This window comes from Nocardia higoensis (assembly GCF_015477835.1).
Lineage (GTDB): Bacteria > Actinomycetota > Actinomycetes > Mycobacteriales > Mycobacteriaceae > Nocardia > Nocardia higoensis_A.
Map to the genome: position 1 here is coordinate 403,701 of NZ_JADLQN010000001.1, position 55,110 is coordinate 458,810.

At 69.1% G+C, this 55,110-nt stretch carries 59 protein-coding genes and 1 pseudogene (2 of these 60 running past the window's edge); 22 read left to right on the plus strand and 38 right to left on the minus strand.

The features are described from left to right. Positions 1-538 carry the 5' end (the start) of a serine/threonine-protein kinase gene (locus IU449_RS28790; protein ID WP_228803631.1) on the minus strand. 1,475 nt of this gene lie to the left of the window's left edge, so 538 of the gene's 2,013 nt are visible here — the first part of the coding sequence; the start codon lies at positions 536-538; its stop codon lies off the left edge, out of view. A 117-nt stretch (positions 539-655) separates the two neighbouring features. On the opposite strand from IU449_RS28790, the pseudogene IU449_RS01740 reads away from it, so the two are divergent. Then, positions 656-982: pseudogene (locus IU449_RS01740) on the plus strand (gluconokinase); the annotation flags it as partial. Between the two features lie 117 nt (positions 983-1,099). Here IU449_RS01740 and IU449_RS01745 read toward each other — a convergent pair. The 4 genes from IU449_RS01745 to IU449_RS01760 form a co-directional block, all read right to left on the minus strand. After that, a complete protein-coding gene (locus tag IU449_RS01745) occupies positions 1,100-1,894 on the minus strand; it encodes a M50 family metallopeptidase (RefSeq protein ID WP_324188041.1) in 795 nt (264 codons plus the stop codon). 167 nt (positions 1,895-2,061) lie between these two features. Next, positions 2,062-2,820, minus strand: coding sequence for a siderophore-interacting protein (locus IU449_RS01750; protein ID WP_195000212.1), 759 nt, complete (start codon positions 2,818-2,820; stop codon positions 2,062-2,064). An 84-nt stretch (positions 2,821-2,904) separates the two neighbouring features. Next, positions 2,905-3,981, minus strand: a complete 1,077-nt coding sequence (locus IU449_RS01755; protein WP_195000213.1) for an LLM class flavin-dependent oxidoreductase — start codon at positions 3,979-3,981, stop codon at positions 2,905-2,907. Between the two features lie 135 nt (positions 3,982-4,116). Then, the gene (locus IU449_RS01760) at positions 4,117-5,463 is read right to left on the minus strand and encodes an MFS transporter (RefSeq protein ID WP_228804022.1); all 1,347 of its coding nucleotides are present in this window, start codon (positions 5,461-5,463) and stop codon (positions 4,117-4,119) included. 226 nt (positions 5,464-5,689) lie between these two features. Between IU449_RS01760 and IU449_RS01765 the strand changes: the two genes are divergently transcribed. The 4 genes from IU449_RS01765 to IU449_RS01780 all read left to right on the plus strand — a co-directional run bounded on the left by IU449_RS01765 (position 5,690) and on the right by IU449_RS01780 (position 9,107). After that, on the plus strand, positions 5,690-6,013 hold the full coding sequence (locus IU449_RS01765; protein WP_195000215.1) for a hypothetical protein: 324 nt from the start codon (positions 5,690-5,692) through the stop codon (positions 6,011-6,013). Beyond that, positions 6,010-7,365, plus strand: a complete 1,356-nt coding sequence (locus IU449_RS01770) for a hypothetical protein (RefSeq protein ID WP_195000216.1) — start codon at positions 6,010-6,012, stop codon at positions 7,363-7,365. The genes IU449_RS01765 and IU449_RS01770 overlap by 4 nt, the downstream gene beginning before the upstream one ends. Beyond that, the gene (locus IU449_RS01775; RefSeq protein ID WP_195000217.1) at positions 7,352-8,689 is read left to right on the plus strand and encodes a hypothetical protein; all 1,338 of its coding nucleotides are present in this window, start codon (positions 7,352-7,354) and stop codon (positions 8,687-8,689) included. Before IU449_RS01770 ends, IU449_RS01775 begins: the two co-directional genes overlap by 14 nt. A 139-nt stretch (positions 8,690-8,828) precedes the next feature. Next, the gene (locus IU449_RS01780) at positions 8,829-9,107 is read left to right on the plus strand and encodes a GlsB/YeaQ/YmgE family stress response membrane protein (RefSeq protein WP_195000218.1); all 279 of its coding nucleotides are present in this window, start codon (positions 8,829-8,831) and stop codon (positions 9,105-9,107) included. A 107-nt stretch (positions 9,108-9,214) separates the two neighbouring features. Here the strand turns inward: IU449_RS01780 and IU449_RS01785 are convergent, their stop codons facing one another. Beyond that, positions 9,215-9,823 (minus strand): TetR/AcrR family transcriptional regulator, encoded by a 609-nt coding sequence (locus IU449_RS01785; RefSeq protein ID WP_195000219.1) that lies wholly within the window; start codon positions 9,821-9,823, stop codon positions 9,215-9,217. 151 nt (positions 9,824-9,974) lie between these two features. Between IU449_RS01785 and IU449_RS01790 the strand changes: the two genes are divergently transcribed. From IU449_RS01790 to fadD1, 3 genes are all read left to right on the plus strand, one after another. Continuing rightward, complete coding sequence (locus IU449_RS01790; protein WP_195000220.1) at positions 9,975-10,970, plus strand: NAD-dependent epimerase/dehydratase family protein; 996 nt, start codon at positions 9,975-9,977, stop codon at positions 10,968-10,970. Between the two features lie 128 nt (positions 10,971-11,098). Further along, entirely contained in the window at positions 11,099-11,443 is a 345-nt protein-coding gene (locus tag IU449_RS01795) for a histone-like nucleoid-structuring protein Lsr2 (protein WP_195000221.1), read from the plus strand. A 122-nt stretch (positions 11,444-11,565) separates the two neighbouring features. After that, entirely contained in the window at positions 11,566-13,173 is a 1,608-nt protein-coding gene (gene fadD1, locus IU449_RS01800) for a fatty-acid--CoA ligase FadD1 (RefSeq protein ID WP_195000222.1), read from the plus strand. Here fadD1 and IU449_RS01805 read toward each other — a convergent pair. The 4 genes from IU449_RS01805 to IU449_RS01820 all read right to left on the minus strand — a co-directional run bounded on the left by IU449_RS01805 (position 13,125) and on the right by IU449_RS01820 (position 16,421). Beyond that, entirely contained in the window at positions 13,125-13,439 is a 315-nt protein-coding gene (locus tag IU449_RS01805) for an SDR family oxidoreductase (protein ID WP_324188042.1), read from the minus strand. The genes fadD1 and IU449_RS01805 overlap by 49 nt on opposite strands. 26 nt (positions 13,440-13,465) lie before the next feature. Further along, positions 13,466-14,425 (minus strand): alpha/beta hydrolase, encoded by a 960-nt coding sequence (locus tag IU449_RS01810; protein ID WP_195000223.1) that lies wholly within the window; start codon positions 14,423-14,425, stop codon positions 13,466-13,468. After that, positions 14,422-15,792, minus strand: a complete 1,371-nt coding sequence (locus IU449_RS01815) for a flavin-containing monooxygenase (protein WP_195000224.1) — start codon at positions 15,790-15,792, stop codon at positions 14,422-14,424. Before IU449_RS01815 ends, IU449_RS01810 begins: the two co-directional genes overlap by 4 nt. 98 nt (positions 15,793-15,890) lie before the next feature. After that, positions 15,891-16,421 carry an SRPBCC family protein gene (locus tag IU449_RS01820; protein ID WP_324188043.1) on the minus strand — a complete coding sequence of 177 codons (531 nt, stop codon included), beginning with the start codon at positions 16,419-16,421 and terminating at the stop codon, positions 15,891-15,893. 146 nt (positions 16,422-16,567) lie between these two features. Here IU449_RS01820 and IU449_RS01825 point away from each other — a divergent pair, with 146 nt between their 5' ends. After that, positions 16,568-16,726, plus strand: a complete 159-nt coding sequence (locus tag IU449_RS01825) for a hypothetical protein (protein ID WP_195000225.1) — start codon at positions 16,568-16,570, stop codon at positions 16,724-16,726. A 102-nt stretch (positions 16,727-16,828) separates the two neighbouring features. Here IU449_RS01825 and IU449_RS01830 read toward each other — a convergent pair whose 3' ends face one another. The 3 genes from IU449_RS01830 to IU449_RS28795 form a co-directional block, all read right to left on the minus strand. Further along, positions 16,829-17,590 (minus strand): 3-hydroxyacyl-CoA dehydrogenase, encoded by a 762-nt coding sequence (locus IU449_RS01830; protein WP_195000226.1) that lies wholly within the window; start codon positions 17,588-17,590, stop codon positions 16,829-16,831. A gap of 161 nt (positions 17,591-17,751) precedes the next feature. Continuing rightward, entirely contained in the window at positions 17,752-19,383 is a 1,632-nt protein-coding gene (locus tag IU449_RS01835) for a serine/threonine-protein kinase (protein WP_195000227.1), read from the minus strand. A 34-nt stretch (positions 19,384-19,417) separates the two neighbouring features. After that, on the minus strand, positions 19,418-21,286 hold the full coding sequence (locus tag IU449_RS28795; protein WP_324188044.1) for a serine/threonine protein kinase: 1,869 nt from the start codon (positions 21,284-21,286) through the stop codon (positions 19,418-19,420). Positions 21,287-21,452: 166 nt separating this feature from the next. Between IU449_RS28795 and IU449_RS01845 the strand changes: the two genes are divergently transcribed. Continuing rightward, positions 21,453-21,794: a hypothetical protein gene (locus tag IU449_RS01845; protein ID WP_195000228.1), complete on the plus strand. Its 342-nt coding sequence runs from the start codon at positions 21,453-21,455 to the stop codon at positions 21,792-21,794. Between the two features lie 6 nt (positions 21,795-21,800). Here IU449_RS01845 and IU449_RS01850 read toward each other — a convergent pair whose 3' ends face one another. Together IU449_RS01850 and IU449_RS01855 are read right to left on the minus strand one after the other, a co-directional pair. Continuing rightward, a complete protein-coding gene (locus IU449_RS01850; RefSeq protein ID WP_195000229.1) occupies positions 21,801-22,529 on the minus strand; it encodes a TetR/AcrR family transcriptional regulator in 729 nt (242 codons plus the stop codon). A gap of 6 nt (positions 22,530-22,535) precedes the next feature. After that, positions 22,536-23,771, minus strand: a complete 1,236-nt coding sequence (locus tag IU449_RS01855) for a cytochrome P450 (RefSeq protein WP_324188045.1) — start codon at positions 23,769-23,771, stop codon at positions 22,536-22,538. A 193-nt stretch (positions 23,772-23,964) separates the two neighbouring features. Between IU449_RS01855 and IU449_RS01860 the strand changes: the two genes are divergently transcribed. Genes IU449_RS01860 through IU449_RS01870 form a run of 3 tightly spaced genes read left to right on the plus strand, consistent with a single transcriptional unit; the run spans position 23,965 to position 26,530 of the window. Then, a complete protein-coding gene (locus IU449_RS01860) occupies positions 23,965-24,909 on the plus strand; it encodes a metal ABC transporter substrate-binding protein (protein ID WP_195000230.1) in 945 nt (314 codons plus the stop codon). Next, on the plus strand, positions 24,906-25,649 hold the full coding sequence (locus IU449_RS01865; RefSeq protein WP_195000231.1) for a metal ABC transporter ATP-binding protein: 744 nt from the start codon (positions 24,906-24,908) through the stop codon (positions 25,647-25,649). Before IU449_RS01860 ends, IU449_RS01865 begins: the two co-directional genes overlap by 4 nt. After that, complete coding sequence (locus IU449_RS01870) at positions 25,646-26,530, plus strand: metal ABC transporter permease (protein ID WP_195000232.1); 885 nt, start codon at positions 25,646-25,648, stop codon at positions 26,528-26,530. The genes IU449_RS01865 and IU449_RS01870 overlap by 4 nt, the downstream gene beginning before the upstream one ends. A gap of 268 nt (positions 26,531-26,798) precedes the next feature. On the opposite strand, the gene IU449_RS01875 is transcribed toward IU449_RS01870, so the two are convergent. From IU449_RS01875 to IU449_RS01885, 3 genes are all read right to left on the minus strand, one after another. Further along, complete coding sequence (locus IU449_RS01875) at positions 26,799-27,539, minus strand: LGFP repeat-containing protein (protein WP_195000233.1); 741 nt, start codon at positions 27,537-27,539, stop codon at positions 26,799-26,801. A gap of 149 nt (positions 27,540-27,688) precedes the next feature. Beyond that, on the minus strand, positions 27,689-28,069 hold the full coding sequence (locus IU449_RS01880; protein WP_195000234.1) for a hypothetical protein: 381 nt from the start codon (positions 28,067-28,069) through the stop codon (positions 27,689-27,691). Between the two features lie 61 nt (positions 28,070-28,130). After that, positions 28,131-28,277 carry a hypothetical protein gene (locus tag IU449_RS01885; protein ID WP_195000235.1) on the minus strand — a complete coding sequence of 49 codons (147 nt, stop codon included), beginning with the start codon at positions 28,275-28,277 and terminating at the stop codon, positions 28,131-28,133. Positions 28,278-28,549: 272 nt separating this feature from the next. Here IU449_RS01885 and IU449_RS01890 point away from each other — a divergent pair, with 272 nt between their 5' ends. After that, the gene (locus IU449_RS01890) at positions 28,550-29,179 is read left to right on the plus strand and encodes a metallophosphoesterase (RefSeq protein WP_195000236.1); all 630 of its coding nucleotides are present in this window, start codon (positions 28,550-28,552) and stop codon (positions 29,177-29,179) included. Between the two features lie 46 nt (positions 29,180-29,225). On the opposite strand, the gene IU449_RS01895 is transcribed toward IU449_RS01890, so the two are convergent. The 6 genes from IU449_RS01895 to IU449_RS01920 form a co-directional block, all read right to left on the minus strand. Then, complete coding sequence (locus tag IU449_RS01895; RefSeq protein WP_195000237.1) at positions 29,226-29,981, minus strand: ESX secretion-associated protein EspG; 756 nt, start codon at positions 29,979-29,981, stop codon at positions 29,226-29,228. After that, the gene (locus tag IU449_RS01900; RefSeq protein ID WP_195000238.1) at positions 29,978-31,333 is read right to left on the minus strand and encodes a PPE domain-containing protein; all 1,356 of its coding nucleotides are present in this window, start codon (positions 31,331-31,333) and stop codon (positions 29,978-29,980) included. Before IU449_RS01900 ends, IU449_RS01895 begins: the two co-directional genes overlap by 4 nt. A gap of 16 nt (positions 31,334-31,349) precedes the next feature. Next, positions 31,350-31,742 carry a hypothetical protein gene (locus IU449_RS01905; protein WP_195000239.1) on the minus strand — a complete coding sequence of 131 codons (393 nt, stop codon included), beginning with the start codon at positions 31,740-31,742 and terminating at the stop codon, positions 31,350-31,352. Between the two features lie 27 nt (positions 31,743-31,769). Next, positions 31,770-32,312 carry a DUF3558 domain-containing protein gene (locus IU449_RS01910; RefSeq protein ID WP_228803633.1) on the minus strand — a complete coding sequence of 181 codons (543 nt, stop codon included), beginning with the start codon at positions 32,310-32,312 and terminating at the stop codon, positions 31,770-31,772. 614 nt (positions 32,313-32,926) lie between these two features. After that, a complete protein-coding gene (locus tag IU449_RS01915) occupies positions 32,927-33,319 on the minus strand; it encodes a hypothetical protein (RefSeq protein ID WP_195000241.1) in 393 nt (130 codons plus the stop codon). 26 nt (positions 33,320-33,345) lie between these two features. Continuing rightward, positions 33,346-33,888 carry a DUF3558 domain-containing protein gene (locus IU449_RS01920; protein ID WP_228803635.1) on the minus strand — a complete coding sequence of 181 codons (543 nt, stop codon included), beginning with the start codon at positions 33,886-33,888 and terminating at the stop codon, positions 33,346-33,348. Positions 33,889-34,240: 352 nt separating this feature from the next. Between IU449_RS01920 and IU449_RS01925 the strand changes: the two genes are divergently transcribed. Beyond that, positions 34,241-34,690, plus strand: coding sequence for a hypothetical protein (locus IU449_RS01925; RefSeq protein WP_195000243.1), 450 nt, complete (start codon positions 34,241-34,243; stop codon positions 34,688-34,690). Positions 34,691-34,752: 62 nt separating this feature from the next. Here the strand turns inward: IU449_RS01925 and IU449_RS01930 are convergent, their stop codons facing one another. The 4 genes from IU449_RS01930 to IU449_RS01945 all read right to left on the minus strand — a co-directional run bounded on the left by IU449_RS01930 (position 34,753) and on the right by IU449_RS01945 (position 38,892). Continuing rightward, entirely contained in the window at positions 34,753-35,676 is a 924-nt protein-coding gene (locus IU449_RS01930) for an SMP-30/gluconolactonase/LRE family protein (RefSeq protein WP_195000244.1), read from the minus strand. Positions 35,677-35,821: 145 nt separating this feature from the next. Next, on the minus strand, positions 35,822-36,412 hold the full coding sequence (locus tag IU449_RS01935; protein WP_195000245.1) for a hypothetical protein: 591 nt from the start codon (positions 36,410-36,412) through the stop codon (positions 35,822-35,824). 105 nt (positions 36,413-36,517) lie between these two features. Continuing rightward, entirely contained in the window at positions 36,518-36,997 is a 480-nt protein-coding gene (locus IU449_RS01940; RefSeq protein WP_195000246.1) for a GNAT family N-acetyltransferase, read from the minus strand. 98 nt (positions 36,998-37,095) lie between these two features. Then, on the minus strand, positions 37,096-38,892 hold the full coding sequence (locus tag IU449_RS01945) for an acyl-CoA dehydrogenase (RefSeq protein WP_195000247.1): 1,797 nt from the start codon (positions 38,890-38,892) through the stop codon (positions 37,096-37,098). A gap of 426 nt (positions 38,893-39,318) precedes the next feature. On the opposite strand from IU449_RS01945, the gene IU449_RS01950 reads away from it, so the two are divergent. Next, complete coding sequence (locus tag IU449_RS01950; protein WP_195000248.1) at positions 39,319-40,572, plus strand: TerD family protein; 1,254 nt, start codon at positions 39,319-39,321, stop codon at positions 40,570-40,572. Positions 40,573-40,643: 71 nt separating this feature from the next. On the opposite strand, the gene IU449_RS01955 is transcribed toward IU449_RS01950, so the two are convergent. Continuing rightward, entirely contained in the window at positions 40,644-41,096 is a 453-nt protein-coding gene (locus tag IU449_RS01955; protein ID WP_195000249.1) for a winged helix-turn-helix transcriptional regulator, read from the minus strand. A gap of 115 nt (positions 41,097-41,211) precedes the next feature. Here IU449_RS01955 and IU449_RS01960 point away from each other — a divergent pair, with 115 nt between their 5' ends. Further along, positions 41,212-42,135 carry an NADP-dependent oxidoreductase gene (locus tag IU449_RS01960; protein WP_195000250.1) on the plus strand — a complete coding sequence of 308 codons (924 nt, stop codon included), beginning with the start codon at positions 41,212-41,214 and terminating at the stop codon, positions 42,133-42,135. Between the two features lie 166 nt (positions 42,136-42,301). On the opposite strand, the gene cysC is transcribed toward IU449_RS01960, so the two are convergent. From cysC to IU449_RS01975, 3 genes are read right to left on the minus strand one after another with little or no spacing between them, the layout of a single operon-like run. Continuing rightward, positions 42,302-44,140 carry an adenylyl-sulfate kinase gene (cysC, locus tag IU449_RS01965; protein WP_195000251.1) on the minus strand — a complete coding sequence of 613 codons (1,839 nt, stop codon included), beginning with the start codon at positions 44,138-44,140 and terminating at the stop codon, positions 42,302-42,304. Further along, positions 44,140-45,072, minus strand: coding sequence for a sulfate adenylyltransferase subunit CysD (gene cysD, locus IU449_RS01970; protein WP_195000252.1), 933 nt, complete (start codon positions 45,070-45,072; stop codon positions 44,140-44,142). Before cysD ends, cysC begins: the two co-directional genes overlap by 1 nt. 25 nt (positions 45,073-45,097) lie before the next feature. Beyond that, positions 45,098-45,991: a helix-turn-helix domain-containing protein gene (locus IU449_RS01975; protein WP_195000253.1), complete on the minus strand. Its 894-nt coding sequence runs from the start codon at positions 45,989-45,991 to the stop codon at positions 45,098-45,100. A 134-nt stretch (positions 45,992-46,125) separates the two neighbouring features. Here IU449_RS01975 and IU449_RS01980 point away from each other — a divergent pair, with 134 nt between their 5' ends. The 3 genes from IU449_RS01980 to IU449_RS01990 are packed head-to-tail and all read left to right on the plus strand — an operon-like array spanning position 46,126 to position 49,246. Then, the gene (locus IU449_RS01980; RefSeq protein WP_195002245.1) at positions 46,126-47,289 is read left to right on the plus strand and encodes a hypothetical protein; all 1,164 of its coding nucleotides are present in this window, start codon (positions 46,126-46,128) and stop codon (positions 47,287-47,289) included. After that, positions 47,289-48,065, plus strand: a complete 777-nt coding sequence (locus IU449_RS01985) for an SDR family oxidoreductase (RefSeq protein ID WP_195000254.1) — start codon at positions 47,289-47,291, stop codon at positions 48,063-48,065. The genes IU449_RS01980 and IU449_RS01985 overlap by 1 nt, the downstream gene beginning before the upstream one ends. A 17-nt stretch (positions 48,066-48,082) precedes the next feature. Then, positions 48,083-49,246, plus strand: coding sequence for a sulfotransferase family protein (locus IU449_RS01990; protein WP_195000255.1), 1,164 nt, complete (start codon positions 48,083-48,085; stop codon positions 49,244-49,246). 67 nt (positions 49,247-49,313) lie between these two features. Here the strand turns inward: IU449_RS01990 and IU449_RS01995 are convergent, their stop codons facing one another. Then, positions 49,314-49,976, minus strand: a complete 663-nt coding sequence (locus IU449_RS01995) for a PaaI family thioesterase (RefSeq protein WP_195000256.1) — start codon at positions 49,974-49,976, stop codon at positions 49,314-49,316. Between the two features lie 123 nt (positions 49,977-50,099). On the opposite strand from IU449_RS01995, the gene IU449_RS02000 reads away from it, so the two are divergent. After that, positions 50,100-50,537 carry a hypothetical protein gene (locus IU449_RS02000; protein ID WP_195000257.1) on the plus strand — a complete coding sequence of 146 codons (438 nt, stop codon included), beginning with the start codon at positions 50,100-50,102 and terminating at the stop codon, positions 50,535-50,537. Between the two features lie 26 nt (positions 50,538-50,563). On the opposite strand, the gene IU449_RS02005 is transcribed toward IU449_RS02000, so the two are convergent. From IU449_RS02005 to IU449_RS02015, 3 genes are all read right to left on the minus strand, one after another. After that, positions 50,564-51,397: a class II glutamine amidotransferase gene (locus IU449_RS02005; RefSeq protein WP_228803637.1), complete on the minus strand. Its 834-nt coding sequence runs from the start codon at positions 51,395-51,397 to the stop codon at positions 50,564-50,566. A gap of 100 nt (positions 51,398-51,497) precedes the next feature. Continuing rightward, positions 51,498-52,592: a YncE family protein gene (locus IU449_RS02010; protein ID WP_195000258.1), complete on the minus strand. Its 1,095-nt coding sequence runs from the start codon at positions 52,590-52,592 to the stop codon at positions 51,498-51,500. A gap of 183 nt (positions 52,593-52,775) precedes the next feature. Continuing rightward, positions 52,776-53,258, minus strand: a complete 483-nt coding sequence (locus IU449_RS02015; RefSeq protein ID WP_195000259.1) for a nuclear transport factor 2 family protein — start codon at positions 53,256-53,258, stop codon at positions 52,776-52,778. Positions 53,259-53,377: 119 nt separating this feature from the next. Here IU449_RS02015 and IU449_RS02020 point away from each other — a divergent pair, with 119 nt between their 5' ends. Then, positions 53,378-54,214: an IclR family transcriptional regulator gene (locus tag IU449_RS02020; RefSeq protein WP_195000260.1), complete on the plus strand. Its 837-nt coding sequence runs from the start codon at positions 53,378-53,380 to the stop codon at positions 54,212-54,214. A 10-nt stretch (positions 54,215-54,224) separates the two neighbouring features. Here IU449_RS02020 and IU449_RS02025 read toward each other — a convergent pair whose 3' ends face one another. Continuing rightward, positions 54,225-54,890 (minus strand): heme oxygenase (biliverdin-producing), encoded by a 666-nt coding sequence (locus IU449_RS02025; protein WP_195000261.1) that lies wholly within the window; start codon positions 54,888-54,890, stop codon positions 54,225-54,227. A gap of 116 nt (positions 54,891-55,006) precedes the next feature. After that, positions 55,007-55,110, minus strand: partial view of a GlsB/YeaQ/YmgE family stress response membrane protein gene (locus tag IU449_RS02030; RefSeq protein ID WP_195000262.1) — the 3' end only. 166 nt of this gene lie beyond the right edge of the window; 104 of the gene's 270 nt are visible here — the last part of the coding sequence; the start codon falls outside the window, past its right edge; the stop codon is at positions 55,007-55,009.

The following is a 55,110-nucleotide window of genomic DNA, read 5'->3' on the forward strand; positions in this document are numbered from 1 at the left end:
ACATGAAAGCCGGTGAGCCGATGACCTTTCCGGTCGTGGTGAGCGCGGTGTCCTCCACCGCGCGGGCGATGCCGAAGTCGATCACCTTCGGTCCGTCGACGGCCAGCAGCACGTTCGACGGTTTCAGATCCCGGTGCACCACCCCGGCTCCGTGCACCGCGACGAGCGCTTCGGCCAGCCCGCGGGCGAGCACGACGAGACTGCGCTCGCCGAACGGACCGAATCGCTCGACGGCGTCGGAGAGCGCGATCCCGGCGACGTATCCGGTGGCCAGCCACGGCGGATCGGCGTGCACGTCGGCGTCGAGCACCGGTGCGGTGCAGGAGCTGCCGACCCGGCGCGCGGCGGCGACTTCCCGCTGGAAGCGTGTACGGAATTCCGGGTCGCTGATCAGATCGGGCCGGATCACCTTGACCGCGACGGTGCGGCCACCGGCATTGCGACCCAGGTACACCCGCCCCATGCCGCCGACACCCAGCACGCCGAGAAGCCGGTAGTCGCCGATCCGGCGGGGGTCGTCATGGCCGAGCGGTTGCATCGCGAGCGAGGGTCCCTTCGAATAGAGCTGCCGAAAGGCTACCGATTCACACGCCGCCGCCGCGACACGCATCATGGGGGCATGGTCGGCAACGCGGTTCCGCCACGGGTGGTGGTGATGGGAGTGTCCGGGTCCGGCAAGACGACGGTCGCCTCGCGCCTGGCGGCGGCGCTGGGCGTGCCCTTCGCCGAGGGCGACGATTTCCACCCCGCCGCGAACATCGCCGCCATGACGGCGGGTGTCGCGCTCACCGACGCCGACCGCGCGCCTTGGCTGGCCCGGATCGCCGACTGGCTCACCGGTGCCACCGACGGCGCGGTCGTCAGCTGCTCTGCGCTGGCCCGCGTCTACCGTGACCGCTTGCGCGCGGATGTGCCGGACCTCGTGTTCGTCCACCTCGACGTGCCTCGCGCCGAATCGGACCGGCGGCTCCGGCATCGCCGCGGGCATTTCATGCCGCCGTCTCTGCTGGATTCCCAACTGGCGATGCTGGAACCACTCGACGTCCACACCGCAGGTACTGGTCGACCGGGTGGCGGCCTGGCTCCGACGGCGCGGGCTCTAGATGCTCGGGGCGGGACAGTCTCCCGAGGACACGAGCGGCACGCAGATCCCGGTGGCTTCCGAGAACAGCAGTCCGCCGCCGTAGACGAGGGCGGCGACGGCTGTGGCGGCGAAGACCACGACCCAGAACAGGGCGGGCAGCTTGGTCAGCCCGGCCAGCTGGTCGGCGTCGGAGCCCACCGCGCCCGGATTGCCCCATCCCCGCCTGCGACCGCGCTGCATCTCGATCACCGGCCGCAGTCCGGCGAAGAGCAGGAACCACGCGGCCAGATACGCGAAGGCGGCCTGCACGATGTCGGTGCCGAACCAGGAGACCACGAAGATCAGCCCGCCCAGCGTCACCACGGTGAAGGCGCCGTAGAGGTTGCGCACCTTGATCAGGACCGCGGCCAGCAGCACGATCGAGGTCCAGAGCATGAGGGTGATCCGATCGGCGCCGAGCAACGCGGCGAACCCCAGGCCGAGCAGCGGCGGCGCGGGGTAGCCGGCCAGCGCGGTGAGGATCATGCCGGGACCGTAGGGCTTTCCGCTCGACACCGTCAGCCCGGAGGTGTCCGAGTGCAGGGTGATGCGGTCGAGCCTGCGTCCGGTGAGCAGAGCGGCCAGCGCGTGCCCGCCCTCGTGCACGATCGTGACGACATTGCGGGCCATCCGCCACAGCGGTCCGTAGGACACCAGCAGCAACGCCAGCGCGCCGGTGACGAGGACCAGCTGCCACGGCGGCGGTTCCTGGGTATTCGTGAGCCGGTCCACGATGGACGCGCCGCGCTCGAAGAATTCGTCGGTCTGCACCCGCCGAACCCTAGCGACCACTCCCGCCCGGCGCAGCGGTCCAGCTCAGCTCGACGGCGTGCGCGGCGCCCGCACGGTGGTCGCGCTCGAGCCCCGGCTCTCGGGCGGGTGCCGGCTCCCGGGAGGTTCGCGCGGCGGCGGCAGCACGGCCCGCGGCCCGGGCCGGATCAGCCCGCGACAGGCACGGCCTCGGCCTCGGCCTCGGCGAGTTCTGCCTTCCATGTGCGGAAGCCCTCTTCCGGGCGTCCGCGCCGCCAGTAGCCGGAGATCGAGGACGCCCACTCGGCCGGCACCTCACGCTCGCGGCGGATGTAGCGGCGCATGTCGTGCATCACCGCCTGTGCCTCGCCGTGGATGAAGACCTGCACCTGCCCTTCGCGCCACGGCGCGGAGCGCACCGCCTCGGCGAGCAGTTCGCCCGCGGGCCGGTCGCCTCGATGCAGCCAGCGCAGCTCGATGCCCTCGGGGGTGACCAGATCCAGTTCGTCGGTGGGACCGGTGACCTCGACGAAAGCCAGGCCGACGGCGGTGGTGGGCATGGCCGCCAAACCCGCGGCGATGGCGGGCAGCGCCGCCTCGTCGCCCGCCAGCAGGTGCCAGTCGGCATCCGGCCGGGGCGAGTAGGCGCCGCCGGGGCCGTAGACGTCGATGGTCGTGCCGGGCGCGACGGTCGCCGCCCAGGGGCCGCCGATGCCCTCGTCGCCGTGGTGCACGAAGTCGACGGCGATCTCGCCGGTGGCGGGGTCCACCGAGCGGATGGTGTAGGTGCGCACCACTTCGGCGCCGTCGCGGTCGAAGATGAACTTGACGTAGGAATCGCTGAATTCGCTCGGACGGAAGTCCTCGCTGGTGAAGTGCACGCGGATCGGGTGTTCGGTGAGCCGTGCGGAACGCAGGACCGTGAGGGTTGCGCGCTGGCGGGCCAAGGGAACCTCCGAGGTCAGGTAAGTAAGGTTTGCCTAACCAAGGTACCTGGCGGAGGTGTTCCGCGGGTAGCGGCGAGGTTCGGTTCATTCGCTCCGGGAAGCCGGGCGTTCCGCTGCGGTGACCCCGGCGGCCGAGCCGGCATCTTCCGGTTCGGCCCATCCGGATCGTCGGCTCGTGGCGAGCTCGGCGATGAGTTCGTAGGACCGGGCGCGGTCGTCGATGTCGTAGACGAGGGTGTTGAGCATCAGCTCGTCGGCCTCGGTGCGTCGCAGGAGGTCGGCGAGCTGGTCGCGCACGGTCTCGGGGGAGCCGAGCACCTGACCGGCGCGCCGCTGCTCGATGAACAGGCGCTCGTGCTCGGTGAATTCGTAGGCGGCGGCCTGCTCGGGCGTGGCCAGCGCGCGCGGCCTGCCTGCCGCGAGTTGCAGGAAGACGAGGTCGCGGGGTCGGGCGAGTTCCTCGGCGCGCGCGTCGGTGTCGGCGGCCAGCGCACCGGCCGCCACCATCGCGTACGGGGCCGCCAGTGCGGCCGACGGGCGGAACTCGGCGCGATACAGCGCCAGCGCTGCCTCGGTCGCGGCCGGGTTGATGTGGTGGGCGAAGGCGAACCGCAGGCCGAGCGCGGCGGCCACCTGGGCGCTGAAACCGCTCGAGCCGAGCAGCCAGATCTCCGGCTCCTGACCGCGGCCGGGGGTGGCGGTGATGCCGCCGGGGCCGACGCCGCGGAAGAAGCGCAGCAGGTCGGCCAGCTCCTGCGGGAAGTTCTCCGCCGACAGGCCCGCCTCGGTGCGGCGCAGGGCGCGGGCGGTCGCCTGGTCGGTGCCCGGCGCGCGGCCGATGCCCAGGTCGATGCGTCCCGGATGCAGGGCCTCCAAGGTGCCGAACTGCTCGGCCACCACCAGCGGCGCGTGATTGGGCAGCATCACCCCGCCCGAACCCACCCGCATCCGGCTGGTCGCCGCCGCCACATGCGCGATCACCACCGCGGGCGCGGAACTGGCGATGCCGGGCATGTTGTGATGCTCGGCCACCCAGAAGCGCCGGTAGCCCAGCTCGTCGGTGCGCCGGGCCAGCTCGGTCGTCGCGGCCAGCCCGGCCGCCGCGCCCGCGCCTTCCTGCACCGGGGCGAGATCGAGCACGGACAGCGGGACGTCGATCATGGGGCTCCTCGGGCGTACACGAATTCGGCATTCATCTGCTCGGCGCAACGCTGCTCTGCTCTGCTCTGCTCGACACAGCGCTGCTCTGCTCTCGACACAACGCCGGTCGCCCGAACGGGCATTCCGCCGGTTCGATCACACCGTGCCGTCGACGCCCCGCCCGGGCAGCATCGCCGCGGCCACCATCAGCAGCGCCGCCATCACCGCGATCGCGACGAACACCTGGTGGACCGCGTCGGCCAGCAGCGCGGGCGCGGGATGATCCGTGTCGCCGACCTTCGCGTTGACGATCGCGCCGAACACCGCTACGCCGACCGCGCTGCCGATGGATCGTGAGAAGCTGTTCGCCGAGGTCACCACGCCGCGCTCGGACCACTGCGCACTGGTCTGCGCGGCGATCAGGCTGGGTGTCGACACCAGGCCCAGTCCCGCGCCGACCACGAAGCACGGCAGCGCCACCTGCCACAGCCGCGCATCCTGGTCGATGAGCACCGCCGACAGCGCGCCGAGGGTCGCCAGCCCGCTGCCGATGAGGGCGCTGCCGCGGAAGCCGATGCGCAGATACACCTTTCCCGCCTGCGACGCGGCCAGCGGCCAGCCCAGCGTCAGCGCCCCCACCGTCAGCCCCGCCACCAGTGCGCTCACGCCGAGCACACCCTGGCTGAAGGTCGGTACGTACGAGGTCAAACCGAGCATCACCGCGCCGACCGAGACCGCCACCAGACTGCTCGCGATCACCACACGGCGGGTGAACACCCACAGCGGCAGGATCGGATGTTCCGCGCGGGTCTCGACCCAGCCGAACATCGCCAGCGCCACCGTGCCGACAGCGAAGGCCCCGATGCTCTGCGGCGACGACCACGCCCAGGCCTGACCGCCCTCCAAGAGGCCGAGGATCACCGCGCCGGCGCCGATCGTGAGCAGCAGCGCGCCCGGATAGTCGATGCGCTCCTCGCCGCGCTCGGCCTCCTCCCGGAAGTTGCGCGTCAGCGTCCACATCGCGACGGCGGCCAGCGGCAGATTGACCAGGAAGATCCAACGCCAGCTCACGAAATCGACGAACAACCCGCCCAGCAGCGGCCCGGCCACCGCCGAGATCGCCCACACACTCGCCAGATAGCCCTGGACCTTGGCACGCTCGGCCAAGGTGTAGAGGTCACCGGCGATCACCATGGTCATCGGCTGGATCGCGCCCGCGCCGATGCCCTGCAGCGCGCGGAACACGATGAGCGCGGTCATGCTGGTCGCCAGACCGCACAGCAGCGAGCCGACGGCGAACGTGGCGATGCCGAACAGGATGACCGGCTTGCGGCCGACGATGTCGGCCAGCTTGCCGTAGATCGGGACGGTGACCGCCTGGGCCAGCAGGTAGATCGAGAAGAGCCACGGGAACTGCGAGAACCCGCCCAGTGAACGGGTGATCGAGAGAACCGCGGTGGCGATGATGGTGGCGTCGAGCGCCACCAGGCCGGTGGACAACATCAACGAGGCGAGAATCGGCCCCCGATCGGAACGAAGGCCGACGCCCGGTGGTCTGATGTCCGTTGCCACTTCTCTCCTGGGTCCGGCGGTGGGTGATGGGGGCTCGCGACGCCCGCGTTCTGTATACGGGGCCAACTTTCGGGTTGCCAGGGGTTATTCCGGTCGAGAGCATGCGACTATGGACGGGTCGCGTAGATCACCAGGGGTTTCCGTCAAAGGGGGAACAATGGACACGCTGAATCTCGATCCGGCCGCACTCGCGGCGTATACCGCGATCGCCGACGCCGTTTCCGAACAACTCGCGAACGCGGCGCAGGCCGGTGCGGGTGCGATCGACCGGTCGCGGCTGGAAGCCGATCTCGGCATGCTGGGCGCCGGGTTCGCCGCCAAGTTCACCGCCGCCGTCACCGAGCACACCCAGGCGCTGACGACCGCCGGTCAGCTGGTCGGCGCCTACGGCCAGGCATTGCGCGACTACAGCGCAGCGATGACCACCAGCGACGCCGAGTCGGCGACCGAGCTGGCGAAGACGAGCGAGGAGCTGGCATGAGGCCGTTGACCGCCCTGCGCAGGCGCCGTCCCACCGAGACCGCCGCGAGCGACACGCTCCCTGTCACCCCCGACCCGGCGGTCGATCCGCCGATGATCGCGGCGCTGGTGCGCCCGATGCTGCAACTGCGTTCCACCCTCGGTTCCGGCGCGACCATGCCGGATCGCACCATCACCGCCGCGCTCTCGGCCGCCAGCACGCAGGCCGCGGATTCCGAGGGCCCGCATCGCAACGGCCTGTACGCGCTCGAGTCCACCTGGACCTCCGCGGGCGCGGACGCCGCGGTGCCCGCGCTGCGCACCACGCAGACCGAGATCGGCGAGATCTCCGACCGCGGGCCCGCCTACCTGTCCGTGCTCTCCGACGCCCAGGCCACCAGCGCCCGCGCCGCGCGCAAGGTCGACCAGATCATCGCCGACTTCCGCGCCGACGCCCGGGTGATCCTGGCCAACTCCACTTCCGCGCCGGAGACCGACGCGGTGATCGACCGGGCGGCCGCAGCGCTGCGCGAGGCCATCGAGACCGTCGAGGCCGCGCAGACCGAGATGGACGGGCACACCCAGCGGATCGACACGATGGGACCGCTCACCGTGACCACTCCGACCGGGCTCACCGACCGCAACGGTGGCATCGGCGGAACATCCACCCCGACAACCTATTACTCGAACCTGCCGTCCTCAGGGATCCCGCAGACCACTGCCGACGGGCAGCCGATCGATCCGGCGCTCGTCGCGCAGATGCAACTCCAGCAGCAATTGATCTCGGCCGGCGTGGATCTGGGCACCGCCGCCATCACCGCGGGCGTCGACATCGGCACCCATCTGATCGACAAGATCGCCGAGACCGGCATGCACGCCATGGACACCGTGGCCGCCTCCGCGGACGCGGCGATATCCCAGGCGATTCCGGAACTGATCAACCCCGGCAGCACCACCACCGCCGGTGCGGGCACCTCCGGGGCGACCCCGAACAAGCTGTTCGACTTCGGTGGCGGCACCGGTCCGTCGAATCCCTCGGCGATGACCGCGGCTCCGGGAACCCTCGGCGGCACACCCAAGCCGGACGCGCCGAAAGCACCCGCGCCCGAACCGAGTCCGGGCCAGTCGATCACGCCCGACCCGGCCGACAAGCCGGTGGCCCAAGCGCCGTTCACCGGCAATTCCGAGCCGTCCCGCCCGGTCTCGCCGGGCGGCGCCGCGGGCGGGATGGCCCTGCCGCCCGGTGTGGGGGGCGACCAGGAACGCAAGCGCGACGGTCAATTGGGCGTGACAGTGCCCGCGTCGGAGGTGCTGCCCGAGTCCGCGACCGTTCCTGCCGCCGTGATCGGCGATTTCGGTGATGACGCCCTCTGACCGAGATCCGAATACTCCCGGCCCCGCCAACCCGTTCGACACGGGACTGCCGATGGTGCGGATGCCGCCTCCGGCCGAGTCCAAGGGCAAACGCAAGCGCAGACGTCAGGCGGGCCGGGTCATCGGCCGCAATATCGACGCCGCCCGTGTCGAGCCCGCCGTGATCGACTCCGCGGGACCGGCCGGTGAACCGATCCCGCCGCTGCCGGTGCCCGAACGTTCCCGGCCCACCGGGGATTGGGCGCAATGGCTCGAGCCGGGTGCCGCCACGGCGCGGTCGGCTGAGCGTACGTCCGCGGGAGAGCGCGCCTGGGCGGGTGAGCGCGCGCCCACGGGGGCCGGCGGGTCCGCCGCGGGCGCGCCTGCCGACCATGTCTACGAGGACTGGGATGTTCGCGACGACCACTCCGGCGACAACCACTCGGTCGACTCCTACTCCGATGCGAACTACGACGACGAGAGTGGTTCCACAGCGGACGTTTTCGACGAACTGGATCTCACCGGCCGCGCCGCCGCCGATCACGATGCCGCCGGCCACGGTCCGGGCGACCGCGCCGACCACGATCCCGACGACGCGCACTCGCTCGACGCTGACGTCGTCGATCGCCGATTCGACCGGAGATATTCCGCGGCGAACATCTTCGACGAGAACGAACCCGGGGAGCCGAAGCCGCTGCCCTCGCTGATCGACCGCACCGGCGGCAGCCCCGGCCCGTCGCTGCGCAGGCCGCGCCCTCAGGGCGGCGACACCGACTCCCGGAACGACCGCATGCTGGCGGTCCTGGTCGTCGTCGGCGTGCTGATCGCGGTCGGCTCGATCGTCTGGGCGGTCCTGCCCGGCTCGTCACCCGAGCAGCGGGCCGAACAGCCGCCCGTCGAACAGGCCACCGTGACGCCCGCGCCGACCACCCTCGCCCCGGAAGCCGCGGCGGTCGCCACTCCCGGTTGCGAACAGCGCAATTCCGCCGATGTCGTCTCCGGCACCCAGCCGGGCGGCACCACCGACGGCCCCTCGGCGATCCTGGCGTTCGAGCACGCCTACTACGTGCTGCGCTCCGGCGCGGCCGCGCGTGCGGTGGTCACTCCCGGTTCCGCCGTGCCCGACGCCGCGCAGATCCAGCGTGGCATCGACCAGGTCCCGGTCGGCACCCGATATTGCGTGCACATCACCAAGGCACAGCCTCCGTCGACGGACGGCCTGACCCGCTGGGAGGTCCGGCTGACCCAGCAGTATCCGGACGAAGAGCCGAAGACCTTCCTGCAGTCCATCGCCACCCGCAGCCATACCGGTAAGACGCTGATCGAGTCGATCTCCATGGCTTAGGCCCCATGGCTCGGTGGCCGTCGGCCGAGCGCCGGTGGCGGCCCGCGTTTCGATCATGCCGGTTTGGTCCGTGCAGCCGGGGTATTACCTCCGCACCGTACGCCGTGGGGCGTGCAGTTGCTCGAGGATAGGAGAAGTGATGCTTGGTCTCGGAATCATCGGCTGGATCATCATCGGAGGCCTCGCCGGTTGGATTGCCAGCAAGCTCATGAAGACCGACGCACAGCAGGGCATCCTGCTCAACATCGTGGTGGGTGTCGTCGGCGGCCTGCTCGGCGGGTTTCTGCTGCGCCTGTTCGGTGTGGACGTGGAAGGCGCCGGGCTGTGGTTCAGCTTCTTCACCTGCCTCGGCGGCGCGGTGATCCTGCTGTTCCTGGTGCGCGCGTTCACCGGCGGCCGCCGCGGCGCCCTGCACTGACGTCGTGCGCTGAACCGATGCGCTGAGCGTCGGTACGGCGCCGAGTTCCGGCGAGAATGACCACCGCACCCCCGGCAGTACTCCGGGGGTGCGGTGGTCGCGTCGTGTCACGGCGGCGGATCGCCACCTGCGCCGCCGACCGTAGCGGCGAGGATCAAGCGACTGATGTGGGCGTGGATCGCCCCGTTGTCGTCGTCGGCGACCAGTTCGAGGAACAGCGCCGAGCCCGCCGCCATCGCGATGAGAGCCTGGGCGTGGAGATCGGCGTCGTCGCGGGCCAGGTCGGGGGGAGCGAGCAGCGCGGCCGCGGGGCCGCTGAATCCGGACCAGAGTCGACGGCGTAGGTCGGGGTCGCGGTCGAGTGCCGTGAGCAGGCCGGGCACGGCGGCTCTGACCTCGGGGCGCGCGAACAGTTCGCGGCTGCCACGCAGCACCCATTCGATCCAGCCGCGGCGGTCGGCGCCCGCGAAGGGGGACAGGTCGGGAACCTCGCCGAGGACGGCGTGCAGGACCAGTTCGGGCTTGGTCGCCCAGCGCCGCTGGATGCTGGCCCGCCCGACGCCGGCGCGAGTGGCCACCGCCCGGACGCTGAGGTCGTCGTAGCCGGTCTCGACCAATAGTTCGCGCACGGCGGGTAGGACCCGCTGTTCGATCGTCTGATCGCGCGGCCTGCCGGCCGCGCGCGGGGGTGGTTCGGTGTCCGGCGATGTCGTCATCCAACTCCCATCGGTATTACGATGCCAGTGGTATCGATTATGGTGTCGAGATCGTGAGCGTCGATTGTCCCGCTTCGCGGGTGCGCGGCGGGCGAGCGACGCCGAACCGGAGAGAGAGGTCGACGATGCGACGGTCGAGGGAGAGCCTGCCGTGCTGATAGCGGTCACCGGGGGAACCGGTTACCTGGGCGCGCACACCGTCGCCGCCCTGCTCGCCGAGGGACACGCCGTGCGGTTGCTCGTCCACCCCAGCGAGGACGCGGCCGCGGCGCTCGCGCTGTTCGCCGCGCAGGCCGATCACATCGAGACCGTGATCGGCGACATCCGTGACCCGAAGGTGGTCTCGGCGCTGCTCGACGGCTGCGACGCACTGCTGCACGCGGCGGGCATCGTCGGCACCGACGACCGGCGCGAGGCGCTGATGTGGGAGGTCAATGTCGAAGCCACGGGACGGATCCTGGCCGAGGCGACCAAACTCGGCCTCGATCCCATCGTGCACGTCGCCAGCTACAGCGCGCTGTTCCCGTGCCCGGACCCGGTGATCACCCCCGACAGCCCGACCGCGCCCGGCCGCAGCGCCTACGGCCGCACGAAATCGACCGCCGATCGGATCGCGCGTGCCCTGCAGGCGGCGGGCGCGCCCGTGGTCATCACGTATCCGGCCTCGGTGGTCGGTCCGGCGCTCGGTCCGCAGGCGGGGATCACCGCCGACGGCTGGGCGGTCATGCTGCGCAGCGGGTTCGCCCCGAGTGTACGCGGCGGTATGCAGATGGTGGACGTACGCGATGTGGCGGCCGTGCACGCGGCGGTCATGACACCGGGGCAGGGACCGCGCCGCTATCTGGCGGGCGGCCATCTGCTGACCTTCGACCAGATCGTCGACCTGCTCGAAGAGGCGGGCGGCAAACGCATTCGCCGAATCCCGATCTCACCCGGGGTGTTCCGCGGCATCGGCCGGACCAGCGATCTGGTCGCGCGGCTGACCCCCATCAGCGCCGGCCTCAGCTACGAGGCGGCCTGGCTGCTGACCGCGGCGACGCCGACCGACGATTCGCGCACGCTCGCCGATCTCGGCGTGCGCTGGCGACCGATCCGCGAATCGATTTTCGACGCGATGGGTCGTGCTCTGACCCCGGCGGGCGCCTGAGCGCGACGCGCCGAGGACGCGCTCCCGGATACCCTCGCGAGTCGCTGCCCGCTTCCGAGTGGAGGCGAGCCGGTGACACTGGCTACGCTTGTGTCCTTTGCTCATTCGTATCCAGGTAAGGGGAATTGATGGCCCGCAAGGTGACTGTGCTGCTCGTCGACGACATCGACGGCACCTCCGTCGCGGACGAGACCGTGGCGTTCGCACTCGACGGTGTGCACTACGAACTCGATCTCGCCGCGTCGAATGCCGAACAGTTGCGCGCGACGTTCGCGCAGTGGACTCCGTATGCCCGCCGGGTGGGCAAGGCGCCGGGGAGCAAGACCACGACCAAAGCGCGTCGGGATGGCGAGCAGGACCAGACGCTGGCCATTCGCAAATGGGCGCAGAGCGAGGGGTTGCAGGTGTCCAGCCGCGGCCGGGTGTCGGCGAAGGTGGTGGAGGCCTATCACCGGGCAAACCCCCAGGGCTGAGCCATCTTCGGTGGGTCGACGGGTCGTCGAGCAGCTGACAGCCGGAAATGCCGGTGTCGCTGTCGACGGCCTATTTCGGCGAATCCCGTCCGAGGGGTGAGAACGCGTTCTAGATTCGCGGCATGGCCGATACAGTCACCGCACTTCTCCACGCTCGCGCGGAAGACGACAATCTCGCCGTCGCCTACGAGGATCGCCGCTGGACCTGGCGTGAATATGTCGCGGGCGGCGGGCGCAGGGCCGCCGCCGTGCTGGCGATGCTCGATCGCGACCGGCCGCCGCACGTGGCCACCCTGCTGGGCAACACCCCGGAGATGCTGTTCGCGTTGGCCGCCGGCGCACTCGGCGGATACGTCACCGTCGGCCTGAACGACACCCGCCGTGGCGCGGCGCTGGGCGACGACATCGCTCGCGCCGACGTCCAGATCGTCCTGACCGATGCCGCCCATCGGGCGTTGCTCGCCGACCTCGAACTCCCGGGTGTGCTGGTGGTGGACACCTCCGCACCGGACTGGGCGGACCTGGTCGCCGGGGCCGGTGACCTCGAACCGCTCGCCACGCCGAGTGCGATGGACACCTTCATGCTCATCTTCACCTCCGGCACCAGCGGCGATCCGAAAGCCGTGCGGCTCGCGCACATGATGGTGCCCTTCGCGGGCCCGCCGCTGGTCGGCCGTTTCGGCATCGGCTCCGAGGACGTCTGCTATCTGTCGATGCCGCTGTTCCATTCCGCGGCCATCCTCGGCGGCCTGTGCGTAGCCCTGACCAGCGGCGCGGCCATGGTGCCCGCCACCTTCTCGGCCTCGATGTTCCTGTCCGACATCCGCCGCTACGGCGTCACCTACATGAATTATGTCGGCAAGCCGCTGGCCTACATCCTGGCCACCGAGGCCCGCCCCGACGACGCCGACAACCCGCTGCGGGTGGCGTTCGGCAACGAGGCCACCGACCGCGACATCGACGAGTTCTCCCGGCGATTCGGCTGCGAGGTGTGGGACGGATTCGGCTCGACCGAGCTGGCGATCATCATCACCAGAGAAGGGCAGACGCCCGCGGGCTCCATCGGCAAGGGCTTCCCCGGTGTGGCGGTCTACGACCCGGAAACGGTGACCGAATGTCCGCCCGCGGAATTCGACGCCAACGGCGCCCTGGTCAATTCCGACGCCGCCATCGGGGAACTGGTGAACACCCAGGGGGCGGGCCTGTTCGCCGGCTACTACAACGACGAGGAGTCGACCTCCGATCGCCTGCGCGGCGGGATGTACTGGTCCGGCGACCTGGCCTACAAGGACGCCGAGGGCTTCATCTACCTGGCCGGGCGCACCGCGGACTGGATGCGGGTGGACGGAGAGAATCTGGCGGCGGGCACCATCGAGCGCGTGCTGCAACGCCTGCCCGCACTGAACCGGGTCGCCGTCTACGGCGTCCCCGACGAACAGGTCGGCGACGCGGTGATGGCCGCTATCGTGCTGAGCGACTACGCAACCCTCACCCCGGGGGAATTCGCCGCATTCCTGCGCGCGCAGGTCGACCTGTCACCGAAAGCGTGGCCGAGATACGTGCGGGTGAACACCGATCTGCCCTCGACCGCGACCAACAAGATCCTCAAACGCGAACTGAAGTCCGAGGGCGTCACAGCGGGTGACGGCATCCTGTGGGTGCGGTCGGCTCGTTCCTTCGACTACCGGGTCGCCGAGACGGAGAAGATGGAAGATACTGCGGCACGCTGAAACCGGTCGACCACGTCTTTCGGAGGAGCCGCGCGAAGCCGAGCGCGAGCCGGGTCCGCCCGCACCCGTGACCGAGGTGATCCAGCGTGCTCGGATGCCTTCAGTGATCGCCCGCACCCGGCCCAGTACCTACGGTGGCGGTGCGGGGCACCGCCGTCGAGTTCGACGGCCACCCCGGTCGTCCGGCGCGCCTTGTCGGAGGCCAGGAATACCGCCGCGTCGGCGATCTCCTCCGGGGAGCCGCAGCGGCCGAGCGGAATGTTCACGAGGTATTCCTCGCGCAGCCCGGGAATCAGCGCGGGGGAGCCGCCTGCTGTGCGCCCGGCGCCTCCGCGTGCATGGTCCTCTGCAGTTTCCTTGTCAGGAACCGGATCTCATCTTCCACGGCGGGCTCGAACCAGTCGTTGCCCGCGAAGACGTCGAAGTGGTCGCAGGGGTAGTGCCTGACCTCGGCGCGGGCGGCGAATGCCGCCTTCGCCGCGGCCTGCGGGGGCGCGGCCCGGTCGAAATCGGCGATCTGCACCAGCACCGGCGCGGTGATGCGGTCGGCGTGCCGATCCGCGCGATAGCCGCCGATCTCCAGCCCCACCGCGGCGTCCACCTCGTTGCGCCAGGTCGGTCCGGCCAGCGCCAGATAGCTCTCGTAGTACCCCGGGGCGGTCAGGGCGGCGCGTTCGCCGGGCTCGCCGACCAGCGGCAGCATCGTCGGCGCCGCGCCGAGCCGGGTGGCCAGCGCGCTGCGGATCCCCGACACCGTGGCGGTCGCCATCGCGAACGGTCCGTGCTGGGCCAGCGCGTGCCGTCCGGCCGAGAGCCCGCTCACCATCGGCGCCACCGAGATCACCGCGCGGACGTCGGCGCGTTCGGCGGCCAGGGTGAGCACGTGCCCGCCGGACTGGGAGATGCCCCAGAGGACCACCCGCGAGCGGTCCACGCCGGGCCGGCTGCCCGCAGCGGCGATCGCCGATCGGTAGTCCTCGAGCTGTCCGGCGAGGTGGATCCGCTGCCGGGGCGTGCCGTCCGACGCACCGAAACCACGGTAGTCGAAGGCGAAGACGGCCAGCCCCGCTGCCGCGAGCCGCCGGGCGAACGGTTCCAGGCCGGAATCCTTGGTGCCGCCGAGCCCGTGGGCCATCACGACCACGGGCCTGCCCGCCGAGTTGTCGAACGGGCCCGCGGCGTCCGAGGTGAAGAACCAGCCGTCGCATTCGGTGCCGTGCGAGTCGAAACGGATCGTGCTGCGCGCGCTCATCGGAGATGTCCCTTCTCGATTTCGGCGACCCGCGCCCACGACGGCGGACCGTGCACCTGTGCCCTCGTCGCGCCCGCCGGGATCTCCTCGACGCGCATGTCGTGTTCGTAGAGGAAGTAGTCGACCTGTTGGGTGTGCCGGGGCGTGTCCAGCATGTGGCCGGTGTAGCGCTGTTGGTCTTCGGCGATCACCCGCCGCATCCGCTCCGGCGAGGGCAGCCGGTAGCGGCCGACCGCGTAGGCGCCGATCAGTCGCGCCTGCGCCTCCACGAACGGAAACAGTGTCGGGGTGGCCTGGGCGAAGCCGGCGAACACCAGATCGTCGATACCGGGGGCGAACATCCGTTTGTACAGATCGATCCGATTGTCCGGTGCGCTGAGGAATTCCGGATCGAAGAACGGGAACGTGATGTTGTATCCGGTGGCGTAGATCACGATGTCGAAATCGTCGTGACTGCAGTCGACGAAATGCGCGGTGTGCCCGTCGAATCGGGCGATATCGGGTTTGGCGATCACATCGCCGGAGCCCAGTCGCAGCGGCAGTTCCACCGATTGCGTCGGATGCGCTTCGAAGAACTTGTGGTTGGGCGTCGGCAGACCGTACGACTCCGGGCGCCCGCTCAGCAACGGCTGCCCCCACTGCGCGAGTTTGCGCTGCCAGGACGCGGGCAGGTGCGGGGAGGTGCGGTAGTACTTGTCGGCCGGTCTGCCCGCGATGTACTTCGGCACGATCCACGCTCCCGACCGGGTCGACAGCGTCAGCGAATTGCCCAGCGCCTTCGACGACAGTTCCACCGCGATATCGGCGGCGCTGTTGCCCAGCCCGACGACGAGGATCCGCGCACCCGTGAAATCGTGCGGCGTCCACGGATCGATGTAGTGGTGGGCGTGCAGGGTCGTGCCGCTGAACTCGCCGGGGAAATCCGGGCAGCGGGGATCCCAGTGGTGGCCGTTGGCGACGACGAGCAGGTCGAACGTGCGACGCTCGCCGCGTCCGGTGGTCAGCTCCCAGCCGCCGCCGGGCAGCCTGCGCGCGTGTTCGACGGTGGTGCCGAATTCGATGGACTCGGTCAGCCCGAAGGCCGCGGCGTAGTCGTCGAGGTACTGCTTGATCTGGCTGTGGTGCGGGAAGTCGGGATAGTGCTCGGGCATCGGGAAGTCGCGGAAGGACAACTGATGCTTGGAGGTGTCGATGTGCAGGGAGCGATAGGCGCTGCTGTGGCCGTTGGGGTTGCCGAATGCCCAGTTGCCGCCCACCCGGTCCGAGGACTCGAAGCAGACATAGGGCACGCGATAGTCGGTGAGCATCTTGCCCGCGGTCAGGCCGCTGATGCCCGCACCGATGACGGCTGTCCGCGGCAGATACATCGGCGATCCTTCCCGCAGACAGAACACCCTCGGTTGTCTGCAATCAGTCACACTCGCAGATCCGGGCACTGCTGTCGGGGTTTTCGCCGAACGGAAGCTCAGGCGGTCTTCGCCTCCGCTTCCAGCTCGGATTTGAGCCGGTCCAGGGTGCGCCGGATATTGCCGCGCTGGAATTCGGCGAAGCCGCCTCGCCCGCCCGTCGCCAGTCGGTCGAAGACGCTCGCCGCCGCGTCCGGCCAACCGGTCCGATCGTCGTGCCAGATCTCGGTGACCCTGGTGCCGCCGTCGACGGGTTCGAAGCGGTACTCCCAGGTCGCGATCGACACGGGCAGCAGCGGCTTGCCGATGCCGAACTCGCGCACCGCGAACGCGAACCGACGGCCGGGCTCGGCGGCCGTCACCACGCATCCGGTGCGCCAGCGGAAACCGCGCCGCACATTCGACCCGACGAATCGCGCTCCGGCGCTCACCGGTGCGCCAGGGTCGGCGAGAACCGCCCCGGTGTTCTCCGGGCTCCATCGCCCCATCTGGGTGACATCGCTGACCCGCTCGTAGGCGGTCTGCGGATCCACGGCGATGACGACGCTGTCGGAGATCTCGAGGATGCGGGACTTTCTGATGTCTGGCACGGCTCGACCCTATCGGCCGACGGCGTGCCGCGACAGGCGCACCGAGCCGACCGTGAGGTTTGGTGTGGTGGAGAAGTGGTATCCAGCTCACGCATCGCCTCGTCGGCGCGGCCGAGGCGAGGATTTCACCGAAGGATGGGCAGACGATGATGGACAACACCACCGCGCGTAGCCGGGAACCGAAGGACAACGACCGAGTGATCTGGCCCGACCCCAGTCCCTTGGCGGACTGGTGGGCAGACGTCATGGGCACCGCGCACTCCGGACGGGATCCGAAGACCTCGGGTTCCGCCTCACAGCGCTGATCGTCCGCCCGGCGTTCGGCGGAACCGGGCGGAAGACGGCGTCGGCCCCGCACCTGCCGGGGAGACGGGTGCGGGGCCGACGTACGTGTGCGGCTGCCGGAATTACCGGGGCGCCATGCGGATCGCGCCGTCGAGGCGGATCGTCTCACCGTTGAGCATCGGGTTCTCCACGATGTGACGGGCCAGCGCGCCGTATTCAGCCGGGTCGCCCAGGCGAGAGGGGTGCGGGACCTGCGCGCCGAGCGAGGCGATGGCCTCGTCGGGCAGGGTGGCGAACAGCGGGGTGTGGAACAGGCCCGGCGCGATGGTCAGCACGCGGATCTTCTGGTCGGCCAGGTCCCGGGCGATCGGCAGAGTCATGCCGACGATGCCGCCCTTGGACGCGGAGTAGGCGGCCTGACCGACCTGGCCGTCGAACGCGGCGACCGAGGCGGTGTTGATGATGACACCGCGCTCCTCGCCGACCGGATCGGTGGCGACCATGCGCTCGGCCGCCAGCCGGATCACGTTGAACGTGCCGATGAGGTTCACGTTGATGATCTTGGTGAAGTCGGGCAGCGGGAACGCGCCCTTCTTGGAGACAGTCTTGATCGCGTTGCCGATGCCGGCGCAGTTCACCGCGATTCGCAGGTCACCCAGCTCCTGTGCGGCGTCGAGCGCCTCGCCCACCTGCTCTTCGTTCGTCACGTCGGCGGCGACGAACTCGACGCCCTCGCCGAGTTCCTTGGCGACGGCCTCACCGTTGGAGGAGGGCAGGTCGATGATGACCGCCTTGCCGCCGTGGGCGTGCAGCTCCTTCACCGTGGCCAGACCGAGGCCGGAGGCGCCGCCGGTGACCACCGCGACAGTGTTTTCGATCCGCATCTCGAATTCCCTTCTGCGTGACCGGTCGTGGCGACCGGATCCGTGCGCTGCCGCGCGCGGCACCTCGCGGTGCGTGCGGCGTCCGTAATATAGCGAGCCCGTTGCCTACAAGTAAACCGTCGTTCTCGTCGTCTCCATGGCCGGGCGGGGGCGGTCCCGGGTTACACCGGCGCCGAAGTCCACCACTGGTCGTAGAGATCCTGGCCGGTATGGCCGTCCCAGCTCACGTCGATCACGATCCACTGCCGGTCCGGGTCGTCGAAGACGACGGTGAGCAAACCGGTGCCGACCTCGGTGTAATGCGTCCAGCGGACCCGTCCGGTGCCCGACGCCCGCTGCCAGATCTCCGCACGGGTGGTCGCGTTGTCGATGTTCGTCGCGAAGGTCGACTCCCGGCGCGGGTCCCCCGGCCGGAAGGACCAGGCATACCAATGGATCCCGTTGCTCTGCTCGCATTCCAGCGCCGGTTCGCCGCCATTGTTCAGCACATCGATTCCGGTGCAGCGGGCGTCCTGGTATCCCGTGGTGGACGGGGCGTCGGGCACCAGACCCGGCAGACGCCCGGCCAGCGTGCCGTTGCGGCCCCATGCGATGTTCACCGGGGCCCGGCCGTCCGCCGAGGTGGTGGGCGCTTCGGACGTGGTCGTCGATGGCGGGGCTGCGGTGCTGGTCGACGGGAGTGTGGAAACGGCGACCGCGGTTCCGGTGGAGGTCGCGCCGGAACGGGCGACCACGACGACGACCGCGACGACGATGAACAGAACGGCCGCGAGTACCGCCGCTGCCACCGGGGCGGCGCGGCGCAGACGCGCGGTGCCGACGCTGTCGGCACCCGAATCGGCGAGCTCGGGCGGCGGCCCCTCGGCGGCGGGTGCGGTGCGGTGCGGTTCCGGTGCCGAAGGGTGCCGCGCGGGTGGACCGTGGACCACCGGGGCCGGACCGCGCGGGCGGCGCGGAACGGTGGACTCGCGCAACGCGGCTTGGGCGGCGGCCGCCATCGTGCGGCAGTCGGGGTAGCGGTCGTCGGGATCCTTGGCCAGCGCGGTGAGCACGACCAGGTCGAGCCCAGGCGGAAGGCCAGGGACCCGCTCGGCCGGGCGGGGCGGTGGGGCGAGCAGATGAGCTCGCAGGAGCGCCGCGGGAGTCGGGCCGGTGAACGGCAGTGCGCCGGTGAGCATCTGGTAGAAGGTGACGCCGAGGGCGTAGATGTCACAGCGGTGATCGGGTTCGCGGCCCTCGATCTGTTCGGGGGCCACGTAGGCCAGGGTGGCGGTCAGCTCGCCCGCGGCGGTGAGGTGGGCCTCGTCGCGGCTGCGCGCGATGCCGAAGTCGGCGACGAAGACGTGATCGCCGCCGTCGTCGTCGGCGGCGACCAGCAGATTGGCCGGTTTGACGTCGCGGTGCAGCAGCCCACGCCGGTGGGCGGCGTCCAGTCCCGCGGCCGCCTGGGTGAGGATGCCGACGGCGCGCTGTGGTGACATTCCGCCGCGGATCAGCTCCGCCACATCCGGCCCGGCGACGAAACGCATCGCGATCCACAGCAGTTCGCCTTCGGCGCCGCGGTCGTAGATCTCCACCACGTTCGGGTGGTCGAGTCGCACGGCGATCTCGGCTTCGCGCACGAAGCGCGCGCGATATTCCGGATCGCCGCCTGCTCGCGCGTCGAGCACCTTCAGGGCGACCGAGCGCGGCAGCCGAGGGTGGCGGGCGAGGTAGACCGTGCCCATGCCGCCCGCGCCGAGCGCGCGCTCGATGCGGTAGCCGGCGAACACCGTGCCCGGCGCCAGCCTCATGTCGTGCTCCTCCCTCGTGCTCGGTCGGACGTGCTCAGATCGGCGCGGACCGCCACCAGCGGTCGTAGACATCCTGTCCGCCCGATCCGCCGCTGGCCGAGACGACGCAGAACGAGCGGTCCGGGTCGTCGAAGGAGACGTCCAGCAATCCGAAGCCGGCCAGGCTGTCGCTCGCCCAGCGCACCTTGCCGCTGCCCGAGGGCCTGGCCCAGTTCTCTTCACGCAAGCCGGCCAGTCCGGTGGTGTCCGCGCGGTAGATCAGGGGTCTGCGGTCGGCATCGCATCGGATGTTGACGTTGATGCCGTCGTCGGTGTCGGCCGGGCAGTGCAACCATTCGCCCGCGTCGTCGTTGAGGGCGCAGCGCATGCCCTGATATCCGGCGCCGGTCGGTTCGGTGGGGAGCAGGCCGGGGAAGGCTTCGACGATGTAGGCGGCCGGACCCCAGGCCGGGGAGACCGACGCCGAGCCGGGTGCGGGCCCGGTGGTATCGGCCTTCGTCGGGCGCGGTGCGGTGGTCCCGGTGCCGGTGCTGGACGGGCTCGGTGTCGACGGCGATCCGATGCCGGTGACCGGCGCCGCGACGCTCGTCTCACCCGCGCCGCGGACCAGGACGGTCGCGATCACCGCCGACACGATCAGGATCAGCACGCAGCCGCCGAGCATCAGCGCCCGGGTCGTCCGGTGGGTGGATCCGGGCGGTGACCAGCCGCCGGGCATCGCGCTCCGGGGATACGTGGGTCCGGGGGCCGGGACGGACCGCGGGTCGGCCCGAGGCCCCGGGAACGCGCTCCCGTGCTCGGCGTGGTGGGACCCGGGCACGGGCGCCGGCCCGAATACCGGTGCATCGTGGGAGCCGCCCCGTGCCGGTGCTGGCCGGGCGCCGAGCGCTGGTCGGTGCACCTCGCCTGGCGACACATCGACCGGTCCCGTCGGCGGGACGGACCAGGGTCCGGTCAGCGGGACAGACCCGGATCCGGTCGGCGGCGCGGCGACCGGAGCGTTGGGGAAGTTCGATGCGGCAGCGTGATTCGGCGACCGTTCGCCCGCACGATCGGTCTCACCTCGCGGCAACTCGTCGAGCGCCGCGAGCGCGGCCTGCGCGAGCTCGGCGCAGGAACCGTATCGCTGCCGGGGAACCTTGGCCAGGGCTCGGGCGATCACCGGATCGAAGACGGCCAGTTCCGCCGCGGTGCCGGAGGGCATCGGTGGGCGCTCGTAGAGGTGGGCCCGCATGGCGGCGGCGGGGGAGGGGGCGACGAAAGGTACCGAGCCGGTGAGCAATTCGTAGAGGGTGCAGCCCAGCGCGTAGACGTCGGCTCGGTGGTCCAGCGGTGCGCCGGTGAACTGTTCGGGGGCCGCGTAGGCGAAACTGGCCAGTACCGAGTTCGTGGTGGTCGCGGCGCCGATCGGTCGGGCGATGCCGAAGTCGGCGATGCGCACCGAGTCCGAGCCGTCGTCGGCGCGCGAGACCATGATGTTGGCCGGCTTCACGTCGCGGTGCAACAGCCCGCGCCGATGCGCGGCGTCGAGCCCGCGCGCGGCGGCGGCGACGATCCGCACCGCACGCGCGGGTGGGAGTTCGGCTCGGCCGCGCCGGACCAGTTCGCTCGCATCGACACCGTCGACGAAGCGCATGGCGATCCAGAGCAGCTCGCCTTCTTCGCCGCGGTCGTAGACGGCGACCACGTTCGGATGTTCCAGGCGGGCGGCGATTTCGGCCTCGCGTTCGAACCTGGCGCGGAATTCCGGATCGGCGCCGTGGCCGGGATCGAGCACCTTGATCGCGTCCCGGCGCGGCAGCCGTGGGTGTTCGGCCAGGTAGACCGCACCCATCCCACCCGACCCGAGCGCGCGGACGATGCGGTATCCGGCGAACATGTCTCCTGGTTGCGGCAACGGCACGACCGACCTCCTCCCGGGTCGCACGATACGCAGGTGCCCGCTCACGGTACGCGCGAGTGGTCGGCGACGGCGACCCGGAGCGCGTCCGAAAGGTCCGGGTTCGAAAGTTCGCCGATTCACCTCGAACCGAATATCCAGCGGGCGCAATCCCTTCTAGACTGAACGGGTGCGTCTGCGTCGGCTCCTCGCCTTGCCCCTGCTCGCCCTGCTCGTTCCGCTGGGTGTCACCGCCTGCACCGTCGACGGTCCCGGCTCGACGGCCGAGTGCCATGTCGACGGCTGCACGATCACCTTCACGCGCGGCGTGGACGCGAAAGCCAGCGTTCTCGGCGTCGACGTGGAATTGGTGTCTGTCGACGGGAACATGGTGACTCTCGGGGTCGCGGGAAAGAACGTCCTGGTGCCGATCGGTGAGACACAGTCCGCCGAGGGATTCGACATCGCCGTCACCGAGGTGACCGATCAGCAGGTGGTCGTGCGCATCGCCACCGGCCTGACCGTCCAGTAGCGCCGCTCACCCGGCTATTCCGAAGTCGCGGGCCAGATCGGCGAGCACCGTGTCGAACAGTGCCTCGGGATCGCTGACCGGCAGTGGGTAGTTGCCGAACACCTCGAGCGTCACGTGCCCGTACAGCCGCGCCCACAGGGTGATCATCAGGTAGGTCAGACCCAGGTCCAGCTTGTCGGCGGGGAAGTTCTCGCCCGTTCCGGCCAGCATTGCCAGCAATTCGCCGCGATAGCGGATCAGGTCCTCGCGCACACCTTCCGGGATCGTGTCGACCGGCGGGAGCACCGGATCGTAGGCGGTGAGCAGCCGTCCGGCCGCCGCGAGGAAGACCCGGCCGAACGGTTCCTCGTAGCGGCGTGGCCCGTCGGTGCGCGCGCGATGCGGTGAGGCGAACACCAAGGTGAACTCGTGGGCGTGCGCGAGCGCCCAGCGCCGGAAACCGCGGCAGATGGCGAACAACTGCAGCAGTCCGTCGTCGGGCTCCGCGGCGGCTTCGGCGGCCAAGCCCTCGGCCAGGTCGAGGCAGATCTCCGCGCGCAGCGCGTCGGCGAGATCCTCGTGGGAGCCGTAGTGCCGGTAGAGCGCGGGCGCGGTGACTCCGAGTTCGCGGGCGATGGCCCGCAGCGTCATCGCCTCGGGCCCGGCCTCGGTCAGCAGCCGCCTGGCCGCGCGCCGGATGTCGGCGGAGGCGACCGAGGGCAGCCGGCCGCGCCGGACCGGCTGCCCGCTCAGCATCGCGTCTCAGGCATAGGCCACCTGCCAGCTCTTGATCCCGTTCAACCAGCCCGAGCGCAGTCGCACCGGCTCGGACACCTGCCGCAGGTTCGGCATCACATCGGCGATCGCGTTGAAGATCAGATCCAGTTGCAGCCGGGCCAGATTCGCGCCGACGCAGTAGTGCGTGCCGGTACCGCCGAAGCCCACGTGCGGGTTCGGGTCGCGGGTGATGTCGAAGGTGTACGGGTTGGTGAAGTGGTCTTCGTCGAAGTTGGCCGAGGAATAGAACAGGCCGACGCGCTGTCCCTCTCGGATCGCATGCCCGCCGATCTCGGTGTCGCACAGAGCTGTTCGCTGGAAGGCGATCACCGGGGTCGCCCAGCGCACGATCTCGTCGGGTGCGGTGCGGGGGCGTTCGGCCTTGTAGAGCTCCCACTGCTCGGGGAAGTCGACGAACGCCTTCATGCCGTGCGTGGTGGCATTGCGGGTCGTCTCGTTGCCCGCGACCGAGAGCATGATGACGAACCAGGCGAACTCCTCCGAGCCCAGCGCCTCGCCGTCGATGTCGGCCGAGAGCAGGGTACTGACGATGTCGTCGGCGGGGCAGGCGCGCCGCTGTTCGGCGAGATTCCACGAGTAGCCCATGATCTCGGCGGTGGCCATCTTGTGGTCGCCGCCGAAGTCCGGGTCGTCGTACCCCATCATCTGGTTCGACCAGTCGAAGATCTTGCCTCGATCCTCCTGCGGCACACCGAGCAGCTCGGCGATCGCCTGCAGCGGCAGCTCGGCGGCCACCTGCTGGACGAAGTCCCCGCTTCCACTCTTCGCGGCCTCGTGCACGATGCGTTCGGCGCGCTCGTGCAGCGCGTCACGCAACGACTGCACCGCGCGCGGGGTGAAGCCGCGGGAGATGATGCGGCGCAGTTTGTCGTGCGCGGGCGGGTCGGTGTTCAGCATCATCGCGCGCTGGATGTCGATCTCGTCGCGGGAGATGTCGCCGTTGAACCGGATGACCGCGGTGTTGGCGCTGTTGGACCAGATCTGCGGGGCCTTGGAGATCTCCTTGATGTGCTCGAGCTTGCTCACCACCCAATAGCCGCCGTCGTCGAAGCCGCTCACGCCGTCGGGCTGATCGACCCACCAGACGGGGGCGGTGCGGCGCAGCTGCGCCCATTCCTCGACCGGAAGCCGGGTGGCGAGCAGATCGGGATCGGTGAAATCGAAGTCGTGCGACAGGGATGGCAGGGATGGCAGGGACACGGCTACCTCCTCGGGGCTGTGGGCTCACCTTGGAGTGAACCACACCACACCCGCTTTTGTGAACAGTATTTAGTAAAACATGTTAATTCACTTTCCCGATGCGTGTGCTGCCGGTTTGCCAGCCGCGCGCGACCGCGTGCGACGTACAATCGAAGTTGAAAGTTAGGGTCACCGAAACTTAGAATCCGGTCGTATGACGCTCGTTGTGTTCCGCCGTTCCCTCGCGTCGGTGCGCGCGCCGCTCGCGGCGCTGCTGGCCGGTCTGCTCGCCGTCGCGGTCACCGCGTGCTCCGCCGTCGACGGCGAGGACGACGGGCGTCCCACCGTCCTGACCACCTTCACCGTGCTGGCCGACATCGCGGGCAATGTCGCGGGTGAGCATCTGCGGGTCGAGTCCATCACCAAGGTCGGCGCGGAGATCCACGGCTACGAGCCGACCCCCGGTGACATCAAGAAGGCCGCGCGCGCCGACCTGGTGCTCGACAACGGCCTGAATCTGGAGGCCTGGTTCGAACAGTTCCTCGCGCAGATCGACGTCGATCGGGCGGTGGTGAGCGAAGGCGTCGAGGCGATCGACATCACCGGCGACGCCTACGCGGGCAAGCCCAACCCGCACGCCTGGATGTCACCGCTGAATGTCCGCGTCTACGTCGACAACATGGTGCGCGCGTTCACCGAACTCGATCCCGCGCATGCCGAGGACTTCCGCGCCAACGGCGAGCGCTACAAGACCGAACTCGACGCGGTGCACCGGGATCTGGTGAGCGCGCTCGCCGGTCTGCCCGAGCATCAGCGCGCCCTGGTGACCTGCGAGGGCGCGTTCTCCTACCTCGCCAGGGACGCCGGTCTGACCGAGAAGTACATCTGGCCGGTCAACGCCGAACAGCAGGCCACGCCGCAGCAGATCACCTCGGCCATCGACTTCGTCCGCACGCGCTCGGTGCCCGCGGTGTTCTGTGAGTCGACCGTCTCCGATGCCCCGATGCGGCGCGTCGTGGAGGCCACCGGCGCGGCGTTCGGCGGCGTACTGTACGTGGATTCGCTGTCGGAACCCGACGGCCCCGTGCCCACCTACCTGGATCTGGTCCGGCACGACGCACGCATCATCGCCACTGCGCTGACCGGGAGGCCCGCATGAGTGAACTCGCCATCGAGGTCGACGACGTCACTGTCCGCTACGGCGAGGTGCACGCCCTCGACGGTGTGTCGCTCACCCTGGCACCGGGGCGGATCTGCGGCCTGGTCGGCATGAACGGCTCGGGTAAGTCGACGTTGTTCAAGACGATCGTCGGCCTGGTGAAACCGACCACCGGCACGGTGCGGCTCTACGGAGACCCGCCGCGCGTGGCTCGCCGAGCCGGCCTGTTGGGGTATGTCCCGCAGAGCGAGGACGTCGACTGGACCTTCCCGCTGACCGTGCGCGACGTGGTGCTCACCGGGCGCCACGGCCGGATGGGTTTTCTGCGTCGGCCGAGCCGCGCGGACAAGGAGGCGGTGGCCCGTGCGCTCGAACGGGTCCAGCTGACCGAGCTGGCCGACCGGCAGATCGGCGCGCTGTCGGGCGGGCAGCGCAAGCGGGCGTTCGTGGCGCGTGCACTCGCCCAGGAGGCGACGTTGCTGCTGCTGGACGAACCGTTCGCCGGGGTGGACAAGCGTTCCGAAGCCGCCATCACCGCCCTGTTGCGCGAACTCGCCGCCGAGGGCGCCGCTGTCCTGGTGTCCACCCACGACCTGCACGCCCTGCCCGGCCTGGCCGACGAAGCCGTCCTGCTGATGCGCGAGGTGCTCGCGCGGGGCCTGCCCGAGGACGTACTGCGACCGGAGAACCTCGCCGCCGCGTTCGGCTTGGACGTCCTGAACCGGGAGGTCAGCTCGTGAATCCCATCGACATCTTCGTCGAGCCGCTGAGCTACGAGTTCATGGTCCGCGCGCTCATCACCACGGTCGCCGCGGCGACCGTCTGCGCGGTGTTGTCGTGCTGGCTGGTGCTCATCGGCTGGTCGCTGATGGGCGACGCGGTCTCACACGCCGTGCTTCCCGGCGTGGTGCTCGCCTATATCGCCGGACTGCCGTTCGCGGTCGGCGCCGTGGTGTTCGGCTTCGCCGCCGTGGGGGCGATCGGTCTGGTCCGGGAGACCAGCCGGGTCAAGGAGGACGCCGCGATCGGCATCGTGTTCACCACCTTCTTCGCCGCCGGCCTCGTCCTCGTGTCGGTCACGCCCAGCCAGACCGACCTCAACCACATCGTCTTCGGCAACCTGCTCGGCGTCGATCGCGGTGACCTGATCCAGGTGGTCGTGCTGGCCGCGATCACCCTGCTCGCCCTGGTATTGCTGCGCCGCGACTTCACCCTGTTCGCCTTCGACCCCACCCACGCCCACGCCATCGGTCTCAATCCGCGCGTGCTCGGCAGCGCGCTGCTCGGGCTGCTCGCCCTGACCGCCGTGGTCGCCCTGCAGGCGGTCGGCGTCGTGCTGGTGGTGGCCATGCTCATCATTCCCGGCGCCACCGCCTACCTGCTGACCGACCGCTTCCAGCGCATGCTGCTGATCGCCCCGGCGATCTCCGTCTCGGCGGCGGTGACCGGGCTGTACCTCAGCTACCACCTCGACACCGCTTCGGGCGCGATGATCGTGGTCGTCCAGGGCGCGGTGTTCGTGCTGGTGTACCTGTTCGCCCCGAAGCACGGTGTGCTCGGCCGCCGGATCACCGCCGGACGCAGACGCCCGATCGAGCCGGTCGGCCTGGACGCGCGGTAGTCGCCGGAGCCGGTCGCGTATAGCCCCCGTCGTCGACTCCCACCGAGGGTGTAGCGGGGGCGATGGCCAGGTCGGATACGACCGCACGGAACCGCTGTCGAGGAACCATCGCGGGCCGGTCTTCGCGGCCGGCTCCGCACGGTGGCCCGGCACAGTCGGATGCCGAGTGGTACCGGCGAAGACGACCGGACGCTGCCGAGCGCCGCCGTCCGCGAAACCGCCCGGCGTCGGAGGAGTCGCGAGCGCCGGGCGGATCGAGGGGAGCTGCCTACGGCGTCCAGGTGATGCGACCGCCCTGGAAATCCTGGGCCTTGCCGTCCTCGTAGTCGTATTCGTCGCTGGTGGGATAGCCGTAGCGGCCGCCCTCCGCGCCCGCGGCGATCCACTTGTCGCGGATCACGCCCCAGACCGGGTGCGCGCCGGTGCGTTGGGTGTAGTAGATCGCGCCGCCGTTGAACTGGTTGTAGCGGCCGTTGTTCGGGCCGGTGGCCTCGTCGGTGACCGGGAAGCCGAGCGGGCTCGACTCCCAGCCCAGCTCGCCCCACTTGTCGCGGATCTTGCCGCTGACGGTGTGGGCGGCGGTGCCCACCGACCAGTAGACGCTGCCGTTCTGGAAGTGTGTGAACTCGCCGGTGTTGCCGGGGGTGTCCAGCGTGCGGGTGACCGGGTAGCCGAGGCTGCCGCCCTCCGCGCCGAGGGTGTTCCACTTGTCCCGGACGGGGCCGCCCACCTGGTGCGCACCCACGTCGCCGCGCCAGTAGATCGCGGCATTGTTGGCGAAGGCCTGATAGCGGCCGCCGGCCGCGGCGTCGAGCTCGGGACCGACGGGGTCACCGAGCACGCCTTGACCGCCCGCCTGGTCGAACTCCACTTCGATCGCGCCGCCGACGTCGAACGGGCCGACCGGGCGGGCGGCGGCGACGCCGACAGCCGAGGTGAACAGCACCGCGAAGGTGGCGGTCGCCGCGGCGGTGCGACGGGCCGCACGGGACTCCGGAAGCCGTGTCATGGGGTAACTCCTGATCAGGTCGATACCGCGATGTCCGTGCCGACGAGATCGGCGCGGGCGTGCGGCGTGGCGGACAGGGACCGACGACATCGACTCCATCGTTTCCGTCCCGACCCGCGTTATCCGTTGTCGTCCGGAGGTGGCGCGTTTCACCCGCCGGACGTGATGACGCTGCCGCCGATGGACAGATACGCCAGCAGCAGAAAGAAGAAGAACCAACCCGCGCCCTGCCAGATCGGCCAGACGCGCCCCTGGCGCCACCGCTTGAACGTGATGACGAACGCGCCGATCCAGCCCGCCGCGAGCACGAGCGCGGGCCCGGCGACCATGGCCCCCTGCGAGACCCCGTCACACAGCACGGCGTCGGCGGCCTCACAGGCATCACGGGTCGCCGCCCAGATCGCGATGACCACGCCGGTGAGCGCCGCGGTCGCCAGGACCGTTACGCCGAACCGCACCACCTGCCGCGAGCCCTCCGGATCGGACCAGTGCTTGTCCACATCTTCGTGCCGGTCGACATCGCCGTCCATCCGCCACACCTCCCTACGTCACCGTAGTTACCTGCGGGATCGGGCCCAAACCGGTGCCGTGTCAGCGGGCGGTGAACGCCTCCGGCGGATCCGAGGGATCGTGGCGCATCTCGAACCAGTACGTGAGCACGACCGTCGCGTACGCGGCGATGACGACCAGCGCGGTGACGGCGAGAAGGATGAACAGCAGAGTGATGAGCACAGCCATGTTTGCCCCCGGGAGTCGGGTCGAAACGGCATCCGCTCCAGCGAAGGATGCGACGCCGCGCCCCTCGCAACGACGGACTCTTCCGAAATCGTAAAACCCCCGAACTCGCCTCGCATGTTCGCGCGCTGTGAGACCCGTCATGACGCCCTCGGAGGGTGCTGTCGAACACCACAATCGCGAGGAGTTTTCGATAACGAGTAGCGGAGATCTATGCGGACGTGGTCAGGTTGGCGTCCGCGATCCTTGCGGACCGTACCGAAGGGGGACACGCCATGGGTGAGATCTGGTTCACGTCCGACCTGCACGTGGGCCACCGACTCTGCGCGCGCCTGCGCGGATTCGGCGAGGACACCGAAGCCCACGACCGCGCACTGGCGCAGCGCTGGGACGCGGTCGTGCGCCCCGACGACCAGGTGTGGGTGCTCGGCGACATCTCCATAGGTTCCGGCGCCGCCGAGCGCCGTGCCCTCGCGTGGATCGCCCACCGTCCCGGCGTCAAACACCTCGTCGCCGGTAACCACGACCCCTGCCACCCTCTGCACTCCCGCTCCCATCTGGCCCAACGCCGCTTCCTGGGTGTCTTCGAATCGGTGCAGTCCGCCGCGACCCGCAAGATCGCCGGTGACCGGGTCACGCTCTCGCACTTCCCCTACCGCGACGACCCCGACGGCGATCACTCGGCGGAACTGCGTCACAACGAGTGGCGGCCCGTCGACACCGGCGGGTGGTTGCTGCACGGGCACACGCATTCCGATGTCCAGCAGCGTGGGCGGCAGCTGCATGTCGGTGTCGATGCCCACGGTCTCGCGCCCGTGGCGTTGGGCTGGATCGAGGAGAGAATCGCCGGGGCGGTGGTCGGCAGCCGTGTCGATCCTGTTGCGGCACAGAGGGATACGACCTGAGCAGACCTGATGGTCGCGAGGAAGTGCCGTTGCATCGTGCCGAAGTTCAGCGGCGCCAGGCGGTTTCGCGGGCCTCGACGATCGCCCGGTCCACCATGCGCTGGACCTCCTGCTGGATGCGGTCGGCGCGCGCCGGGATCGCCTCGATGCGGTCGCTCTCACGGATCAGATAGCGGCCGTCGTCGACATAATCGACGACGCAGACCTGCACGCCCTTGTCGGTGGAGCCGTCGAGAGCGGGACCGGTGTCGACGCGAATCTCGGCGTAGGCGTGGAATGCTCTGGTGAGCAGGCGGGTCGCGTGCTCACCGACGCTGCGGCGGTGGGAGCGGGGAGCGGCCGGGCGGTTGAACTCGTCGCGGTGGATGTCGACGACCGGTCCTCTGCCGGGTGGCGTGGACGGGAGCACCGACAGCAGGCGCGACACCACCGTCTGCGGTGAACAAAGATCGATCCGCAGATTGCCGCCCTCGGCGAAGTGCCGGCCGGGGAACTGGGCGGCGACCGCGCCCGCGTCGGATTCGATGGCGGCGCAGGCGCGGATCATCCGATCACGGCCGTCGCGGCGATAGCCGAACATCTCGATGCGCACATCGGCGTGCGCGATCGCGCGCAGGGCGTGATAGAGCGAGTCGTCGGACCCCATCCGGGCCACGAGCCCGGTCGCGGCCGCCCGGCGGTCCCGGTCGAATTCCACGAGGGTCTCGGCTTCGGCGCGGAACGACAGCGGGAACGGCATCCGGTCACGCCCGAGCGTCTCCCACGCGGCCCAGAACTCCAGCGGGGTGATCGTCCAGGTCATTCCTGTTCGCCGATCACCGGCGGGACGTAGCCGCGATCGGGTCCGAGCAATTCCTCGTACACATCACGCAGGTAGTCGGGTGAGCCGTGCTCGTTCTCGTCGTCCTTGCCGTTGCCGCCGCGTCCGCCGCCCATGCCGCCCATTCCGGTCATGCCCGCACGGCCCGTTCCGCTGCCTGTGCCCGTGCCGGCCGAGGTGGTGGTGGTCGTGGTCGACTGGCCCGCGCCGGGGATGCTCGAGCCGGGGGAGCCCGGCGTGCCGGTGCCCGGCGAACCGAGGCCGGGGCTGCCGGGGTTTCCCGAGGAAGGGAGGTAGCTCGACGGCGTCGTGCCCGCGGGTGAGGTCGGCGAGTCGGTGCCCGACGGGGGCGTCGACGACGGGTTCGTCTCGTCCATGTCGGAGCCAGGAGTGTCGTCGCTGGCATCGGTGTCGGTCGAGTTCTCGTCGCCCGGCGTCTCCGAACCGGGATTCTCGGTGTCGGGGTTCTCGGTGTCGGGATTCTCAGAACCGGGCCTCTCCGAATTCGGTTCCCCCGCAGGCGTTCCCGTTTCCAGGGAGGTGCCGCCCGGAACATCGACCGGTTTGTCGCTCCCCGGCGCGGGCGTCGCGGGCAGCGGCACCTTCGGGACCGACTGGTCGGCCTGCTGGACGACCGGCGCGTAGACCGTGCGCATCACCTCGTTGGCCTTGTCCTCGGCGTCCTGCGCGCGCCGGCTGTCCGACCCGGTGATCATGCCGGACACATTTCCGAGCAGCGTGTCGCCCACTGTGCTCACCACCTGGGCGATCTTGCCGTCGGCGCGCGCCTCGGAGGGATGCGGCACCTGGTAGTGGACCTGCTGGAACCCCGTGTACGCCTCTTCCATCTTGTTGGCGATCAACGACAGCGCCTGATCCACCCGGTGCACATCGCCGAGATAGCTGCGCACCGTCGCGAGCGCGCTGGAAGCGGCTGTCCCCGCCCAGCCGCGCTCCATCTCCTTGGCGATGTTGTCGTGGAAGGTCGTCGCACTGCCGGAAGTCTCGGTGGCCAGGTTCTTCCACGCCTGCACGCTCTCGCTCATCTGTGACAGGCCGATGGAATCGATGAAGCTCATGATCCGCTCGTGCGGCATCCCGATGAACGTTTCCAGCACCGGAGGCACCACCGGGTTGGTGAAGTCCCCCGCAAAGCCCTGGGAGAGCGAGGAGTTCTCGGCGTAGAGGCGGTCGCGGGCGTCGTTGCCCTCGGTCTGAGCCGCCTGCTCGGAGTCGGTCGGGGAGATGTCGTCGTCGAACAAGCCGGTCACGCGGTCGACGAGATACCCCGGCCCGCCCTGAGACAGCTCTGTCAGGAACTTCCCGAATGTCACTGTGCCCCCCTGATACTCACGCCAGCTCGTTGGTCTGCTGTTGGATCGCCTGCCGTGTCGCTTCGTCGCAGGCTTGGTAAGCGGCGCCTGCTTTACGGTACATGTCGGCCATCGCCTCGATGACGGCGATGTGCTGGACTACCGCGTCGGTGAACGACCCGGAGCCCTCGCCGCCGTCGGCCAGGCTCTGGAACTTCGTGCCGAGGGTCGTGGCGGAGGTCAGGTTGCCGAAGGAATCGACTTTCATCACTTCTTGCGAGTTGCGCTGCAGAATTCGGAGTCGGCTGACATAGTCGTCGCAGTATTTAGCGCAGCGCTCGGCGGCGCCCAATTCGATAACCAGTCTACCGGATTCGGCCTCTCCGGCTAGCCGCTTGAGCTCTTCAACCGTTTTCGACGGTGTAGTCATTGGTGTTTTCCGATCACTAGTCGCCCGTCAACGGGGAATGATGTCGATCAGTTTCTCGGCCGCATCCATTGCAAAGGTGCACGGGTCGGTTGTCGTCTTACTGTCGGCAAACTTTCCTGCATTGACCGAGACAGTTCCCTGACTGGTCGAGAACGCGATCTCGCATTCGGTGGGAGGATTGTCTCGGCCGACATAGAACCTGACTCCATCCCTGGTGTCGATCGTGACATCGGTGAACCCGTTGAAGAGGTCGTTGGCTCGAAAATCATCCATTGTGTAGGTTGTCGATTGGAGCATCAGAAAGTGGCCCCATCGACCGTCCGTGTCATTGGCCTGCCACTGGCATCCCAGCCAGTTGGTGCGTTCGGTGACGAATGGTGTGGTGTCTCTGGTAGAGAGGTCGACGCCTGTCGTCGCGATGATCGAATCGGGGACCGAGCACGGGTCGAACAGTTGCTCCTTGGTGAGTGAGGTGGGCGCGCTCACCGTGGGCTCGCCCTCGACTGTCCCCGAGCATCCGGTGACCGCAAGTGCCGCGCACAAGCCGACTGCCACACCGATATGACGCATCTCTACCCCCCGACTCCGGACCGGACCTGCGGACCACGATAGCAAGGCGGTGAAACAGGTTTCGTCGGTCGCGGGCGGTATGGGTGTCCGCCCGAGGACGATGGGTTCGTGTCGCTCGAAGATGGTGAGGAGTGGGTTCTCGACTCGAGCGGTGGGGCAGGCTGGTTCGACGCGGAGGGGCGGGTTCGGGTTCGCGTCGGTCGACCGGCGTGCGGGATGTCCGAGGTGCGTACGGGAGGCGAAAGGTGGTTGGGCGAAGGTGTATCCGGGTGGGAAGTCGCGATGACGGACGCGGACAGGGTGGTTGTCGAGGCCACCGGCGTGACCTACTACTCGCCGCTGGATGGGGCCGCGTTCTTCGGGTAGCTCGACAGGATTCGCTGTGTCGAGTCGTGCGAGGGACGTTTGCGCACTTTGTATCTGACGGTCGATCTGAGGGCTGTCGATGTGGATGGATTGCGGGAATTGGTCGCGTTGTACCGGCGGTACAACGTCGATCTCGGGGCGCTGCGAGTTCTCGAGGCGGGCCCGGTCGGGGCGTGGTTCAGTGAGCCAGCTCGCTGGTGGCACGACGAGGTTTTCCGATAGCGGGTTCGAGTGGGGCTTCCGGGTGTTCAGGCCAGTTGGTTGGTCTGCTGTTGGATCGCTTGCCGTGTGGACTCGTCGCAGGCTTGGTAGGCCGCGCCTGCCTTGCGGTACATGTCGGCCATCGCCTCGATGATGGCGATGTGTTCGCGCATGGCGTCGGTGAATGATCCGGAGCCTTGGGCGCCATTCGCCAGATCATAGAACTTCTGACCGAGAGTCGATGCGGACGTCAAGTTGCCGAAGGAGTCGATCCGCACTGCGGCTTGTGCGTGGAGCGCCGATTTCCTGATATTGCCGATGTACTCGTCGCACCACTTGGCGCAGCGCTCAGCGGCGTCGAATTCGATGATCAAGCGACCTGCAGCGGCTTCTCCGGCCAATCGCTGAAACTCGGTGGCGAGCTGTGAAGGTGTGGTCATTGCGATTCCGATCGAAGGTCCGGTGATCAGCGAGGGATGATGTCGATCAGCCTTTCGGCTGCGTCGACGGCAAATTCACACGGGTCGGTGGCTGTCTTGCTGTCGATGTACTTGCTGGTATAGACGGACACCGTTCCCTGACCGGTCAGAAATGCTATCTCGCATTCGGTGGGAGGATTGCTCGGTCCGACATAGAATTGGACCCCGCCCCGGTCGGCCACCGCTACTTCGCTGAAGTCGTGGAGGTAAGTGTTTGCTCGAAACTCATCGATCGTGTGAGTAGTGGACATGAGGATCAGGTAATGGCCCCATCGGTCATCCGACCCTTCTGCCTGCCATCCGCATCCGTTGAAGTTGGTGCGTTCGGTGACGAAGGGCTTGGTGTCTTTGGTCGTGAGGTCGACGCCGGTGGTCGCGATGATCGAATCGGGAACTGAGCACGGGTCGAACAGTTGCTCCTTGGTGAGCGAGGTGGGCGCGCTCACCGTGGGCTCACCCTCCACTGTCCCCGAGCATCCCGCGCCCGCCAGCACCGCGCACAAGCCGACCGTCACACCGATACGACGCATCTCTACCCCCGACTCCGGACCGGACCTGCGGACCACGATAGCAAGGCGGCGACACCCGCTCTCCCGGCCGAGGACAGCCTCGCCCGACTCGTGCGTTGGGTCGGAACCAGTTTTCGCGCATCTCCAACGTGGTGCGGTCGAGCGCGGTGAGCAGGTCGAGTTGCGTTCCCGCGCGGGGGAGTTCGTATACGCCCTCTGCGTCACGTATGTGTCGGCTCCCGTACGGAAGGCGCCCCACCCGGCCGGTCGGGCGATCCGCGCAGAGTGCGTCGTAGTCCCCGGATAGCATCGGCCCGGTCGTTTCGGAGGGGGAGTTGTGTGCCGCGATGTGGTGAGAAACGGAAAAGCGCGGATGATCCCGGCAGTGCCCGCCGGGGCGGGCAGTCTCGTCTGGGGGCTCGAGGCGTTCAGCGCATGGATGGCCGCACAGGAGGGCAAGGCCCAGGTGCCCTATCTCGAGACCGGTCTTTCCGTCGCCGAATGGGTCGGCCGACAGGCGGTCGCCGGTGTGGTGGTCGCCGCCTTGCTCTTCGCCGGTGCCGTGAGTATCGGCAGTCGCACCGCGATGGGGCACATGCTGATCATCGCCGGGTGCTGTCTCGCGACAGGGATGCACGCGTTCGGCTGGTGGTTTCTCCACGAGAACGCGGATCGGCTGGACGGTCCACCGTTCGCGGTGATCTTTCATCCCGTTCTCGCGCTCTTTCCGATCCTGACCATCGCGCTCACCTGGTTCTGCCTGCCCAGCGCACCGCTGAGCGATTCCGCTGCGCGGCGGTCGCGCAGCGGAAGCGCCAGGTGAGCTGGGGCGAACCTGACGATCGGTACGATGCTCCGGGCAGGGCGGCGAAGTGAAGGAATGTCTCAGCGGACGGCGGGGACGGCGTGCGGAATCTCGACGACCTGCCCGGCGTGGGTCGTGACGAAGACGCTGTCGGCGGCGAACGGCGAATCCGCGACGCCGACGGTGATGCCCGCGGGCAGCGTCAGCCCGGACGCGATGGTGCACGCCGTGCCGTCGGTGTCGACGCGCAGCACCTGGCCGGCGAAGTACAGCGGGGCGTACAGCCGTCCCGCCGCGTCGATGTCGAGATCGTCGCGGAAGGCGTTCTGATAACCGGCGGGCGGGCGGTAGTGGGTGCGGGCCTCGCCGGATTCGATGTCGATCGCCAGGATGCGGGTGTCGCCGAGAGAGACATTGGCGTACAACGTCTTTCCGTCCGGTGAGACGGCCAGGCCGTTCGCTGTGGTCTCCCGGTACCAGCCCCGGTGCACGGTGCCGTCCGGGTCGACGCGGTCCAGTGCGGGGACGAGGTCGTTGGAGGTGTAGTCGGCGCCGTCGGGTGCGCGGACCACGCCGTTACCCATCGACAGCCCGCTCGCGTACTCGGTGAGCGTGCCGTTGTCCGGGTCCAGTCGCATCAGGCGCGCGAAGCCGTGGGCCGGCGCCAGCAGCGCGGGTGCGGCGATCCCGGACCCGGCCAGCACCGTCCCGTCGGGCATCGGCGCCAGACCGCCGGGGGCCTCGACGGTCGCGAGAGTGCGCGGGGTGGCGCCGGGTGCGTCCAGGACATCGATCCGGTTGCCGAGCCAGTCGCTGAGCAACAGCCTGCCGGAGTGGTCGAAGGCGGCGGCCTCGAAGGTGCGCGGCTGGGTCGCCAGCGCGCGGTGCGCTTGCCGCCGCGCACATCGGCAGGCTCTCGGAGCCCGCGGATGGCTCAGCGGTGGCGGGTTGGGCGGTGGCGGGCTGGGCAGCGGGCGCGGCGGCCAGCAGCAGCGCCGCCGCACCGGTGGTCATGGCTCGGACGATCCGGTCGGTGGAAAGCGCGGTCATGGATCGATCCTGCGGTCTGCCGATCATGCTCGCCGGGTGAGTGGGGCGTTTTCCGACGATGTTCTGTGACTGTTCAGCGACCGGCTGCCCGGGCCGCAGTCAGCTCTTCCCGCGCAGGCCGGTGTGCTCGTGCGGGCTGAAGGGATCGCGGCGGGTGCTGACACGAAATCTTTCCAGCGATTCGATGGCGGCGGGCAGGGTACCGGCGGCTGCCACGGCACGGGCCTTGAAGGCGCGAGCGGCATCGGAAAGGGGATAGCCGACGTGAGTGAAGCGGTCCTCGAGTTCGGCGGGCAGCGGCTGGTCCCAGGTGATGACGGTCAGGCGGTCACCGTGCACGCAGTCCTGCACGCCCTGGCGCACGCGCGGGTCGCTCGTGTAGAGCCCCGGAGCGACGACCAGCAGGTCGGGCCAGGTGTGATGGACCGGAACCGACAGGGGACCCTCCAGTTCGAGCACGGTGGCCCCCAGGATCCGCAACGGCGCGCTGCCTGTGACGTCGGCGAGCACGACGACCGTCTCCCACCCGGCCTGCGCCCGATCGAACAACCAACCTCCCGCGCAAGCCGCAACGTCCGCGGCGTCACAGGCCAGCACCGCCAGCCGCCGCCGCGTACGCAGGCGCTGCGCGTAGCCCCACCAATCCGTTACCGGCTCAGCCCGCCCTGTCACATCCAACCGACCTGTCACGACGTCCAAAATACGTTGTCATCCGCTATGTTTGTCGCGACTTCCGCAGTGGTGGATCGAGCCGCGAGAAGCCACGGAAAATATGTCTCGGATGTGTTCTCGTGCTCATTCGATGAGGTCGCGGTAGTAGAAGTACATCGGCTCCGGTTCGCCCGGTTCGGTGCAGCGGAAGCCGTGGGCTTCGTAGAACCGGCGGGCGTCGGTGTCGACGCCGTCGACATTGATCTGCATTTCCTCGGCTCCCCGTGTGCGGGCCAGGTGGCAAGCCGCTTCCAGTAGTGCGTGACCGAGGCGTCGGCCGCGCATTTCCGGCCGTACGTACAGTTCCTCCAGAAGGGCCACCGGTCCGTCGGCCCACACAGCGGGGCGGAAGGAGACGACCGCGACTCCGACGGCGGGTCTGCCGCCCAGCAGGGCCACCAGGTCACCGCCGGTCAAGGTGCGGCGCAAGCGTGTCGCGAGCACCTCTGTTCCCGGTGTGGGCGTGTCGAATTCACGGTTGAACGCGTCCAGCAACTCGGCGACGGTGGCCGCGTCGGATACCGCGGCTGGGTGGATCCGCCGATCCAGCTCTTGTCCGGTCATCCAGGTAGCCTCGCCGTCGATCGGCGCTGTCGCAACGTATTTCCGATGCGTGTCGGACAGGCGGGCAGCAGGGGAAGTATCCGGCCCGCCGCGATATCTCAGAACCAGGCGTCGTTCAGGTCCAGGGTGGTGCGGTCGAGGGAGGCGATCAGGTCGAGTTGCGGTCCGGTCTTGGGCAATTCGTGGCGGAAGAAATAGCGGGCGGCGGCGAGTTTGCCCGCGTAGAAGTCGCCGTCGCGGCAGTCGGCGGCGACGGCCTGCTCCAGCCAGATCCAGGCGAGGACGATGTGGCCGAAGGCTTCCAGATAGGCGGTGGAGTTGGCCATGGTGACAGCGGGGTCGCCCGCGGTGAGGACTGTCATGGTGACGGTCAGCAGGCGCTGTCGGGAAGCGTCGAGAGCGGAGGCGAATTCGGCTGGCTCGCCGCCGAGTTCGCGCGCCGCGGCGATCGTGGTGGCCACCCGCCGGTCGAGCAGTTTCAGGGAAGCGCCGTCGTGCTGGATCACCTTGCGGCCCAGCAGGTCCATGCCCTGGATGCCGTGGGTGCCTTCGTGGATGGGGTTGAGGCGGTTGTCGCGGTAGTGCTGTTCGACGTCGTATTCGCGGGTGTAGCCGTAGCCGCCGTGGACCTGGATGGCCAGGTCGTTGGCCTCGCGGCACCACTGGGAAGGCCAGCTCTTGGCGACGCCGGTCAGGATCTCCAGCAGCAGCGTGTGCTCGCGGGCGGCTTCGGGTGTCTCGGCGGTGCGGGCGAGATCGACCAGCCGGTGGCAGTAGAGCAGCAGCGCGAGCGCGCCTTCGACATAGGATTTCTGGGCCAGCAGCATGCGCCTGACGTCGGCGTGCTCGATGATCGGGATCTGCGGTGCGGCGGGGTCTTTCGCGGTGACCGGGCGACCTTGGGTGCGTTCGCGGGCGTAGCGCAGCGACTTGAGGTAACCGGTGTAGCCGAGGGCGGTCGCGCCGAGGCCGACGCCGAGACGGGCCTCGTTCATCATGTGGAACATGTACGACAGGCCGCGGTGCGGTTCGCCGATCAGGTAGCCGATCGCGCCCGCCTCGCCGTCGGGAGTGTGCCGGCCCTCGCCGAAGTTCAGTGCGGTGTTGACGGTCCCGCGGTACCCCATCTTGTGATTGAGACCCGCGAGGCTCACGTCGTTGCGCTCACCGAGCGAGCCGTCCGCTCCGACGAGGTACTTGGGGACGACGAACAGCGAGATGCCCTTGGTGCCCGCCGGTCCGCCCGCGATCTTGGCCAGCACCAGGTGCACGATGTTCTCGGTGAGGTCGTGCTCGCCGCCGGAGATCCACATCTTCGACCCGAACAGCCGGTAGGAGCCGTTCTCGCGCGGCTCGGCGCGGGTCACGATGTCGGCCAACGAGGAGCCCGCCTGCGGCTCCGACAGGCACATCGTGCCGCTGAACCGGCCCTCGACCATCGGCTTGACGAACCGCTCCACCTGATCGGAGCTGCCGTGCGTGGCGAGCAGATTCGCGTTGCCGATGGTCAGGAAGGGGTAGGCGGTGGTGCCCACGTTCGCGGCCTGGAACCAGCTGAAACCGGCCGCCTCCACCAGCGAAGGCAGTTGCATTCCGCCGACGGACTCGTCCATCCCCGCACCGACGAGATTGGCCTTGCCGAACGCCTCGATGGCCTCCTTCACCTCGGGGATGATCGTGACCTTCTCCCCGTCGAAGGTCGGCTCCTCGGCGTCGTTGCGCTTGTTGTGCGGGGCGAAGTAGCGGGTGGCGAGGTCCTCGCACAGGTCGAGGAAGCCGTCGAAGGTCTCTCGCGAGTGGTCCGCGAATCGGTCGCGCTCGGTCAACTCCTCGGCCCGCAGCCATTCGTAGAGCAAGAACTCCAGGTCACGGCGGGAGATCAGGTCGGAGCGCACGGCTTGGTCCTCTCGTCGGGTCGATGCTCGCGGCCGGTGGCCGGCGACAGCGATTGGTACATTACGCCCTCTATGTCACCAATGTGTCGGCTCCCGTACGGAAGACACCCCACCCGGCCGGTCGCGCGATCCGTGCAGAGTCCGGCGTAGTCCCCGGACAGCATCGGGCCGAGGTTTCGGAGGGGGAGTTGTGTGCCGCGATGTGGTGAGGGCCGGAAGAGCGCGGATGATCCCGGCGGTGCCCGCCTGGGCGGGCAGTCTCGTCTGCCGAGTCCTACCTCGACGGGATCGGCTGACGCGCGGGACTCCTGGCATCCTCGCCCGGTGCTGTTCGATCAGGTCGTGGGACAGCAGGATGGGCGCGAGGCGGGCCGACTACCTCTACCGTGGTGCGTGACGCCGCGCAGTGGGCTGGAAAGGGGAGTCATGGACTTGGTCAAGGGTGCGAACGTGGCGATCGGGGCGGGTGAGGTCCGGATCGCGGTGGCCACCGCGACACCGGTGGACGTCGCCGCGCTGCTGCTGACGGAGGACGGAAAGGTCCGCTCCGACAGCGATTTCGTCTTCTACAACCAGCCGTCCGCCCCCGGAGTGCAGGTGCTGCCGCCGGACGCGGTCCGGGTCGTTCCGAGCGCGGTCCCGGCCGAGATCGACAAGATCGTCGTCACCGCCAGCCTGGACGGGGCGGGTCCGGCGAACTGGGGCCAGGCGGGGCCGCTGCGCATCTCGGTGTCCGACAATGTGACCGGCGAAGCGCTGGCCACCTTCGCACCGGCCGGTCTGGGGCCGGAGACCGCGCTGATCGCCGTCGAGCTCTACCGGCGTCAGGGCGCCTGGAAGGTGCGGGCGGTCGGTCAGGGATACGCCGAGGGGCTGGCTGGCATCGCGGGCGACTTCGGCATCGCGGTCGATGACGAACCGCCGAATCCTGCGCCGACCCCGGCTACACCGCCCGTGCCCGCTCCGGCCTCGGCGCCGCCGCTCGGGTCGGCTTTCGCGCAGCTGCCCGCCGCGACACCGGCAATGGACGTGCCGCAGGCGTCTGCAGACCCGGCGGCCCAATCGTCGGCCGCCGCATCGGTATTCGGACAGCCGACGGTGAATCTGGACAAGGGGCGGGTCACGTTGCGCAAGAGCGAAACGGTGTCCCTGTCCAAGAGCGGAGCAGCGCCGCTGACCCGCGTCCGCATGGGGTTGGGCTGGGATCCGGCGACCGCCGGACGCCGCGTCGACCTGGACGCGTCGGTGATCGCCTACGACAATCGGTCCAAGAAGCTGGTCAACGTCTGGTTCATGAAGCAGCAAGCCTACGACGGGGCCATTCGCCACTCCGGTGACAACCTCACCGGCCACGGCGAAGGCGACGACGAGGCGATCACCATCGACCTCGGCGCCCTGCCGACGGAGGTCCACGCCCTCGTCTTCACCGTCAACTCGTTCGCGGGGCACAAGTTCGATCAGGTGGGACGGGCGCATTGCCGTCTGCTCGACGACCACACGAATCAGGAGCTCGTGCGCTTCGAACTGTCGAAGGGAGAGCCGACGACCGGGGTGTTCATGGCCATGCTCGTGCGCGGCCCGCGGAGCTGGAACATGACCGCGCTCGGCGTCTACTCGAAGGGATCGACCGTGCGGAAGATGGTCGATCCCGGCAAGCGTTTCGTGCTGGACGCGCGGTGAGCTCTCGTACGCTGCCCGGCCGCTGACGACCCTGAGCCACCCGCCCTCGCTTCGCGGAACCGAGAGGCCGGTCAGCGCTCTTCGCGGTCGTTTGCCGCGTCGTAGCGTTCACGGTGGGCGAACACCTCGTCCATGTGTCCCTCAGCCCACATCTTGATGCTCCGCACGATCGTGTGCAGGGACAGGCCGAGGTCGGTGAGTTCGTAAGTGACGGTGACCGGCACCGTCGGAGTGACCGTTCGGGTGAGCAGGCCGTCGCGCTCGAGCCCGCGCAGGGTCTGGGTGAGCATCTTCTGGCTCACGCCGGCCAGTCGGTGCGACAGCTCCGAGTACCGCATCGCCCGCGGCTCACCGATCGGTTCGCCGGGCCGGTGGGGGCCGTCGCTGCCGAGCGCGGCCAGCACCAGCGCCACCCATTTGCTGGAGATGCGTTCGAGGAGATGACGACTGGGGCAGTCGGCGACGAACGCGTCGTAGTCGATGCGCTGCTGGGCGCGTTTCTGCGCTGCGGTCATGGTCGCCATCGCAGGTTCCTTCCTTTCCCGGAGGTGACATAGGCACTTCGAAGTGCCCACTTCCCGATGGAGAGTTACCTCCCCATTGTGGAGGAATCATCCGATCATCTCCAAAGGAACCGACATGTCGCCGAATTCATCGTCACCGACCTTCCGCACCGCAGTCGTTCGCACGATCGGCGGGCCGGACTCGATCGAGATCATCGAGGTGCCCGTCGTCGAGCCCGGACCTGGGCAGGTCCGCGTCGAGATCGCCGCCGCACCCGTCAATCCGGTCGATCTCGCCACCGTCGCGGGTGTCTTCCACCAGATGGGCATCATCCGCCAATCCGAACGTACCGGGCTGGGCGCCGAGTTCGCGGGTACGGTCGCCGCCGTCGGCCCCGGAGTCGATCTGCCGGTCGGAAGCCGGGTGGCGGGCATGATCGGCGACTTCGATCGCGACTACGGAGCCTATGCCGAACAACTCCTCGTCGCGGCGGACGACCTCGCGGTGGTTCCCGACGATCTGGACCTGACGACGGCGGCGACACTCGCCCTCAACGGCGTGACCGCCGCGCAGATCGTCGACCTGCTCGGCGACGGCCACGGCAGGCGCCTGCTGGTGACCGGCGCGGCGGGTACCGTCGGCGGCTATGTGGTCGCCCTGGCCCGAAGCAGGGGCTGGCATGTTACCGGTCTGGCCAGGTCCGCGGACGAGACGTTCGTCCGCGGCCTCGGCGCGGCGTTCACCGATGCGGCCGAACCCGGCTGGGACGCGGTCGCCGACTGCGCGGCACTCCAGGAACAGGGCCTCGCGCTCGTCCGGGCGGGCGGCCTGTTCGTCGGTGTGCGGCCGGGGTTCTCGCCCGCGAATCCCGGCCGGGTGGTCGTGCACTCGGTGAACGCCCACCCCGACCCCGCCGGGCTCGGGCGGCTGTTCGATCTCGCCGTGCGCGGCGGCCTGCCCGCCCGCGTCCACGCCGTGGTGCCGCTCGACGAGGTGGCCGCCGCGCACCGCGCGGTCGCCGAGGGCGGAGTGCGCGGCAAGTACGTCGTCCAGCCCTGACCCGGACGAGACGGCCAGGAGTCGGCGTTCATCGCGAACCACTGGGCGGCTCCCATTGCCGGACCGAGGAAGTGACCGTCTTCGACCGCGCGGTGCCATCCGAAAGACGGCTCAGCTCAGCCGCGGAACACGCGGTCGAATACGGCGAGCGGCCGACCCGGCGACCTCAGACGACATCCTCGAGCACCGCCAGGATCGCCCGCGCCATCGCCCCCGGATCACCGTCCTCGGGCCGCAGCACCAAGGCGGGGTGCTCGGGCGCTTGGTAGGGATCGTCCACGCCGGTGAACCCGCGGATCTCCCCGGCACGCGCCTTGGCGTACATGCCTTTCGGATCGCGGGCCTCGCAGGTCTCGAGGGGCGTATCGACGAAGACCTCGACGAAGGGCAGGCCGGCGGCTTCGTGGGCGGCTCGGGCTCGATCGCGGTCGGCGCGGTAGGGGCTGATGAGGGACACGACGGCGATGACACCCGCGTCGGCGAACAGGCGCGCGACCTCGCCGACGCGCCGGACGTTCTCGGCGCGATCGTCGGCGGAGAAGCCCAGATCGGAATTCAGGCCGTGGCGGAGGTTGTCGCCGTCGAGGAGGAAGGCGGGGCGGCCTTCGGCGACCAGGCGGCGCTCGAGTTCCACGGCGACGGTGGACTTTCCGGAGCCGGACAGGCCGGTGAGCCACACCGTCGCGCCGCGGGTGGCGCGCTCCTGGCGACCGACGGCGGTCGAGTGCCACACCACCTGGGTGGCGGGCAGGGTAGGGCCGTTGATCATGCCGCCCGCGACGGTCGCGCCGGTGGTGTCGTCGATGAGCAGGAAGCTGCCGGTGGTGCGCAGGCGACGGTAGGGATCGAAGAGCAGAGGACGGCGGGTGTGGATCTGCACGCGGCCGATCTCGTTGAGCGACAGCGACTCCGCGGATTCGTCGCGGTGCAGGGTGTTGACGTCGAGACGGTAGTCGAGGGAGCGGATCTCGGCGGGGACGGTGCGGGTGGTGTGCTGGAGGGTGTAGTGCGCGCCGGGGGTGAGTCGGGTGTCGTCGGCGAACCAGCAGACCATCGCGTCGATGTCGCGTCCTGCCTGCGGACGGTTGGCCGGACGGCAGATCAGGTCGCCTCGGGAGATGTCGAGGTGGTCGGTCAGTTGCAGGGTGACCGCCTGAGGTGGGAAAGCCTGGGTGATGGGCTTGCCGCCCGGCCCCCAGATGGCGGCGACCGTGGTGGACAGACCGGACGGCAGCACCGTCACCTCGTCGCCGGGTTTGAAGATGCCGCCCGCGACGGTGCCCGCGTAGCCGCGGAAATCCTTGGCGTGGCTGCGGGTCACGTATTGGACGGGCAGGCGCGCGTCGATGAGGTTGCGATCGGAGGCGATGTGGACCTGTTCGAGGTGGTGCAGCAGGGGAGTGCCCTCGTACCAGGGCATGTTCGCGCCGCGATGGACGACATTGTCGCCCTGGAGGGCCGACACCGGGATGAAGGTCAGGTCGGAGACGTCGAGTTTGGTAGCGAAGCCGGAGAACTCGTCGCGGATCTCGGCGAAGCGCTCGCCCGACCAGTCGACCAGGTCCATCTTGTTCACGCACAGCACCAGATGCGAGACGCCGAGCAGGGCGGCGAGGAAGGCGTGGCGGCGGGTCTGCTCGATCACTCCCTTGCGCGCGTCGACCAGGATGAGCGCCACGTCGGCGGTGGAGGCGCCGGTAACCATGTTGCGGGTGTACTGGATATGGCCGGGGGTGTCGGCGATGATGAACGTCCGCGCGGGGGTGGCGAAATAGCGGTGCGCGACGTCGATGGTGATGCCCTGTTCGCGTTCGGCGCGCAGGCCGTCGGTGAGCAGGGCGAGGTCGGTGTGCTCGTCGCCGCGCGCGCGACTGGTGCGCTCCACGGCGTCGAGCTGGTCGGCGAAGATGGCCTTGGAGTCGTAGAGCAGCCTGCCGATGAGCGTGGACTTGCCGTCGTCGACGCTGCCCGCGGTGGCCAGGCGCAACAGGGTGGTGGCGGACATCAGAAGTACCCTTCTCGCTTGCGATCTTCCATGCCCGCCTCGGAGATGCGGTCGTCGGCGCGGGTCGCGCCGCGTTCGGTGACCCGGGTGGCGGCGACCTCGGTCACCACCTGTTCGGGAGTGGCCGCGAGGGACTCCACGCAGCCGGTGCAGGTGGCGTCGCCGACGGTGCGGAACCGCACGGTCGCCTCGGTCGGCTGTTCGCCCTGCTCCAGGTGCAGGAATCGGGTGTGCGCCAGCAGCATTCCGTCGCGGCGGACCACCGGTCTGCGGTGCGCGTAGTACAGCGACGGCAGGTCGATGCGCTCGGCGGCGATGTAGGTCCAGATGTCGAGTTCGGTCCAGTTCGACAGCGGGAAGACGCGAATGTGCTCACCGCGCCGATGCCTGCCGTTGTAGAGGTTCCACAGCTCCGGGCGCTGGGCGCGCGGATCCCACTGGCCCTCGGCGTCGCGGAAGCTGAACACCCGTTCCTTGGCGCGCGCCTTCTCCTCGTCGCGGCGCGCTCCGCCGAACACCGCGTCGAAACCCCCTTCACGAATCGCGCGCAGCAGCGTGGTGGTCTGCAGGCGATTGCGGGACGCGCGCGGCCCGGTTTCCTCGACGACCCGGCCCGCGTCGATGTCGTCCTGCACCCGCGCGACGATCAGGCGCAGCCCGAGGCGTTCGACGGTCCGGTCACGGAATTCGATCACCTCGTCGAAGTTGTGCCCGGTGTCGATGTGCAGCACCGGGAAAGGCAACGGCGCGGGCCAGAAGGCCTTGGCCGCCAGGTGCAGCATCACCACCGAATCCTTGCCGCCGGAGAACAACACCACCGGCCGCTCGAATGTGGCGGCGACTTCTCGGAATATGTGCGCCGACTCGGCCTCGAGCATGTCCGGATGGGACAGCTCGTAGGTGCTCGCCGTCGACTTCGCGTACTGGCTCACCCCTGAAAACTAGAACAGGTTTCTCTCATTGGTCAATGGGTGCGAGCGGCTTGCGCCCGCCGGAGGCGGTGGTGACCGCGTCGGCGGCGGCCACCAGCGCGGCGCCGCGGCGGGAGATCTCCGCGCCGGTGATGGACGTGCCGACGTACATGGTGAGCACCATGTTCTGCCTGCCGTCGGCGTCGTAGGTCGGAGCGGCCAGCAGGCTGACGGGATGGTGCGCGCGGGGGCGCAGATCCGTACCGAGGTGGACGCGTTCGCCGAGGCTGCCGACCAGTTCGCCGACGATCTCGCGCAACTCCTCGGGTAGATCGCGGTCGGCGACACCTGCCAGCAGGGCGTAGAGGCGCCTGCCCGCCGCGGTCAGGCTTTCGACCAGGTAGCCGCGGTCGCGGCATTCGGCGACCACCCGGCGCAGGCGGGTCTCGTCCTGCTCGAGCGGGACCGCCGGCGGGGTGGCGAGCCAGGCCTCGAGCGCCTCGTCGCTGTCCCACAGCACGTACATCAGGCCGACCGGCGGGGCGAAATGGTAGGAGGCGCCGACCTTCACCATGCCGGGCCCGGCGCTTTCCAGCACCGAGATCCGATCGCCGAGGACGGCGGAAGCGGTGCAGGTGGTGCGGTAGGCGGAGCTGAGTTTCTCCAGTTCGACGCGGGCGATCGCGGAGATGGCGAAGCTCGCCTGGGCGACGCGGCCCGCGGCGATGAGGGCCGGGCCCAGGCCGTAGGTGTGCTGGCGCGGGTCGCGCACCAGGTAGCCGGCGGCGGTCAGCTCGTTGAGGATGCCCAGCACGGTGGGCTTGGCCAGATCGAGTTCGCGGGCCAGCTCGGACAGCCCGAAGCGCTTTCCGCCGTGCTCGACGAGGAAGTCCAGTATGCGCACCACCCGGACGGCGGGCGCGGAACGGCGTGCGGTCATGGACGACTCCGAATCGTGGATAGCTGGGACGGGGAACAGCTGTCGGGCATGGACACAGACTGAAACAGGTTCTAATCTGATGTCTACCGAAATGTACCAGAGCGGTACATATATGAACCAATCGGAGATTGCCCTTGCTGACCGAGCCGTTCGCCGAGGCCCTGGCCGCCGCCGAGAAGATCGTCACCGAAGCGCCGCACATCCGGACCGAACAGGATCTGGTGGAGGGCCTGGACTACCTCGCGGGCAGTGCGCGCGCCTGCCTGCAGCTGGCGTGGGCCTACGACCGCGACTTCCCGTTCTTCGCCCGCAGCACGCACCAGTACACGAAAATGGGTCTGGACAACCCGGACACCCTCTACTTCCACGCCTTCCTGCGCCCCGACGCCGAGTACGTCGTCACGGGGCGTCGCGGTACCACCCGCGATCTGAGCTTCCAGGTGCTCAACGGCAACTATTCGCCGGTCGACGTGCCCGACAGCGAGACCGCCTTCGACGACCGCGCGCTCGCCGTCGACCCCGACGGACGCTTCGAGCTGCGCTTGGGACCGGGCCCCGCCGCGCCCGGCTATGTGCACCTGGCCGCGGATTCCGCCATGCTCGTGGTGCGCGAGGTCTACAGCGACTGGCCGAACGAGACGCCGGGCAGCCTGCGCATCGAGCGGGTCGACACCGTCGGCAGCGCCCCACCCGCGCCGACCCGTGACCTGATCGCCAAACGCTACGAGATCGCGGGCAAGATGCTGGTCTCCCGGCTGAAGACGTTCCTGGCCTTCCCCGAGTGGTTCTATCTGAAGCTCCCGGTCAACACGATGACCGAGCCGCGCTCGACGCCGGGCGGGCTGACCACCCAGTTCTCCTCGGTCGGCCACTACGAACTCGACGACGACCAGGTCATGATCATCACGGTGCCGAAATCGGACGCTCCCTATCAGGGCTTCCAGCTCGGCAGCATGTGGTACATCTCGCTGGACTATGTCAACCACCAGACCAGCCTCACCGCCGACCAGGCCAGGGTGGACCCCGACGGCATGATCCGGTTGGTCGTCAGCGAGCGCGACCCCGGTCTGGCCAACTGGATCGAGCGGACCGGGCACGGGCGCGGCTACCTGCAGTTCCGCTGGCAGCGGCTGTCGAGGGATCTCACCACCGAGGACGGGCCGAGGGTCGAGATCGTGAGCATCGACGAACTGCCCGCGCGATTGCCCTATCACGACGACGCGCGCGTCACCCCGGAGGAATGGCGTGCGCGGATCGCGGCACGTCAGGTCGCAGTCGCAGAGAGGATGTTGGGCTGATGTTGTTGCAGGACAAGGTCGTCGTGGTGTCCGGTGTCGGGCCGGGCCTCGGCAAGGCCATCGCCGTCCGCAGTGCCGAGGCGGGCGCGGACGTGGTGCTCGCCTCGCGGACCCGTTCGCGGCTGGACGCGGTGGCCGAGGAGATCACCGCACTGGGCAGGCGAGCGCTGGTGGTACCGACCGACATCACCGACGAGGCGGCGGTACGGGAGCTGGTCGAAACCACGCGCTCGGAGTTCGGCCGGGTGGACACCGTGGTGAACAACGCGTTCGCGATTCCGCCGCTGGCCGATCTGGAGACCGTCGACATCGACCAGGTGCGCGCCGGATTCGAGACGAACGTGCTGGCCGCGCTACGGCTGACCAGGCAGTTCATCCCGGACCTCGCGCAGTCGAAAGGCTCGGTGGTGATGATCAACTCGGCGGTGCTGCGGCATTCCCGGCGCACCTTCGGGCCCTACAAGATGGCCAAGGCGAGCCTGCTCGCGCTGGCGCAGAGCCTGGCGACCGAGATCGGCCCGCGGGGCATTCGTGTCAACACCGTGGCTCCCGGCTACATCTGGGCCGACAACCTGAAGTGGTATTTCAACTATCTCGCCGAGCAGCGCGGGATCACCGCCGAGGAGGTCTATGCCGAGACGGCGTCGACCATCGACCTGCGCAAGCTGCCCGAGCCCGACGAGATCGCCGACGCGGTCGTCTTCTTCGCCTCGTCGCTGGCGCGCGCGATCACCGGCGCGTGTCTGGACGTCAACGCCGGCGAGTACCACCACTGATGAGGAGAGCACAGCACATGATCGGCAGGGACAACGTCGGGACGGTCGAGGATCTGCACGCCTCGGCGACCAAGGTGGTCGGACTCGACGACTTCGGCGCGGACGACTACCGCGAGGGGCTGGGCGTGCTGCTCGACTCCTACCACCATGAGGCGCAGCTCACCCCGTTCGGCAACAAGATCAATCGCGCCTTCCTGCGCGGGGCGTTGATCGCCCGACTGCTGAGTGAGAACGCCTGGCAGCGGCATCCCGAGCACGCCGATGTCGCGATCGAACGGCCCGTCTTCGTCACCGGTCTGCCGCGCTCGGGCACCACGGCCGTGCATCGCCTGCTGGAGGCCGACCCCGCCCATCAGGGGCTGGAGATGTGGTTGGCGGAGATGCCCCAGCCGCGCCCGCCGCGCGAGACCTGGGCGCAGAACCCGGTGTACCAGCGCATCGAGGCCGGTTTCGCCCGGCACCACGTCGAGCACCCGGAATTCATGGGGATGCACCACATTTCGGCCGACCAGGTGGAGGAGTGCTGGCAGCTGTTGCGCCAGTCGGCCATGTCGGTGTCCTACGAATGCCTGGCCTACCTGCCCGGATATTCACAATGGCTGAGCGGTCGGGACTGGACGCCCGCGTATGCCAGGCACAAACGGAATCTGCAGCTGATCGGCCTGCCGGACGCCGGGAAACGGTGGGTACTGAAGAACCCCAGCCACCTGTTCGCCCTGGACGCCATCATGTCGGTGTACCCGGACGCGCTGATCGTGCAGATGCATCGCGATCCGAGCACCATCATCGCCTCGGTGTGCAGCTTGAACGAGAAGGCGAGCGAGGGCTGGTCGGAGAAGTTCCGCGGCGAGGTGGTCGGTGAGACCCAGCTCGATCTGTGGGCGCGGGGCGCCGAACGCTTCCTGGCCGACCGCGCACGCTACGACCAGGCCCAGTTCGCCGATGTCTACTACGACGATTTCGTCGCCGATCCGCTGGCGGCCATCGGCGAGATCTACCAGCGGTTCGGATTGACACTGACCGCGGAAGCGGAGGCGGCCATGCGGGCGCTGCACGGCGAGAGCACCACCGGGGCCGCCCGGCCCGCGCACAAATACACCCTGGCCGATTATGGGCTCGCCGCGGAACAGGTCGACGAGCGTTTCGGGGGCTACCGCGCGGTGCACTTCCCGGGCAGGTAGCCCGCGGGCTGTCGGACCGGACCTGACCCCGCCGGTCCGGCCGGGCGGTGGTCAGGCGTGGCCGGACTCAGGCCTGGCCGGGCCGAAGGACGATGAACAGCCCGTGCGCTTCGGCGCACAGGCGTTCGCCGTCGTGCAGGGTGGCGCGCACGTACACCTTGCGGCCCTCCTGGTTCTCCACCCAGGACCGCAGGGTGAGTTCGGTGTTCAGCGGAGTGATGGACCGGTAGTCGATGGTCAGCGACGCGGTGCGGGTCACCGAACCGGCGTGGATGGCCGCGGCCATACCGCACAGTTCGTCGAAGCCCACGGCCATCTGCCCGCCGTGCGCCGCCGCGTTGCCGCCCAGATGGACGGTGCGGAAGGTGATCGCGGTCTCCACGCCTTTGCGGCTGGCACGCTTGACCCGATAGGGCGGCAGGGTGATGTTGCCGCGCGCGGGCAGTTCGTGCCGGGTCCACGAGGGCGCGGACCATTCGTCGACCACGGTCTCGGCGAACGCCGCGTTGACTTCCTTCAGCCGGGAGATCAGATCGAGCGCCTGCTCGTCGGTGGGATCGGCCAGCCGGGCATGATCCATCAGCGTGCGCACCTGTTCGATGAGTTCGCCCAGGTGCGGGCCGCCGCGGCTCACGTCCGCGTCCTTCCTCATGTTCTCCCACATCGGCCGGAATCCGCCTTCGTGGTGCTCGGCGGTGGGTAGTGCGTCGGCCACGTGGTCTTCGGTCATGATCTCCACGGTATCGGGTAGCGCATGCGATGCCCGTCTCCGGGTGGGGCGCCCGGGACTGTTGTGACGGGGGTCGACGCAGCAGGGGGTGGACTCGGGGCGGCCATCGGGCAGACTGGCCCGATGCCTGCGGACTCCAGCGGACTCGACCGGACCGGTGCGGGTGTGCCCGCCCACCTGCCCGGCGACCCCGAACACACCGTGCTGGAACTGGCTCGGGGCGACCATCACTGGCTGCGCGCGCGCATGCTGCCGGAAGGACTCTACGAACTCCGGTATCGCGACGGGCCGGGCGAGGATCGGTTCGAGCTGTTCAGCTCCGATCACGTGCTGGTGCGCGAGATCCTGTTCGCCTGGCTCGACGAGAATTCGTGGTGGCGGGAGAGAGTCGCCTGGTCGCCCATCGATCCGGCGATCTCGGAGATCGAGTCCGTTCGCGACGAGCTGTCCGACCTGCTGACCGGCTTCGGTCTGCTCGACGCTCTCGAGGATCTGGACGCCGGGCTCGACGACGCGATGCGCAGGGCCGACGAACTGCTGGCGGAGACGGACGAGGACTGATTCCGAGTCACGATTCGGACCTGTGTTCAGGTAGGCGACACCGGTTCGAACGGCCGGAGTTCTTCCGATCCCGCCCGGATGATCCCGGCGCTGGACTCCGGCACCTCGTTCCACGCCCCCGGCAGGTCGCGCAGGGGTTCGGAGACCACGAACCGCGTCAGGCCGCCGAGCCGGCGCAGCGCCTCCACCTCGGGATGAAGCGCCTGCAGCTTGGCCATGTCCGTCGAGAAGAACAACGACCGGGACTGCCGTTCGGTCGAGTACCGGAAGATCCAGACCGTTTCACCGTCGGTCGTGGCGACGGTCATCTGGACCGGATGAGCCACCCCGTGCGCGCGGCCGACGTCCTCGACGAAGCCGACAGCTCTGGCGACGCCGCCGATCGGGTCGTCGGGGAGGCCGAAGGTCAGGGCGAGATAGAACAGGACCTCCGAATCGGTCGTCCCCTCGAGATCGGGGAACAGTTCCGGGTCCAGCGCGGTGACCAGGTCACGGCGCATCTGCCGGTGACCGTGGAGCTCCCCGTTGTGCATCCACAGCCAGCGCCCGTGGCGGAACGGGTGGCAGTTGCTGCGCTGCACGGGGGAACCGGTCGAGGCGCGCACGTGTGCGAAGAACAGCGGCGTGCGGATCTGACCGGCGATCTCGCGGAGATTGCGGTCGTTCCACGCGGGCTGGATGCTCTTGAACAGTGCGGGTTCGACGCCCTCCCCGTACCAGCCGATACCGAAACCGTCACCATTGGTGGTGCTCGCCCCGAGGTGCGATTCCAGGCTCTGGTCGATCAGGGAGTGTTCGGGCCGGAACAGCAGCGTGTCGGCGAGAATCGGCTCGCCCGCGTACGCCATCCAGCGACACATGACTCCATTGAACCAGAACTCGCGAACGTTCGGGCACCGCGAACGGCCGCCGCACTCGCGCTGAACGAGGCGGCCGCGGTGGACGGAGACAAGCGCGGGCTCAGTCGGGGAAGGCGGCGGAGGTCGCACCCGAGCCGAGCGGAATCGGCGCACCGGCCGGACTCAACTGCGTGGCGTCGAACGGCAGCAGCGCGCCGGAGCGGGTGTTCGACCGCAGATAGGTCTGCAGCAGGGCCGTCGCGTCGAAACCGGCGACCGTGCGATCGAACAGCGGCGGCGGGGTCGCGCCCGCGGTGCCGACGTACATCTTGGTCCCGTCGGGGGTGAATCCGACCGACATCGGCGAATCCACCGCGATCGAACCGGTGATCTCCTCGGAGGCCAGGTCGATCACCTGCACGGCGTCCGCGCCCGCGGTCGCCACCATCAACCGGGTGCCGTCGGGGCTGATGGCGCCTGCCACGGGCGCGCTGCCCGGAGCGAAGGCGATCGCACCGGTCCGGCTCCAGGACTCGATATCGATCACCGAGACGTTGTCGCCGAGGGCGTTCACCGAGTAGAGCGTGCTGCCGTCGGGGGAGACGGCGGCAGCGAACGGCGCCGAGCCGTCGATCTGGATCCGCTCGCCCAGTTGGAAGCCGGTCTCCGGATCGAAGACGGCGGCGGTCGAATCGGCGAAGACGGTGTAGAGCCTGCTGCCGTCGGGGGCGATGGCAGCTGCGAAGGGGATGCCGGGCAAGGGCATCGAGGTCACCACGGTCTGCGACTCGGTGTCGATGACGTCGATGGACGGACGCGTGGTGAACACGTACACCCGGTCGCGCACCGGGTCGGCGATCGGCTCGGTCATCCCGTCGGTGCCCGAGATCGGGATCCGTGCGGTGACGGTGTCGCTCGCGCGGTCGACGACCGCGATGTCGTCGGGTCCGGTGAAGGGCGGATTGAACGCCTGGACGTAGAGATGGCGGCCGTCGCGGGCGGCCGCGACCGCCGAAGCGTGCGCGCCGACGCCCTCGATGCGGGTGTGGACCTGGTCGGTGGCGGTGTCCACGACCAGCACCGCTCCCTCGCCCGCGATCGGGATGTAGGCGTCGGCGGCGCCGTCCCGCGCTCCCGCGACCGGAGCGAGCAGGGACAACAGGACCACGCTCAGCGTGAACGCGCGCGCGGGCCGACGCCGGAACCGGATTGCCATCCTCGGACCTTTCGTGTGGGTATCCGAACGGACTATTCCCCGGAAACGCCGCTGCCGCAAGCGTTGCCGTGCTCGCTCACAGTACCCATGTGGGGGGCCGGACCCACCTCCCGGGAAAAGCTTACCGACCGGTATGGTTGTTCGGCTCGGCATTCCCTCGTCCGGCCCCGCACTGAAATGTGTTTATTTCGAACCTGTTCGGTTCCACATGTTCGACAGCAGGGTGAAACTCGGGGTGTCGGCCAGTGACTGGCTGGACTCGTAGATGCGCTGGTATCCGGTCTCGGCGATACGCCATACACCGTCGGCATCGCGCCGGTAGCGGTCGCGGTAATAGCCCGCGCCGCGGATGAGCGCGCCGAATTCGGTAGCGATCACGGTGTCCTCGAAGGCCCATGAACCGGTGGCGGTGTCGCCGTCGACGGTGATCTCGGGATGATGCGCGATGTGTACCGTGACGATCGACGGCCCGGCGGTATCGCGCAGGAAATCGGTGATGGCCTGGCGCCCTGTGAACGACAGTGGCTCGCCGAGCGCGTGCGTACCGTACTCGGCGCGGGCGTCCTCGGTGAGCGTGTCGGCGAATTCGTCCCAGAGTTTGAGGTCGAGTGCGCGGAAGTAGCGATATTTGAGCCTGCGCACGGATTCCACGGCTTCCAGATCCATTTGCACAGCCTGGCACGACGAATGGGACTTCACAAGAACGTGTTCTACTATTCGCAGTTGTCGTACATGCGCCGAGATTTCTTCTAAGCTGGGCCCGCAGTACGAGGAGAGGTTGTGGCATGACGGTCGAGATGGTGGGCCATCGCGAATTCGGCCGGGCGGTGTCCGGCCGGGTGAGTGGCCCGGCAGGCGTGCCGCCCGTCTCGATGATCGAGCGAATGACGGTAATTCTGGACGCTTTCGACGCCGGCACGCCGACTGTCACCCTGCTCGGCCTCACCGAGCGCACCGGTCTGCCGCGCTCCACGGTGTACCGGATCCTCGATCAGATGGTCCGTCTGCGGTGGCTCGCCCACGCGCCCGGCGGTTACCGGCTGGGGCTGCGCGCCTTCGAGATCGGCGCGCTCGCCGCCGATCACAACGAGATCCGTGACGCGGTCAGCCCTCTGCTGCAGGATCTGTGTCAGCGCATCTCCATGGCGGGGCATCTGGCCGTGCTCGACGGCCGCGAGGTGTTCTTCCTCGACAAGGCCGGTGGCAGGCAGGCCGCGGCGATCCCGACGCGGCTCGGTGGCAGGCTGCCCGCCCACACCACCGCGCTCGGCAAAGCGCTGCTGGCCACCCTCGAGCCGGGCATCGTGGATGCCTCACTGCGGGAGCGATTGCCCCAGTTGACCGCCCGCACCATCGTCGATCGCGGCGAACTGCATCGTGAACTGCACCGGGTGCGGCGCCAGGGCGGTGTGGCCGTGGATATCGAGGAGTCCGTCGAGGGGCTGTCCTGTGTGGCGGTGCCGTTGCGTGGCCGGGGTGCGGCTGTCGCGGCGCTGTCGCTGTCGGGGCACGTCGGTGGCGATCGACCCGCGCTCGACACCGCCAAGCTGGCCAGGATGCTCGCCGAGACGGCGCAGGAAGCCGGACGCGCGCTGTTCCCCCGGCACGCCCGGCTGCGTTAGGCGCGGCCGCTCAGCTGGGTCGACGCACCGGGAATTCGGCGGCCAGTTCGGCGAAGACAGCGGTGTTGAGGTCGAAGGCGCGCTGTCCCTCGTCCAGCACCCGGCGGCGTTCGAGTTCGTCGACGGGGAGTTCGTCGAGAAGCGCGCGGTACTCGCGCTTGAAGGCCGCCGGATTGGCGATGTCGTCGAAGACGTAGAAGCGCACACCGTCGCCCCGCCGCGGTAGATCCCACAACTTCTCGGCGGTGCCGCGGATGACCTGCCCGCCGGACAGATCGCCGAGGTAGCGGGTGTAGTGGTGCGCGACGTAGCCGGCGGGCCAGTCGCGCGCGCATTCGTCGATCCGCGCGGCGTAGGCGGCGGTGGCGGGCAACGGTTCGATCTCGTCGCGCCAGTCCGGTCCGAGCAGGGCGGTCAGATCGCGTTCCAGTTCGGCGGTTCTGGTCAGTTCCCGGCGGATGAACGGACCGGCGACGGGATCATCGGCCAGCGCGTCGATCCGGGACTCCAGCGCCTGGTAGATGAACCAGAGTTGGCCGGTGTAGCGGTGATAGGAGTCGATGCCGAGACGTCCGCCGAGCATGTCGGAGATGAAGCTCGAGTTCTCCGCCTCGGCGTGCTGGCGTTCTGTCGCGGTGCGGATGCGGGTCGAGAACGGAACGGCTTCCGACGACATATTTCGAAGTACCTCGCAATCACCCGAGGGCTGCCGGGAGTGTCCCGGCAGCCCTGACCCGACCGACGATACCGGCTCGGTGGGATTGTCGCACCGATCTACGGGGCGAGGGGAGTTCAGCGCTTGCCCTGCAGGACCGGAGCCAGGAACAGCAGCGCGATCGCCGCGACGACGGCGAAGATGAAGCCCCAGAAGTTGAGCTCGGTGATCGACCCCTTCC

Coding starts and splice junctions, on each gene's coding strand:
- IU449_RS01755 (WP_195000213.1), bottom strand. CDS start 3,981: ATGATCGACGTCCCGCTGTCCGTGCTCGATCTCGCCCCGGTGCAGGAA.
- IU449_RS01760 (WP_228804022.1), bottom strand. CDS start 5,463: ATGTTGTCCACCGGCCTGGTGGCGCTCGACGCCACCATCATCGCCACC.
- IU449_RS01765 (WP_195000215.1), top strand. CDS start 5,690: ATGGACACGCTGAATCTCGATCCGGCCGCACTCGCGGCGTATACCGCG.
- IU449_RS01770 (WP_195000216.1), top strand. CDS start 6,010: ATGAGGCCGTTGACCGCCCTGCGCAGGCGCCGTCCCACCGAGACCGCC.
- IU449_RS01775 (WP_195000217.1), top strand. CDS start 7,352: ATGACGCCCTCTGACCGAGATCCGAATACTCCCGGCCCCGCCAACCCG.
- IU449_RS01780 (WP_195000218.1), top strand. CDS start 8,829: ATGCTTGGTCTCGGAATCATCGGCTGGATCATCATCGGAGGCCTCGCC.
- IU449_RS01785 (WP_195000219.1), bottom strand. CDS start 9,823: ATGACGACATCGCCGGACACCGAACCACCCCCGCGCGCGGCCGGCAGG.
- IU449_RS01795 (WP_195000221.1), top strand. CDS start 11,099: ATGGCCCGCAAGGTGACTGTGCTGCTCGTCGACGACATCGACGGCACC.
- fadD1 (WP_195000222.1), top strand. CDS start 11,566: ATGGCCGATACAGTCACCGCACTTCTCCACGCTCGCGCGGAAGACGAC.
- IU449_RS01810 (WP_195000223.1), bottom strand. CDS start 14,425: ATGAGCGCGCGCAGCACGATCCGTTTCGACTCGCACGGCACCGAATGC.
- IU449_RS01815 (WP_195000224.1), bottom strand. CDS start 15,792: ATGTATCTGCCGCGGACAGCCGTCATCGGTGCGGGCATCAGCGGCCTG.
- IU449_RS01825 (WP_195000225.1), top strand. CDS start 16,568: ATGATGGACAACACCACCGCGCGTAGCCGGGAACCGAAGGACAACGAC.
- IU449_RS01830 (WP_195000226.1), bottom strand. CDS start 17,590: ATGCGGATCGAAAACACTGTCGCGGTGGTCACCGGCGGCGCCTCCGGC.
- IU449_RS01835 (WP_195000227.1), bottom strand. CDS start 19,383: ATGAGGCTGGCGCCGGGCACGGTGTTCGCCGGCTACCGCATCGAGCGC.
- IU449_RS01850 (WP_195000229.1), bottom strand. CDS start 22,529: ATGCTGAGCGGGCAGCCGGTCCGGCGCGGCCGGCTGCCCTCGGTCGCC.
- IU449_RS01860 (WP_195000230.1), top strand. CDS start 23,965: ATGACGCTCGTTGTGTTCCGCCGTTCCCTCGCGTCGGTGCGCGCGCCG.
- IU449_RS01865 (WP_195000231.1), top strand. CDS start 24,906: ATGAGTGAACTCGCCATCGAGGTCGACGACGTCACTGTCCGCTACGGC.
- IU449_RS01875 (WP_195000233.1), bottom strand. CDS start 27,539: ATGACACGGCTTCCGGAGTCCCGTGCGGCCCGTCGCACCGCCGCGGCG.
- IU449_RS01880 (WP_195000234.1), bottom strand. CDS start 28,069: ATGGACGGCGATGTCGACCGGCACGAAGATGTGGACAAGCACTGGTCC.
- IU449_RS01885 (WP_195000235.1), bottom strand. CDS start 28,277: ATGGCTGTGCTCATCACTCTGCTGTTCATCCTTCTCGCCGTCACCGCG.
- IU449_RS01890 (WP_195000236.1), top strand. CDS start 28,550: ATGGGTGAGATCTGGTTCACGTCCGACCTGCACGTGGGCCACCGACTC.
- IU449_RS01895 (WP_195000237.1), bottom strand. CDS start 29,981: ATGACCTGGACGATCACCCCGCTGGAGTTCTGGGCCGCGTGGGAGACG.
- IU449_RS01905 (WP_195000239.1), bottom strand. CDS start 31,742: ATGACTACACCGTCGAAAACGGTTGAAGAGCTCAAGCGGCTAGCCGGA.
- IU449_RS01910 (WP_228803633.1), bottom strand. CDS start 32,312: ATGCGTCATATCGGTGTGGCAGTCGGCTTGTGCGCGGCACTTGCGGTC.
- IU449_RS01915 (WP_195000241.1), bottom strand. CDS start 33,319: ATGACCACACCTTCACAGCTCGCCACCGAGTTTCAGCGATTGGCCGGA.
- IU449_RS01920 (WP_228803635.1), bottom strand. CDS start 33,888: ATGCGTCGTATCGGTGTGACGGTCGGCTTGTGCGCGGTGCTGGCGGGC.
- IU449_RS01925 (WP_195000243.1), top strand. CDS start 34,241: ATGATCCCGGCAGTGCCCGCCGGGGCGGGCAGTCTCGTCTGGGGGCTC.
- IU449_RS01940 (WP_195000246.1), bottom strand. CDS start 36,997: ATGACCGGACAAGAGCTGGATCGGCGGATCCACCCAGCCGCGGTATCC.
- IU449_RS01950 (WP_195000248.1), top strand. CDS start 39,319: ATGGACTTGGTCAAGGGTGCGAACGTGGCGATCGGGGCGGGTGAGGTC.
- IU449_RS01955 (WP_195000249.1), bottom strand. CDS start 41,096: ATGGCGACCATGACCGCAGCGCAGAAACGCGCCCAGCAGCGCATCGAC.
- IU449_RS01960 (WP_195000250.1), top strand. CDS start 41,212: ATGTCGCCGAATTCATCGTCACCGACCTTCCGCACCGCAGTCGTTCGC.
- cysC (WP_195000251.1), bottom strand. CDS start 44,140: ATGTCCGCCACCACCCTGTTGCGCCTGGCCACCGCGGGCAGCGTCGAC.
- IU449_RS01975 (WP_195000253.1), bottom strand. CDS start 45,991: ATGACCGCACGCCGTTCCGCGCCCGCCGTCCGGGTGGTGCGCATACTG.
- IU449_RS01985 (WP_195000254.1), top strand. CDS start 47,289: ATGTTGTTGCAGGACAAGGTCGTCGTGGTGTCCGGTGTCGGGCCGGGC.
- IU449_RS01990 (WP_195000255.1), top strand. CDS start 48,083: ATGATCGGCAGGGACAACGTCGGGACGGTCGAGGATCTGCACGCCTCG.
- IU449_RS01995 (WP_195000256.1), bottom strand. CDS start 49,976: ATGACCGAAGACCACGTGGCCGACGCACTACCCACCGCCGAGCACCAC.
- IU449_RS02000 (WP_195000257.1), top strand. CDS start 50,100: ATGCCTGCGGACTCCAGCGGACTCGACCGGACCGGTGCGGGTGTGCCC.
- IU449_RS02005 (WP_228803637.1), bottom strand. CDS start 51,397: ATGTGTCGCTGGATGGCGTACGCGGGCGAGCCGATTCTCGCCGACACG.
- IU449_RS02010 (WP_195000258.1), bottom strand. CDS start 52,592: ATGGCAATCCGGTTCCGGCGTCGGCCCGCGCGCGCGTTCACGCTGAGC.
- IU449_RS02015 (WP_195000259.1), bottom strand. CDS start 53,258: ATGGATCTGGAAGCCGTGGAATCCGTGCGCAGGCTCAAATATCGCTAC.
- IU449_RS02020 (WP_195000260.1), top strand. CDS start 53,378: ATGACGGTCGAGATGGTGGGCCATCGCGAATTCGGCCGGGCGGTGTCC.
- IU449_RS02025 (WP_195000261.1), bottom strand. CDS start 54,890: ATGTCGTCGGAAGCCGTTCCGTTCTCGACCCGCATCCGCACCGCGACA.